We start from the raw sequence: 55,453 nt of genomic DNA, 5'->3' as shown, positions 1-55,453 counted from the left end.
CGCGGGCCTTCTGAGTTGGGATCGCGCTTGCAATCTCGAGCGCTCGCGGCCAGGATAGCTCTATGCCAGCCGCGAGGAGCGCTTTAAGACATTCAACCTGGCGTCGGGCATCCGGCATATGAGCGATGGCTTCGAGCGCAGCGGTGGCGCTCCAGCGCCCTTCTGGGGTGCCCTCCTGCACCAGTTTGGCCAGCAGCGCTGGCAGGAGGTTGCCATTGCGGCTGCGCAGGCTGGCGGTGATCAGGGCGCAACGCAATGCCAGCGCCAGGTTGCCGGTTTCCTCGGCGTGGCGCCACAACACCTCGAGGTCGCTCAGGTAGCCGGTGTCGCTGCCTTCGGCGGCGACGCGGGCAGCGTGCCAGGGCTGGAGCGCGCGCGCGCCGTCTGCCGTCGGCGCAATTTCAGTCAGCGCCTGTTGCAGCGTCTCCCACTCACCCGCCTCTCGCAGGTGCGTGACCCAAAACTGGCGCAGATAGACCGGGAGGGGGCGATGGCGGTTGGCATACCAGTCTTTGCCGTAAGCGATGAGCCGCTGTCGCAACTGTTCGCGATCGCGTGGCGGGTAGATCTGTTCCAGGAAGACTTCGCGCAGGCGTTGGTGGCTGAAGACGTAGGTGTGATCGCCGACAGTGATGATGAAGCGGGCAACCTGATCGTCGCGCACGGCATCAACGATCTCGCTCTGTTCGCGAAAGGTTTCCGGCGCCAGCGCCTGGAGATCGTCACTGCTGAGCGGTCCGTAGGCTGCGGCGCAGAGCGCGAGCAGTTCGCGAATGGACTGATCAGCCTTGCGTCGCTGGCGTAATGTGTCTACCCAATCTTTGAGAAACGCTTCCAGACCAGGCGGGCGTTGCGACAACGAGGCGGGGGTGATCTGTCCGCTGCGGAGCGCTTTGATCAGCAGGTTGCTGGTTAGCGGATCGCCTTCGCTGACACGGTAGAATTGCTCTATGAAAGACGGATCACCGTCCTGAACTACCCCGCTTTGCTTCAGCAGGCACTCAATCGCCTGCCGACTCAGTGCCTCCAGTTTGATCGGCATGACCAGGGCCTGATCCCAACCGAGATGGTGACACCAATCGTCGTAATTCATATCAGCGCGCTGCCGCGCTGCCGCGATGATCTTCAACCCCGGCTGCGGTGGCGCGGCGCACAGCGTTGCAACCCGCCAGCCGGTCGTCTCGTCCAGGCCATCGAGTACAATTATCAGAGGCTGCGCTTCTGGCGGAGGCTGACGGCGCAAATAGTCGGCGATCAGCGCCCGCAGCGCGGATGGAGTCTGTTCATACTGTCGAAACTGCTCCAGGTCATTGTGGAAATTAGCCAGCCCCTGCGCCAGCATACGCAGCGCCACCTGTTCGTCAGCGGTCTGGTAGCGAATGCTGATCGGCACGAAGATGATCTGACATTGCTGTTGCTGCGCCCGCGCGATCCAGTGGACGAGCAGCGCCGTTTTGCCCAGGCCGGTGGGAGCGACCAGGAGCGCAAAGGGGTGTTGCGGATCGGCGAGAAAAGCATCGAGCGCCGCCAGTTCAGCATCGCGCCCGCCGAAGATGGCGGTGTAGTGTTCGACGAGCGATCGCACCAGATTGCTGAGGTCAACCGTTAAGGGGCGCAAGATCTCTTGATAGATGGCCTGCGCTTGATGTCCAATCGCGATAGCCTTGCCGCTGGTATCGCCGGCGCGGATGTCTCCCTGGAGTGAGTTGTGCTGTTGTGTCATTGGACGGATCTCCCAAACCTGTATCGGGCGGTGATGGTGAGAATTGATTTGCGCTGCGCGCTTTTGAAACAATAGTGTATTGAGTTTAACAGATATGCGCAAGCGTCAGCGATGTGGCAGCGCGAGATTGCGCGTCTCTGAGCTGCCGGGGAGAAGCAGAGAGGGGCATATCCACGATGACTAACGCGGTTGAGATGAGAGGTGGGCGATCGGCGTGAATATGCTCGCGACGCCGATCTGGTCTGCTTTGTCAACCTCACCCTCTTGCCGAGGCGCTTGAATGGCCTTGCAGATCGATGCAAGGCCGCTGTGATACTTACTCGCTGCCGCTCTGCGACGCGCGGGCCTGCGCCTGATGGCCGATGGCGATGCCGGTACCGCTCACATTGCCGGTAGTGATGTTACCCACGATGTTGTTGTCGCCAGTGATGATGGGACTATTGGTAACGGAATCGCTAACATTAACATTGCGATCACCGATCTGCTGTAATGCCCACTGACTGCGATCCGGTTTCACCCAGCGCACTGCGGCGCGGTCGGGTAGGGTGTGGTCGGTTGGGAAGTCACCGGGTGAGGTTGCGCCGCGGTAGAGCGCGACCGGGCAGGGGCCAACTCCCTTGAGCGCGGTTAACTCTGGTTCCTGTGTTGCGCCGAATATCTGTTTCATTGCGGTGGGAACGTGTTGCTCAACCGCTTCGCGAACGGCGAAATAGAGATGGGTATAGAGATCGAAAATGCTGATATAGCCTGCCCGGCCACTTAGACCCTGCCCGCGCAGACCGTCGGTCAGGGCCTGGGCAAAGATGGTAAGGGGGCCAGGCCCAATGTATGCAACCTGCCCTTCGCGGCAGGCGGTGATGATGAACCGTCCGCTGCCGGTGGCGAGCGCTGCGCTGGCAACGTTCTGGGGCAGCGGTTGGCCTGTGAAGGGGCTGCCGCTCAGCACCGGCGAGAGTTCGCCGGCGTGGCAGGCATTGATCAGCAGGAAGAGCCGCCCGGCCTGAATGGCGCGCAGACGCTCGATCAGCTCCGTCTGGCTAATGGCCGTGCCATGGATAACTTCACGATTCTCGGTCATGCGGGTATCGTGAGTGGTCAACTGGTAGACTCGATCGGCGCTGTATTCGCCATGGCCACTGAAGAAGATGAATACTGTATCGGTGGATTGCGCGCGCTGCGCGAGGTTGTCGAGCGCGGCGAGGATGCTCTTGCGGGTGGCTTCGGTATCAGTGAGTAGCGTAACCTGCGGTTCCGGGTAGCCGCAGAAGCGGGGATCGCGCAATACGCTCGCTACTGCCTGCGCGTCAGCGACTGTGATCGGGACGTTTAAGCGCGGTTCGTGTTGGTAGGAACCGACCCCGATGACGAGCGCGTGGCCGTGGCTGAAGGGCATAGGATGGACTCCTGACGACAATCTGGCTTTTTGTTATGATTGTAGCATATGGCGAGGGTGAATGCTTTCCGGTTTCGTTCTGGTCCGCGCCTCGACTGATATTATTGACCTTATAGAACCCGCCGCGCGCTGGCATCGCCCGCTCGACGGGAAGATCAAAACCGTTCGCAGCACGCGCCGCGCTGGAACATGGTATGTCTGCTTTGCGTGTGCAGTCGCTGCCATCCCGCTGCCCACAACCGGGCGGGATGGCGGCGTGGGTGCTGCAACGGCGCGTTGCCCGCCGAACGACGGGCAGCGCGCGCAGGGGCAAGGCCGTCTTGCGCCTTCAGCGTCCTCGCGAGCGGATCGCCAATACCCGCACGGACTTCCTGAACAACCTGGCGCATCGGCTCATCGCGCGCGACGACCGTATCGCGCTTGACGACCTCCGCATCACGACCATGGCGCGGAACCGGCATCTGGCAACAAGGTAGCCCATACGGGCATGTCTTCGAGTCGTTTTCCCTCTCGGATCACTGGATTGATTGTGGCTGTGGACTCTCGCTTGATCGAGACCACAACGCCGCCATCACCATCCTGAACCGGGCTGGACAAGCCCGTTGGGGCATACGCTCGCCGGTGGGCGGGTTGCCCAAAGAAGCCGCGCCGTTGTAACGGCTGCGGAGTGTCACCGTCACCCGCATTCGAGCATTCATTGCCCGGCATTCGGCACCGGTAGTGCGTTACAATACGTTACAATTGGAAAAACGTTTAGTAAATAGCGCAGCAGCAACTAAACAAAGATTGTCCTCGACGATCACCGTTTTCTCTGCGCTTAACCGATCGGCAATTCCCTCTTCGACGCGACAATCAGCAATCTTCACCGGAATCAGCATCACCCTGCACACACATCCAAACCAACACTATGACAGCGTTCCATCTTCTTCGCTACCTCGCCGCAGGCGCTCTGGTTTTTGGCTGGTGGGTTTCGCTCTTTCTGCGTTCTCCCGCTGCGCGCGCTGCAACGGCACACTACGTGGCGCCGAACGGCGCAGATACCAATCCCGGCACGCTGACGCAGCCATTCCGCACCATTCAGAAGTGCGCCAGCGTGGCAGCGGCTGGCGATACCTGCGATATTCGGGCGGGAGTGTATCGCGAAACGGTGCGACCGGCAGCCAGTGGGGTGACCGGCGCGCCGATCACATTTCAACCGTACCAGAATGAACGGGTTGTTATCAGCGGCGCCGATGTTATCACCGGGCCGTGGACGTTGCACAGTGGTGCCATCTATCGCGCGACCGTCCCGTGGAGTCTCAATGTGCGCACTCCCAATCAGGTGACCGACAATCAGGTATGGGTTGATGGCATGATGATGCCGGTAGCGCGCTGGCCGAATATCCCGATCGATCGGGTGACCCGGCTGGCAAATGCCGACAAAGCGCGGGCCGACTCCGCTGAGGTGATTGACCAGTACAACGCTATCTACTACGATGCCGATCTGGCCGGGTTTGCCGATAACGCCTGGGCCGGCGCAAGGATCACTTTCGGGCCGGGGTACAACTGGAATACTGCGACCTGCGATGTGGTTGCCTCTTCGGCCAGCGCCCGATCCGCGCGGCTGCAGTGCAATCCCGATCCGGCTGCTTTCGGGACGCGCACCGACCTGAGCGGATGGGCGCGTCCGCAGGGGGGGAATTACTATTACCTGTGGGGTAAGTTGATGGCGCTGGACGCGCCAGGTGAGTGGTTCTACAACGAGAGCGATCAATCGCTGTACCTGTGGTTGCCCAACAGCGCTGCACCCACTGCGCATACCATTGAGATGAAGCGCCGTCTGTGGGCGTTTGATCTGACTGACCGCTCGCATATCGTCCTTGATGGCTTGAACATCTTCGCGGCGACAATCCGCACCAATGCGCAGTCGCATCATCTACTGTTGCAACGTCTCGACATGCGATTTCTGTGGCATTTTCAGCAGCTCTTGCCGATGTTCTGGACAAACGGTACATTCGGTATCGATCTGGCCGGCAACGACAATGTGTTGCGCGACAGTGTGCTGGCATATAGCGCGGCGGAGCTGCTCAGATTGACCGGTCAGCGCAATCTGGCCTACAACAACGTGTTGCGCGATGCTGGCTATGCGGGCGGCGCAGTTGGCGTGACCGGAAGAGCGACGGGGCAAAGTAATCCAGGTGGCGCAGACAGTAACCATCTCTTTCAGAACACGATCTTCAATGTTGCTCGCTCGGCGGTCGATCTCGGTCCCGGCTTCAACGTAACGCATAACGACATCTACCAGTCTCATCTCCAGGTCACCGATGGCGGTTCGGTGAATGGATGGGGGCTTGACGGCAAGGGATCAGTCGTTGCATACAACTGGGTGCATGACAATTGGGCTGAACTCGATCTCAACCTGAAATATTACGGCGGGCACGGCATCTATCTGGATGACGATACCTACAATTTCTATGTGTATCGCAATATTGTCTGGAATACTACGTCACCTGGTATTTTTACGTATGGTGTCAATGGCACTATCGTCACTTCAATGGCGGGCGCGCCAGCCAATCGTTTCGTGTATAACAACACCGTTGACGGTGAGATTAAAGCGGATGCAAAGTCGAATCTGAATGGGTTGCCTCAAAACCTCACCGGAACAGTGTTTATCAACAATATCGGCGCGAAGCTTGGGTTGTCGCATCCACAATTGACCGTTGATCGTAACTTTGCCGGCGATGCCGTCTTCGCAGACCGCGCTACGCGCAACTATGCGCTCCGTCCGTATTCGTCGGCGGTGGATGCCGGCGTCGATCTGGGTAGTCCGTTTATGGATCCGCCGGCGCAACCGATCAACGCTCCCGATCAGGGCGCGCTGGAACATGGGCGAACGCCTTGGGTGGCTGGCGCGCTGATTCGTCCTCAGGATTTGCCCGCGCTCGAGGTGAGCTGCCAGATTCAAGCCGATGGCGTGACCGCGCTGTGCGCAATCGAAAACCTGCCGCCTGGTCGCAAATTGCCGCTCGACTTCGCGCTGCGCATCGGTTCAGGTCTGCCATCATCAGCGTGCGTCAATCACGCCGACTACACCACGCATCGCGTTGCCGGTGAATGTGTGGTGAGCGCGGCTGGGTTGACTACGACTCAACCGGTAGCGATTCGCCTGGGGAATGGTGACTGGTATACGACCACCGCCTCGGTCTCGCCGCAGCCGTTGACGCTTCTCAGTGTCAATCCATCGACCACGTGGACATCAGGCGGCGCGCAACTGACGCTGACCGGACATCGCTTTGCGACCGGCGAGACTGGCTGGAAGCGGGAGATAACGATCGCGAATACCAGCGGGGCGCCGCTGTTCAACTACCCGGTTGCCATCACGCTCGACACAGCCAGTCTGATTGCTGACGGGAAGCTGCGCGCCGACTGCGGCGATCTGCGCTGGCACGACGAGGCCGGCTCGCTCGACTACTGGCTTGAACGTGGGTGTGGCACATCGGCAACGCGCGTGTGGGTGAAGATCCCCTATCTTCCCGTTGGTTCGCGTGACATAACGCTGACCTACGGCAATGCGCTGCGCGCCAGCGCCAGCAATGGGCAGCGAGTCTTTGCGTTCTTCGATGACTTTTCTGATGGTGTTCTGGCGCCGCACTGGTCAACTCCTGGCGGCAGCTCCTACACTATCACTGAGACGGGTGGGCAACTTCGTCTGAGTGGTCAGACCAACGCGACAAACCAGTATCAACCGGCCACCTTCTTCCTCCAAATGTGGATGTTGAATCTACCCTCAGATCTGGCGATTGATACGACCTTGAGCATTGTCACCGGTCCGGCAAGCTTCAAGGCTGGACTGGGGAGCGATCTCAATCTGGTAGGGATGTCAGCCAGCGGCAAGAACATTGCGTATTGGGCAAGCGGCTGGAACGTGGTCAGCGCCAGCGCCATCACCGGCGGTGTGGTGAGTGACTATGAATTCAGTATGGGTGTCAGCGGATCGCCGTTGCGCACCATTCGCTGGCGCGAAGGGGGTGATCTGAACACGGTGCGCGCAACCTGGTCAACGCTGACACCAACGCTGGGTATGTTCAGTTATGCGCCAGATGCAGTAGCAACCTTTGATGTTCGGTTTGATAATATTCGGATTCGGCCATTTGCGTTTCCGGAACCGACTGCATCTGTGGGGGCAGAGCAGACTACCGGGGTACGGGTGCTCATCGATGGAGCGCCTTGCGCCAATGTGACGGTGATTGACTCTACCCGCCTGACCTGCACAGCGCCGGCGCATCCAGCAGGGCCGGTTACCGTTACCGTGATCAATCCTGACAATGCCAGTAGTTCACTGTCTAATGCGCTCCTCTACATCGAAGCTCCGCCTAACCGGATTTTCGTGCCGGTCGTGCAGCGAAGTGCGAGTTGAGAACTCATAGCCTGAACAGTACCTTCAACCCGGTTGCAGATCGGCATAGCAGGAGTTGGATACCGTTGCTCTGATTGACTCTCAAGGCTTGCGATCCTTTGAGGCGACAGCGCCGCAAGACCAGCTTCAACGGGATTATCCTGCGCGCGATCGCACTCAGACGAAACGAGAGGCGCGCTGGTCGGAGCCATTGCGACAACGCTGGCAGGCGAAGCTCAATCAGGTGACGCCATGAATGGCGGGGTGAGAGTAACGCTTCGCTTCACCCTCACCCCGCGCTGCTAACCGTATCTCAGCGCATGATCAGCGGGAGATGTATCGTTGGCGGCGCGCCCTGCCCGACGCGCTCGATGGTGTAAGATTGACCGTTGGTGAAGCCCTCGGCAAGCGGCGTTCCGTTGAGATCGGTAATGCCCGTGCCCGATGATTTCACGTCCAGGCGGAGCGTGCTGCGCCCGCTGCCGGTGTTCACTACAACCGTATAGAACGCTGGGCCGCCGGTCACATCGATGACCTGCGAACCCCAAAGATTGCCGGTCGTCGTGAGTGTGAAATTGGATGGATCGACGCCTGTTACCGCTTTCGCAAAGGTAACGGTGAACGCGACGCTGGCTGCGCTGGTCGGGTTGGGTTCGGCGCGAGTGATGGCAACGACTATCGGCGCAGATGAAGTATCGAGTGGATCGAGCGGCACTGTTGCCTCGCCAGAGCCGTTCGCTCCCCAGCAGCCCAGGGTGCGATTGGGTTTCATAGCGCAGTTGTGAGCTGAGCCGGCGCTGACCTGCGTGACTGTTCCCAGGGTGAGAGGAATGCTTACCTGACCATATCTGTTATTTCCCTCACAACGGAGAACGCCATTAACGGTGACAACGCAGACATGCGTGCCGCCAACGCCGAGCTGAGTGATCGGGCCAACGTCGGCGAGCACATCGATCAATGAACCCCGAGGCAGGAACCAGCAGCGGAGCTGGTTATCACGTCAGATAGCGCAGGCAAAGTTATCTGGGCCAAAAAGCAGGGGAACATCGGTGGAGACATCGATCTGGCTGACCGGACCAAGATTGTTTGGGACGAGCGCCTCCCCCCCAACAGCGCGCAGTGCCATCGAGCGTAACTGCGCAGGTCGCGTTTCTTCCGGCACTGATCTGGCTCACCAGACCGAGATCTGCCGGCACCGCTGCCTGACCGAAAGCATTGTTGCCCCAACAGCGCGCGCGACTGTCTGTCTTCACGACACAGGTGTGTCTGACGCCGACGCTGACCTGCGTGACCGGGCCGAGATCGTTTGGCACGGTCGCCTGACCGTTAGCGTTATTACCCCCAGCAGCGCAGGGTACCATCGGTCTTGATGGCGCAGGTGTACCCACCGCCTGCGCTGAAGTAGCTTACCGGGCCGAGTGGTTCAGGGATCGTACTCTTGCGGAAGGCATTGTTCCCCCAGCAGCGCAGGGATCCATCAGTCTTGAACGCGCAGGTATGATTATTGCCGGCGCTGACCTGCGTGATTGGGCCGAGAGTCCGGCACGGTTGCCTGACCAGCCGTATTGTCGCCCCAGCAACGCAGGGGGCCATCGATCTTCACCGCGCAGGTATGATCGCTGACAGCGCTCACCTGGCTGACCGGTCCCAGGTTGGCAGGCACTGATGCCTGGCTGACCCAGTTGGCGCCCCAGCAACGCAGGATGCCATCGGTCTTCACCGCGCAGGTATGATTGCTGGCAGCGCTCACCTGACTGACCGGTCCCAGGTTGGCAGGCACTGATACCTGGACGTTCCAGTTGGCGCCCCAACAACGCAACGTGCCGTCGGCAAGCACAGCGCACGTATGACTTCCACCAGCGCTCACGCTCGTGACCACACCGAGATCCGGCGGCACTGTGCGTTGACCGCTGCCGTTTGCTCCCCAGCAGCGCAACGTGCCTGAGCTATCAACGGCGCAGGTGTGATAGGAGCCGGCGCCAACCTGCACGATTGGCCCCATGTCAACTGGCAGTGCGATCTGACCGTAGGAATTATCGCCCCAGCAGCGTAACGTATTGATACTGGTAACGGCACAGATGTGATTGCCGCCGGCGCTCAACTGGATAATCGGCCCGAGATCTTCGGGGATGGTTGCATTGGCGCCCCAGCAGTAGAGTTGACCGGCGCTGTTGATCACACACGTGTAATCGCCGCGCGCGATCACCTGAGGCGATATGGATTGCTGGAGTTCGGCGGTCTGATGGGGGCGAGAGATTGACTGAACAGCGCTGTGGCCAAAGGAAGCAACAACTGCTGAAGGCATGACTGCCAGGATAGCTACGGTGAACAGGATGACCAGCGCGAACGCGAAGCGTGTGATCGCAATGCGGATGGTGTTCCAGTGCATCGTCATTCTCCTTTCATGACCGGTTTCACCAGTAACAGCCCGGTATCTTGTGCAGGACATCATCGCCTGAGGCGCATACGCCTCGGCGCGTTCAGCGCTGCGCCGGATCTGTTTGGACAGATCAGCGTCAGATACGCTTTGAAGCGCGCAGCCAACCATGCCTGCCGTTCAGACAGGCAAGTTTCTGGCCCAATCCGGCCTGGAATGACCGGATTGGTTCGATTTGAGTAGTGAGCGGCGGGAATGTCGGGTGGGATGGATGGTCGGCGCCCTGCGTAGACTGAGCGCGACCGATTAGGGCGAAATGGGTATTGATGATCGCGCCTTCAGGATACATTGATGATGGCGCGTTACATTGCCGATACTCCTTACGGTCAGGGTGACCGGCATGCCGGTCACGCTACTCATTCCCGATGACCAGTGGTATTTCCTGCCCCAACGCATAGCTGTTGAGCCGGCTCGCGACCACAATCGCCCGATCGTACTGTTGGGCCTGCATCACGGCTACCCACGGGTGATGGTCGTAGGCGAGCGCCAGCCCTGTCATCAGCCAGTGAGGGAGTTTCCCGCTGATGATCACGCCTTGATCTGAGGCGAGGGCCGGTATCTCAAGTGACGGCATCGTCTCGTAATCGAGATAGGAATGCAATGATTTGAATTCTAACCAGGTTGCCGCCGGTTGTGGTCGAAGCTGCCATGTCAGCATTGTCATTGACGGCTGCGGACTGCACTCTGCCTTTGCCGGCGAGATCCAGCCTAAACGTGGATCGAACAGCGTAATGGGATGAGGAGCGGCATAGAGTGCCAGCGCAACATACAACCAGTTTGGGCCGCGGCCATAGATTGACAACGCGGTCGATGGCAGATACGTCAGCGCTTTAGTGAGATCGGTCGCCTGCCAGCGCGCGCCGGGGGTCATACCGATATTCTGCGCCAGTTGATCGAGATCGACCACCATCTCGGTTGGCGCCAGCGGAAAGAGGCGGTTGCGCAATTCATCAGCAGCGAAGGACATTAATCGCTCAAGTCGTCTAACCAATGCCTCTACCATCAGACCACCGGTACCTGTATACCGTTCCAGGCCGCCAATCTGACCGCGCAGCACCGGCCTTTCGGCTTCTATCCGATCGTCACCGTTGAGTACTGACTGCAACCTGGCGATCACCGACACACCGGCCCGTTCGGCAAAATCGTGCCATTCAGTCAGTCCTTCCGGAGTTGCAGACAGCAAGATCGCGTGCGTGCAATGCCGAAAGATCCGCTCTTGATCCGGGGTTGGGCGACCACCGACATCGACCAGCAACGGCAAATGCCGTTGCGCGATGTCACGACACACTCGATCGACGAACTCTGTACTGAACGCACCCTTCTGGCGCAGCAGACGCACCGTCTCGGGATGCGTCTCCTGGCTCCAGTCGCCTTCTCCGTCCGGGCATGCCCGTAGCACGTAGTGGGCGACCTGTCGTTGACGTAAATGCTGAGAGAGTAAATAGGTCAGCACCGATTTCCCACTGTGTGGTGGTCCGCCGATCATGATTGCCGGAAATGAATGCATAGTACTTTTCACTGTGCGATTAGATATGCTATGATCACATCATCTTGTGTAATAATTTTACAAGCTTTACACCAGGTTATGACAGATCATACCGGAGCTACCCTGATCGCTACGCTTGGCGGTCAGCCGCAGGTTGTTACCTTCGCTCTTGATGCCCTGCTGGAACGGGGTGAACCGATCCGCGAAGTCTACATTCTCCCGCTTAACCGCGACCGTGAACGCACGCGCCGGGCATGGCAGCGATTGCAGCAAGAGTTCATCGATGACCACTACCGCGGGCAACGCTGTCGATTGCGGCGTGTGACTGTCACCCGTGACGGTAGCGAACTCGACGATATTCGCACCGATGCCGATGTCAATGCTGTCTTTACTACCATCCGTAACCTGATCATCGATCTTAAGAAAGAGGAGCGACGACTCCATCTCTGTCTCAGTGGCGGACGCCGCATGATAGCGCTGCTGGCGGTTTCGGTTGCTTTCCTCTTTTGCGACCATCGCGATCAGGTCTGGCATATGTACACCCCCGACGAGACGCTCGAACGGGTCAAGGACGGCACGCAGATGCACCTCGCGCCGACCGACGGCTTCCGCTTGCTTAGCGTTCCGATCGTGCCGTGGGGCGAGTACCTCCCGGCGCTCCGCCAACTGGCCGATCCGACAGCGATCCGGCAACGCATCCCTGGCCTGGTATCGGGTGACGAGGCCCGCTGTCGGCAGGTCTGGGATCGGCTCACCGGTCGCCAACGCGACGTGCTGCGCGCCTTTGCGAAAGGTCTGCGTCCCGATCAAGTAGCCGATCATCTCTGTATCTCACTGAGCACCGTCAATTCGCACAAGACGGTTATTCTGAACGAATGTCGCATTGCCTGGGGGCTGACCGAGAGCGTTGATTACCGTTTCGTGCGGGAGCATTTCTCCGTTTTCATTGAGCAAGTGTAGTCAATTGTCGCCCTGTCGAGATCAGCAGGAGTGCTGAGTTTCTATCAGCAGTGGTGATGATGTGCGCGATGGAGCGTGATAGTACACTGGCGCTAACAGTGCCTGTTCTATGGGAGTGGAATGTGTTTGCCAGGGAGGAGGCGAATTGCTGGCTATACCCGCTACCTGGATTCGTTGATGAGTGGCGTCATACGATACGTTGAGGGGCAATCTATGATCAGATATCTCTTCCTGGTCACGCTCGGGCCGGTGCAAGAGTTCATCGCTGCGGCTCGCCGCACCCGGGATCTGTGGTTTGGCTCGTGGCTGTTGAGCGAACTGGCAAGGGTCGCGGCACAGCAGATTGAGCAGAGCGACGGGGCGCGGCTGATCTTCCCGGCAGCGCTGCCGGCCAGTGTCGCTGAGGCAAATGTGGCCAATAAGATCCTGGCAATCATTGCGACCGATCCGAAAACGCTGGGTGAGCATGTAGTTAGGGCAGTGCAGGATCGGCTGATGGCACTCTGGCAAGATGCGCGTGGGCGAATTAAAGGACCGATTAACGATGAGGCTGCACAGGCTCAGATCGGTGATTTACCGGAGGTCTACTGGGCAGCGGTAGAGCTGAAAGATGAGACTGACTATGTCCAGGCGCGCCGAAAGGTCGAGGCGCTCATGGCGGCGCGCAAAGCGACACGCGACTTTGCGCCGGTAACCTGGGGGAGCAATACGCCGAAATCGTCGATCGACGGTCTACGAGAGTCGGTTATTCCCGAAAGCGCTTATCCCAAGGGAAGAAATGACCCGCAGTATCAGCAGAAGATCGACGCTCTGTACGAGCAATACAAGGCTGGCCCGGCTGAGCGCCTCTCCGGGGTTGATCTGTTCAAACGCCACGCTCAACCGGTGGAACTGGCATTTGCCAGTACGTCGGATGTCGCTGTCCGACCGGTGTTACATCGGGTGGTCAGAAATGATCAGGCGCAGGCGCGCGCAGCCTGGGAGCAATATATCGAGACACTCGAATCCATTGCCCGTAAGCGTCTCGGTGAAGAGCGCACTGCTCGCAGGCATCCCATCATCGACCACTACGATGGTGGTCTGTTGCTGGAGAGCCGGTTGCATGAATTGATTAGCGAAGCCTCGGACAGGAGCGAAATGCGCGCGCAACGGGAGAAGGCGGGCAGGGCACTGGCTGAGCTGTACCGGCGCTGGGAAGCCGAGTCGCCCGATCCCTACTACGCTATCTTGCTTGCCGATGGCGATCGGATGGGAGCGACGATCGACCATCAATCTACCATCGACGGTCACATCGAGTTGTCGCGTCGCCTGTCGAAATTTGCGGCGCAGGCGCGCAGCATTGTCGAAGAGCACGAAGGCAGTCTGGTCTATGCTGGCGGGGATGATGTGCTGGCGTTTCTGCCACTGCATACCCTGCTCCGGTGCGCGCAAGAGTTGCATCGCCAGTTTGCGGCTGTGATCAATCCTGCCGGCGTCACTGTGCAGTTTACCGATGCCGAAGGACACGCGCCAACATTATCTGTGGGGATCGCGATTGTGCATCATCTGGAACCGCTAAGCGACGCGCTGGCAATGGCGCGCGCCGCCGAACGGGCGGCCAAGGCGGTAGCCGGCAAGAATGCGCTGGCGATTACGCTGAGCAAGCGTAGCGGCGCTGACGTTACTGTTCAAGGTCACTGGGGCGAGCTTGATCAACGTTTGCAACAATTCACAACGATGCATCGTCTCGATGTGTTGCCAGATGGAGCCGCATTTCAGTTGCGCGATCTGGTGGAACGCCTGACGCCAACGTTCGGGCAACCGACCTTACCCTCAGAGGCAGCTTTTGCCGAAGCTAAACGAATCATTGGCCGAAAGCAGCCGCGACGCGGGCAGGATGAGAAGCTGGCCGATGAGATCCGTGAGGCGCTCTTTGCCGCGCTAAACGCCCATAGTGGTAACGGTCATGCGCTTACGACAATCCGCGCGGTCGCTGAAGAGATGATTGTTGCCCGTTTACTGGCGCGAGCTGCCGATATAGCCGGAATGCCGCTGGCAGGAGGTGAGTATGCCAACCTGGATCATTGAGCCGCGTGATCCGCTCATCGCGCGCGATGGCCGTCCATTTGGGCCTGATCCGGGCGCGCGGGCGCGTTCGTTAAGTTTCCCTTTCCCGTCAACCGTCACCGGTGGCGCGCGCAAGCTGTACGGCTTGTCAGCCGATGGTGTGTTTGACACCGCGAAAGTGAACGATGTTCTGAAGATGGGGGTGCGCGGGCCGCTGCTGGCAATGTTGCGTGATGATGGTTCCTTCCAAGAGTGGTTGCTACCGGCGCCGGCAGATGCTCTTTTGCTGCGAGCCGAGGCAGCGAGCGCCGATCCACGCCGGTTGCAGCTTGTGCCTCTGCAATTACCAGACGGCAGTGTCTGTGCAATGCCGCGGGGTGGCGAGCCATACCTGGTCGGTCCGCGACGGATTGTCAACGAAAAACCGTTGGGTGCGCCGCCGCGGTTTTGGTACTGGTCAGCCCTGCTCACCTGGCTGGAGAAGCCTGCCGATGGCCCGTGCAGTCTTCAGGAGCTGGGCATCGGTGGTCTCTTGATGGAGAGTCGCACTCACGTCGCAATCGAACCGACCACCCAAACCGCTGAAGAGGGCCGTTTGTTTCAGACCAGCGGGCTGGAATTTACCGGGCCGGAGCGGAAACGTCTTGCGCTGATTATCGAAAGCGGTCACGAGTTTCCCCACTGGAGTGGCGGACTAGCGCCGCTCGGCGGCGAGCGAAGGCTGGTCGCCTGGCGGCAGATAAAACAGGATTTTCCCGCCTGTCCTCCTGAGGTGCGTCAGCAGATCATCAAAGACCGCGCATGTCGAGTGATCCTGTTGACGCCAGCGCACTTCACGCAAGGCTACCGACCGACCTGGTTGCTGGAAGCGCGTCACGGCGTGCAACCCACCCTCCAGGCGGCAGCCATAGCGCGGCCTCAGGTCGTCTCAGGCTGGGATCTCAACATCGGGAAACCGAAACCAACCCGCCGGCTAGCGCCGGCAGGCAGTGTCTACTTTCTCACGCTTACCGCATCCGATGATGAAGTGATTCAGCGATGGATCGATGCGATCTGGATGCAAAACATCAGCGACGCGCCCCAGGACCGGCTTGACGGTTTCGGTCTGGCCGCACTTGGCGTGTGGAATGGGAATCCTGTAAAGATGGAGGTGTCGTCATGAGCCGGAAACCACCGGTCAAAGAGCCATCAAAGCTAACATTGCGGCCAGCCGCTGAAATGATCACCGAAGTCCGTGAGTACAGCCTGATCACACCACTCTTCGGCGGTGGCATTGATCCGGCCAGCCCTGATCCGATCACCGTTGTGCGGGCTGCTGAAATTCGTGGCCAGCTCCGGTTTTGGTGGCGCGCTACTCGTGGCGGCCAGTTTGGTGCCGATCTGAAGGCACTGCGCGATGCTGAAGAGGCAATCTGGGGCGGACCGGCGCGCGAGGAGAACGGGAGATCGCTTGGGGGGCAGTCGTCGGTGCAGGTGGTGGTGAGGGATTGGAAGAATGGCACGCCTGATGTTCCTTTCGAGATGGCAGGCAATCGTCTTCAACCACGCGGAGGATCGGTCGTGCCCGCCTATGCCGCGTTTCCACTGCAGCCGGAGCGCGCAGCGCAGAGACCTGGATTACAGATCAAGCCGGTGTATAAAGATGTGCGTTTCACGCTGGTGATCACCTTTCCCAAAACATACCAAAACGATGTTGCGGCGGCGCTGTGGGCCTGGGAAACATTTGGGGGGATTGGCGCGCGTACCCGACGCGGCTTCGGGGCGTTGCGCCTTGAGAAGGTAAACGGAACCGCCGCGCAAAACCTGCCACCCTGTGATGACAGACAGTTCGGGCAATGGCTAACGGCACAGCTCAATCATCACGTCGCAGAGGGAGTCTGGCCAGCAGGTATTCCTCATCTCAACCGGCAGCTCCGCTTTAAAGTTGTGGTGGGTAACAGCGCCATCGATGTCTGGCATGAACTGATCAACCGCCTCCAGAGTTTCCGTCAACAGCGCCGGGGAATGAATGGCCGGCTGAACAGATATGGTCATAGCGATTGTCCAGAGCCGAACGCTATCCGTCTCCTTTTCAAACGACCACCACGCGGGCCGCATGCCAATCGCCGGATTCGCAAATTCCCGCGAGCCGCTTTTGGCCTGCCGATCGTTTTCCATATGCCGCACGATCCAGGTTTAGATGTCACCCTGGAGGGCGAGAATCTCAGCCGCCTCGCCAGTCCGCTCATTCTCAAACCGGTAGCCTGTCGTGACGGCAAGGCGATCGGGCTGGCAGTGATCCTAGAGGGTGTGCAACTCCCCGTGCCCCTCGTGCTGAAGCAGGACAATCGTTCAGTTCACGAGGTTCAGGCAACGTTGATCCAGGCGGAAGCATGCCAGATCCCACCGCTGAGAGTTCCACCGCCCAATGGTTGTCAGCCCGATGTTATTCAGGCATTTCTCGATCTGCTTTAGATTTGACGAGGTGGTTTTATGGCTACAACATACCTCTACTTCCTCCACGCGCTTTCGCCACTGCACGCCGGTACCGGGCAGGGTTCCGGAGTGATCGACCTGCCGATCGCGCGCGAGAAGGCAACCGGCATTCCCTACCTGCCCGGCTCGTCGGTGAAGGGAGTGCTGCGCGATAAGTCCGGTGACGAAGACGTAACGTATCTGCTGTTGGGCCAAAGACTGAGAATGCCAGCGAGTATGCCGGCTCGCTCCAGGTTGCCGATGCCAGGTTGCTGCTGTTACCGGTGCGCGCGCTGCGCGGCACCTTTGCCTGGGTAACGTCGCCCTACGTGTTGCGCCGCTTCGCGCGCGATGCTACGGATGCCGGACTGAGCGATCTGCCACCGATCCCAACAGTGGCCGATGAAGCGTGCGATGTTATTGAGCAGGCAGCAATTCGGGTTGAGTGGCAACGCAACGGTCAGCAGACCAGACGGGTGGTGCTCGAAGACCTCGATCTTCAGCCAGAACCGCAGTACGCAGCGCAGTGGGCAGCCTGGTTGAGTTCACGCATCTTCCCGCCGAACGATCAGGAATGGGCCGCTATGCTCGCGCCGCGCCTCTGCATCGTCGGCGACAATGTGTTCACCTTCCTGCTTTCGACCGCCATCGAGGTCATCGCCCGCAACCGGCTGAATGACAACAAAACGGTGGCCAAAGGCGCGCTCTGGTACGAAGAGGCGCTGCCTGCCGAGACAGTTCTTTATGGTCTGACCATCTTCGCTCCTACGGCAGAGGTGCGCAAACGTCATCAGAATGAAGCGGAACTGATCGAACGGCTAAATGATCTGGCGCAGCGTTCATTGCAGTTTGGTGGCAAGGCAACCGTTGGGAGAGGGTTGTGCCGCATGCGGCTGGTGAAGGGGAAGGAGAGAAGCTAACCATGCAAACACGCGAACAACGCTTTGCCGCCGAAGTATACCGGCTGGTTGCCGCGCGCAACGGTCAGTTCAACGAGAGCGACAAGAACAAGTACGGCTCGATGGCCCATAAGTTGCCAGTGCTGATCCGTTCAGCAGGACTGGCGCAGGCGCTGGAATTTGTCGCCACGCGCACCGATGCGCAGCGGGAGATTCTGCCTGATCTGGCGACGGCGCTTAAGTTTCGTGATGATCAGGCGTTGCGAACGGCGAGTCGCGAGGCCGATCTGGCCGAGTACATGTTGCTGACCGAGGAGGCGCTGGCGGCGCTGCTCTGGTTTAAGCGGTACGCGCAGTCGGTGCTTGGCGTTACCGCAGATGCGGAGGGAGGGAGCAATGCCTGAGTTTAGCGGACAACGACGTGTCCTGGAAGAGGTAACCGCAGATACCGGTTCTACCAATGCCAGCCTGTGGTTTGACCGCTATTTCAATGCGCGGCTCGATACCGAAGCGAAACGTACATTGATGGAGCAAACAGCCAAACTCGGCATTCCCGAGGAGTACCGAACATTTTACGATCGCTATCGGGCAGCCATTGATGAACAGGACGGTGTGCAGTGGGCGATTGCCGACGTTCAGGGGCGGCTGATTGTAGGGTTGGGCGACAAAGGTGTTGCCGAGACAGGTATTACGCTACATCATACCTACGGCGTGCCCTACATCCCCGGCAGCGCGCTCAAGGGGCTGGCATCCGCTTATGCCCATCTCAGGCTCGACGGCGCGGAGTGGCGCAAAGGCGGGATCGATCACACCATTCTATTTGGCACAACCGATACCAGCGGCTACATCACCTTTTTCGACGCGCTCTACATTCCCGGTTCGGCAGAACAGAACCGTCCACTTGCGCGCGATGTGGTGACCGGCCATCATCCGGAATACTATGTTGGCAATGAGCCGAAACCACCGGCAGATTGGGACAGCCCCAATCCGGTGCCATTCCTGACCGCCACCGGTCGCTATCTGATCGCAGTAGCCGGTCCTGAACGTTGGGCGCAGACTGCGCTGATGATTCTGGGCATGGCGCTCCGTGATCTGGGGATTGGCGCGAAGACTGCTGCCGGCTACGGACGGATGCGGTTACTGGATACGTATGGCAGGCCAATTCTGTTGCCTGATGAAGTCGGTAATGCAGATATTGCCTCTGGTGGCGCACCGGCTGAGCCGCCGCAAGTTATGTCGTTCCGCAAAGAGATCGCCCAGGCGCAAAAGCAAACGCTGGCGAACCTGGTGCCACGTCTGGAACAGCTCGCGATCGATCCCACATACAAACGGATGCTGGCCGAAGTGTTAATTGCCCGCGTCCGTGAATTGAAGATGAACACTGAGGGCAAAAAGTGGTATGAGCAGTTGCTGAGATTGCGGGAAGGTAACACCGGAGATAGTAACGGCTGAACTCTTACAGGAGCAACCATGGAAAAGAAAGCAATTTCATTCCTGGGTTACACAAGACCAGGCCAGTCCTATCGCGAGACCACCTATGTCTATCAAAATCGGGAATGCACCACAGCATTCATGGCCGAAGCGACCGCTCGTTTTTTTCAGTCTGAGATCAAGGAACTTCTTGTAGTAGTGACCGAGGAGGCTTATAAGCAAAACTTTGCCGATCTTGAACGTGCGGTAGCCGAGGTTGTCCCTATCCGTCCAATTCGTATCCCGTCGGGCCGAAATGAAGGCGAACTTTGGGATATATTTGCTGCAATCGCGAACGCAATCGAACCTGGTGATCGAATAATCTTCGATATTACGAATGGCTTTCGTTCGATTCCCGTGCTAGCGCTGCTTGTTGCTTCGTTTGTGCGTGTTGTTCGCAATGCTACCCTGGAACGGATGATTTACGGCGCTTATGATGCCACTGCAAACAATCGCACCCCTATCTTTGACCTGACTCCGCTGGTAACACTTCTTGATTGGACTTCAGCAACAGATGCTTTTCTACGCTATGGACGCGCTGATGTTCTGGTCAAACTTGCCGGAAATCAGGGATTGGCACCGACACTCCGCCAGCTTACCGATGCGTTGCAGACTTCACGACCTGCCGAGGTTATGAAAACGGCGGTCGAACTGGAGACAGCGATTAATGCCGGGCCTAAAACAGTACAACAGCAACCTTTCACTCTTCTGCTCGAACGTATCCATCAAGAGTATGGAGTTTTCGGCTTATCTGATCCGCATCAGCCAGCAAGGGCAAAAGAGGTGCTTCGTAAGCAACTGGCAATGATTAAGTGGTATATCGAAAAAGGCTTGTATGTCCAGGCGATTACCAGTTCCCGGGAGTGGCTCGTTTCGCTGGTAGTCTTCTATGATAATGGCGATCTGTTTGATAAGACAGCGCGTAATGAGGCAGAGGAGAAGCTCAACAGTCGAGTGCCTGCAAGCAATCAGCAACCAGAGTACGAGCAGATTCGCGATTTATGGAATGAAGTGAGAGAGGTTCGAAACTCACTGGCGCATGCTGGCATGTCACGCAATGCTCCTAAGTCTGGGACAGTGATCAAAAAAGTGAGAGAAACATGCAGTAAACTTGAACATTTGCTTGGATAAGTCTTTCAATCTATGCATAGACTCAGAATTGTTGGAAGGGCAGTGGTCTTTCAACAATTTCGGCTCACGGTAGAGCTTTCAATCTATGCATAGACTCAGAATTGTTGGAAGGGAAGAACGAATATGCTCCTCCTCAACTATTCCCACCCCCTCACAACCACCCAGCTCGAACAAGCCGAAGCACTCCTCGGCGAACGACCTGATGTACGCCAGATCGCAGTGCATATCGATCGCGGGCAGCCGCTGGCAGAAGTGGCGTGCCAGATTGCCGATGCTGCCGGGTTGAGTCCTGATGAGTGGCAGACGACTGCGCTGGTTGTCAACCCACCCGGTCTGTCACCACTGGCGCTCGCTCTGATCGCCGAAATTCACGGACGACGCGGCGATTTCCCGCCGATTCTCAATATTCGTCCGGTACCCGACTCGGTGCCGACGCGCTACGAAGTTGCCGAGATCGTCAATTTGACCGCGATCCGGCTGGCAGCGCGAGGGCGACGGTGAATGTATTGAGTATATGACACTGTGTAGCCCTGGTCGGCAGAAATAGAGCGCGGATAGCACGCGCCTGATGTGGTCTGACAAAAGTGGCCGGTGGGTTACAGATACCTGCCACTATGTACTGTCGCGCCCTTGTAAGTGAAGGGGAGAGGTGAAATCAGCGCCGAAACCTTGACATACAGTTCCTGGAAACAGGGTACAATAGGAATCACTGTTGGGATTAGCGATTACTATCTGAAACATCACTTGTGGGCAGCAGGTAAGGAGCGATTGCAGGCAGTTGTGGCACGAACCAGGTCTATCTCCAGGCACAGTTGAGAAATTGCGGAAGATGACCGCTGCCCGACAAGTAGTTGATCGCCGACGCCGTCAGCGCTGCGGTCTGGCGTGGAGGGAAGGCACTCGTGAACAACGCGGTAAGCTTTTTCACTGGACTGGTTATCGGGGTTGGTGGCACATTGGTCGCGCGCGATCTGGCGCCTGCGCTGGCGCCCCATGCTCGCGCGCTGGCCAAGCATAGCCTGAAGCTGGCAGTGCTTGGTTTTGAGCGTGGACGCGAAATGGCTGCGCTCGCCAGCGAAACGCTGAGCGACTTGCTGGCTGAGGTGCAGGCAGAGTTACAGCTCGAACGTCGTGGAACAGCGAGCAGTGAATAAATGAGCTGAGCGCGGATTGGTATTGCGACGATGCGCCACGGCAATACCGGCAAGCGCATCGCTTACACACAATACAGGGTAATGGTATGGTACCACAAGCCTACATCGTTCATCAAACTGGAGAACGGCTGCGACTGCGAATTCCGGCACGCAAGGGCGATGCCGGTTTTTTTATGCAGGTTGAGCGCGATCTTGCGGCTTTGCCGGGGGTAGCTTATGCCGAAGCCAATCCGCTGACTGCCAGTGTTTTGCTTCAGTATCACGGCGAGGTGAGTGAGCTGGCGACAATGGCAGCGACTGCTGGCCTGTTTACGCTGGTTCCTCCGGCGCCTCCCGGCGAGACAATACTGGATATTGTGACCGATCGGGTTGACCGCGCAGAGCAGTTTGTGCGGCGCGTTTCCAATGGTGTTATCGATCTAGACACCCTGGTGTTAGGTGTGCTGATTGGGGCGAGTGTAGTGCAGATTGCTCGCGGCCAGGTCTTTGGGCCGGCCAGTTCACTGCTCGCGACTGCCGCAACCTTGATCGCATCGCACCGCGCTCGACGGGCTGAACGTTAAAAATACTATGACTTCATCAACAACCGCAGCGAAGTCTGAGGTGGATCGCGCCAGGCTCAATGCGTTGCTTGAGCAAGTATTTAGCCATGGTGGAACGATCCGCGATTTGCTGGTTGCTTTCAGCGAAATGGCCGGTTTTGTTGTTGCAGGGCCGGTATTTCGGGCTGCGCTTGATCAGTATGGTCTGCGCGCGGCTTTTGACGCTGTCTTTCAAGATCCGGCAGTGCTTGAACAGCTTGAGATGGCGCGGGCCAGTGTTGACCGGCGCGCCATCGAACTGTTCCTTAACCAGCCGCTCAATATCATGCAGCGCATCGGTTTTACCCGGTCGTGGTTACAGGTTAACCGCGAGCTGGTATTGCTGGTGGATGACCGGGGAGAGGTGGAGCTGCGGCGCGGCGATATGAAGTTGCGCTGGTTGGGCATGCGCGAAGATGTGCTGGTTCGCTTGCGACCAACCCGTTACGGCGGCACGGCGCGTGATGTGTTGTTTGTCTCGGCGGGCCATGTGCTCAATCAGACGACTCCTCTCGATGTGATTACGCTGATGCCCCATCTCCGTCCAACGGCGCAACCGTCTCTGGTTACGCCGCCCGATCTTATCCCGACGACGATGCCGGATGTGTCGCTAACCGTGCTGCATCACACGCCTGGGCGTGTGCGTTTCCGTGTCGATAGTCTCTATCGCAACCATTCCGAAAAGCAACGTCTTGAGCGTGTCTTGCGTGGGCGGGCAGGCATTATTGGAGTGGTAGCAAATGTGCTCACCGGTAGCCTGCTGATCTTCTTTGAGCCGGTTGCTTCGCTTGAGGAGATCGAACAGATTGTGCGGCGCGCACTGGCCGGATTTGAGAGTGACATTGGCCAGCGCGCGCAATTGCAGCATCCATGGCATCTGCTTGATATCGATCAGACGGTGAGTCTGCTTGAGAGTTCGCCAGTCAACGGTCTGAGCGACGCGATTGCGCAGCAACGGTTGCGTGAGTATGGCCCCAATCTTCTGCCACAGGCGGCAGTGCGCTCGCCTCTGCAAATTCTTCTCGAACAGTTTGCCAGTTTACCGGTGGCGTTGCTCGGTGTTTCAGCAGTGGTCTCGGCTTTTACCGGCGGTCTCGTTGATGGGATTGTTATTTTGGGTGTTGTGGCTCTCAATGCCGGGATTGGCTACGTTACCGAATCCTGGGCCGAGCGCACGATTGCTGGCTTGAACCGCGGTTCGCAACCACACGCGATCGTGGTTCGCGATGGTCGTGAGTTTGAAGTGCCGGGAGCGCAGGTTGTGCCGGGTGATCTGATCGTGCTGCGGCGTGGCCTGGCCGTGCCGGCTGATGCACGGTTGATCGTCGCCGATCATCTCAGCGTTGACGAATCGGCGTTAACCGGCGAGAGTATGCCGGTTAGTAAGTCGATTGCCCGCCTCAGCGATCCAAACACACCGCTGGGTAGCCGTACCAATATGGTTTATCGTGGCAGTGTAGTGACCGGCGGTAGCGGTCTGGCTATTGTCGTTGCAACCGGTCTGTCAACTGAGGTGGGCGAAATTCAGCGTCTGTTGGGTGAGGCGCGCCAGCCTGAGACGCCACTGCAACAGCAGTTGGGCGCACTCAGTCGGCAACTGGTTCTGGCTTCACTGGCAATTTGCGGTGGCGTTTTTGTGATCGGGTTGTTGCGCGGGCAGGCGCTGGTGCCGATGCTGAAGACGGTCATTGCACTGGCGGTGGCGGCAGTGCCCGAAGGGTTGCCAACGGTGGCGACCACGACTCTTGCCATCGGGTTGCGTCGCCTCGAACAACAAGGTGTGCTGGTGCGACGACTGGCGGCAGTTGAGACTCTCGGCGCGCTTGATTACCTCTGTCTCGATAAGACCGGCACGATCACCCGCAACGAGATGACACTCCTGGCAGCGTATACCGGTAGCAGCCGTTATGAGCACAATGATACCGGTTTCAGTCTCGCCAGTGAGCCGATCAATCTGATGGCGCATCCTGATCTGGACATCATGATGCGTCTGGTATCGCTGTGTAGCGAAGTGGAATTGGTAATCGATGGGGCAGAGCTGCGTTTGATTGGTTCCCCTACTGAGTTAGCGTTGGTACGCGCGGCGCAGACTAACGGGATCGACGTAGTGAGATTGCGTGCCAGTTATCCATTGCTGCGAACGCGGCTGCGTAGCGAAGGACGCGGCTTCATGGATACGCTCCATCAGGATGGCGACGGGGTCTTGCTGGCGGTGAAGGGTAGTCCTGATCAGGTGTTGGGATTGTGCAATCGATTCCTCGAACATGGTCAAGAACGGCCTCTAAGCCCGGCAGATCGGGCCAGAATTGCGCTGGAGAATGAGCGGATGGCCAGTCAGGCGCTGCGAGTGCTTGGGGTTGCGTTCCGGCGTGGTGATTGCGTGCCTGATCAAAGCCGTGATTTGATCTGGGTTGGCATGGTGGGGATTGCCGATCCGCCGCGCGCTGAGTTGCCCACGCTGGTTGCTGAGTTGCGTAGTGCCGGTATCCGGTTAGTCATGATCACCGGTGATCAGAGCGCAACGGCAATGGCAGTAGCGCGTCAGATCGGTCTCAGCCGCAATGGTCAGCTTGAGAGTCTCGATGCTGCCAATCTGGAAGCATTACCGCCAGATGTGGTGCGCAGTCTGGCCGAACGGGTCGATATCTTCTCGCGGGTCAGTCCGGCGCACAAACTGCGGATCGTTCAGGCGCTCCAACGGGCCGGTCATGTGGTTGCAATGACCGGTGATGGGATCAACGACGGCCCTGCCTTGCGCGCGGCCAATATCGGCATTGCCATGGGTGCCAGCGGCAGTGAGGTCGCGCAAGAGGTTGCAGATGTCGTGGTGCGCGACGACAATCTTGCCACGCTGGTCGGTGCGATCGAACAAGGTCGAACGATCTACATCGATATCAAGAAGGCGGTTCACTTCATTCTGGCCAGCAATACCAGCGAAATTATGCTCACGCTCGCGGCAACGGTGCTGGCGCTGGGTGAACCACTCACACCGCTCCAGTTGTTGTGGATCAACCTGGTCACCGATGTCTTCCCTGAGCTGGCGCTGGGTTTGGAGCCGCCGGAACGCGATGTCCTTGCCCAGCCACCACGTGATCCGCAGGCCGCGATGTTTGATCGCCGTGATATCCAACGCATTGGCGTTGAGGGTGCGATCCTGACAGCCTGCGCCCTCGGTGCCTATGGGTGGGGTTTGACCCGCTATGGGCCGGGTGCGCGCGCCGGCAGTCTGGCATTTACCACGCTTACCTCTGCGCAGTTGCTCTATGCCCTTAGTTGCCGTTCTGAACAACACTGGTTTCTCGAACGCAACGCGATGCGTCCCAATCCGTATATGGCGCTTGCCGTTGGCGGCGGCCTGGGTTTGCAAAGCGCGGCTATGTTGCTGCCCGGTTTGCGTCAGCTCCTTGGCGCTGTGCCTCTCGGCATAGCAGACTGGCTGATTGCCGCTGTTCTGGCTACTGCGCCATTTCTTGCCAGTGAATTCTTAAAAGCGGCAACGTATCGTCAGGCCGTACCACAAAGAGAGGAACAGACTTATGCCCGCTGAATACGTCTTCACTTCTGAGTCGGTTACTGCCGGGCATCCCGATAAGCTGTGCGATCAGATTAGCGATGCCATCGTTGGACATTTTCTCTGGCAAGACCCACGAGCGCGGGTGGTAGCAGAATGCGCCGTTTCCAGCGGCATTCTATTTGTCTCGCTCCGAGCCAGCGGCAATGCCTGGGTGGATATTCCACGCCTGGCTCGTGAGGTGATGCTTGAAGTTGGCTACGATCGGGGTAGCTTTGATGGTCGTACCTGCACGATCATGCTCAACCAGATCGAGGAACAGCCATCGGGTTCACGCCGACCGGTTCGCGCCGGCAACGACGATCTAACCGCGCTGGTGGCCCAAGAGAATGTCACGTTGTTTGGTTTCGCCTGCACACAGACACCGGTGATGATGCCGCTGCCGATCTGGCTGGCCAACCGGTTAGCCCAACAGCTTGGCGCGGTCTGCCGTGAGCATAACGATATTCTGGCTCCTGACGGCAAGGTGCAGGTCGGTGTCGTGTTCAGTGACCATCAACCCCAGCGACTGCATAGTATTACGTTGGTGGCAAGCCAGCGGCGAATCGACCTGCCGTTGAACCGGCTGCGCGAGTTGATGATCGAGCAGGTCGTGCAGCCGGTTTTTGCCGGTGAACCGATCAAACCCGACTCTCGCACTTCCATTCAGATCAATCCGGAGGGGCCGGTGCTGGAGGGAGGGCCGGCGTTGCATGCAGGCTTGACCGGGCGCAAAAATGGGTCTGATACCTACGGTGGTTTTGCCCGCCAAGGCAGCGCAGCGCTAAGCGGCAAGGATCCGACACGCATCGATCGCACCGGCGCTTACGCTGCGCGTCACGCTGCCAAGCAGATCGTCGCGGTTGGATTGGCGGAGCATTGTGAAATCCAGCTCAGCTATTCGATCGGCCAGGCGCAACCGGTCAGCGTGCGGGTTGAAACCTTTGGCAGCGGTCGGCTGTCCGATGACGAATTGTCGCGTCGGGTCGCCGAAACGTTTGATTTCAGCGTTGGTGGAATTATTCGCCGCTTTCACCTTGATGAGCTGGCCGGCCGTTCACAGGGACGTTTTTATCAGCAACTCGCCGCGTATGGTCACTTTGGTCGGACTGATTTGACCTTGCCGTGGGAGACAATTGATCATAGCTGGTAAGGCGATCAAGATGAGTGTTGACCCGCGTCAGGAGAACGCAGATGTGCGGTTCAACGTCAAAAAAGGCGCAGTCAATGCTGCGCCTCTTTTGATGGTCTTGATGATGTGGTACAGAACCGGTCAACCCTACCCAACCACCACATTGACCAGCCGGCCAGGGACGACGATCACGTTGCGCACCGGTTTGCCGTTGATGAACTGCTGTACCCGCTCGTTGGCCAGAGCCAGTTCGCGTAGCCTGGCTTCATCGATCTCGACCGGCACTGTCAGTTTACCGCGCACCTTGCCGTTAACCTGAAACACGATCTCGACTTCCTCTTCGGCAGCGACTGCGGGATCGGCAACCGGCCAGCGCTGCTGGTGGATGCTGTAGGGCTTGCCGAGGCGTTCCCACAGCTCTTCGGCAATGTGGGGCGTGATCGGTGCCATCAGCAACAGCAGAATCTCAATCGCTTCGCGCCATGCTGGCGTATCGACCAGACCGGCATCGCGCGCTCGATAGAGGGTGTTGGTGAATTCCATCAGCGCCGCCACCATCGTATTGAACTTGAAGTTCAAAATGTCGCTCTCGACCCGCTGAATGGTTTGGTGGGCTACGCGCCGCAACTGTCGTTCGGACATTGTAACGTTGTTCTGTCCGCGTTCGGCAGTGGGGTAGAGCGTGATGCGCCAGACCCGATCGAGCCAGCGTTTAACGCCGGGCACGCCATCGGTGTTCCACGGCACCGACAGCTCGAAGTCAGAGATGAAGGCTTCGTAGCCGCGTAGCGCGTCGGCGCCGTGTTCGGCAACTACTTCGTCGGGCGTAATCACGTTGCCTTTCGACTTCGACATCTTCTCAATGATGATCTGGCCATCGACCTCGCGCGGTGGCGCCAGGATGAGACCCTGATTGCGCAGGCAGGTGAAGGGTTCAAAGAATTTGACCACTCCCAGATCGTAGAGTACTTTCGTCCAGAAGCGAGCATAGAGCAAATGCATGACCGCATGCTCGGCGCCGCCGACGTACATATCGACCGGCAACCAGTAGTCGAGCGCCTCGCGACTGGCCAGCGCTTTGTCGTTATGGTTATCGGCGAAGCGCAGGAAGTACCAGGACGAACAGGCAAACGTGCCCATGGTATCGGTTTCGCGCCGACCGTGGCTACCGTCGGGTAGCGTAACGTTGACCCATTCGTCGATCAGGGCCAGCGGTGACTCGCCGGTTGCAGTTGGTTCGTAACTATCGACATTGGGCAGAGTCAACGGCAACTCATCATCGCTCAGTGCGATCTCCAGCCCGTCTTCGCGGTGGATGATCGGGATAGGTGTGCCCCAGTAGCGCTGACGGCTGATCAGCCAGTCACGCATCTTGTAGTTCGCGCGGCCCTTCCCGATACCTTGTTGCTCCAGGTACGCAATGGTCTGTTCGATGGCCTGATCAGCCGCAATGCCATTGATCGGCCCAGAGTGGATGGGGATTCCCGTCTCATCGTGATAAATCAGGTCACGGTAAGCGGCAATCGAGTGCAGATAGGCCATTGCCGTCGGAATAGTGGCGTCGCCGGTTACCGCGCGCAGACGGTTGGCAATCTGCTCATCCGCGCTGATCGAGTCGAGTTCAAGCACTGCATCCGGGAAGATGAACAGCCAGCCTGAACCGGCCACCTCCGTCCAGCCTTCACACAGGCGTGGCTGCACAATGGCAGCGTATTCACGCGCGCGATCGCCGCTCAATTCAACCAGCAGGTTACCGTCATCTTGAGGAGTGACGGTAAAGCCGGCAGCGCGCAGCGCATCGGCGGTGTCGGCAGCAACAGTCGCAATCCGCAGCAACGAGCGAGCTGCGTTATCGGGACGGGTGATAACCGGGATGATCGGCAGATGGTACTTCAGCGCAAACGCAAAGTCGCGCTCATCGTGGGCCGGCACAGCCATGATCGCGCCGGTACCGTATCCCATGAGCACGTAATCGGCAATCCAGATCGGGATGCGCGCGCCGTTAACCGGATTGATCGCGTAACTGCCCGTCCAAACGCCGGTCTTCTCCTTCTCTTCGGCGACGGCGGTCGTGGTTGGGCGCTGGCGCGCCTGTTCGACATAAGCCTCGACCTGCGCGCGCTGGTCAGCGGTGGTTAACTTCGTTACCAGCGGATGCTCCGGCGAGAGCACCATAAAAGTAGCTCCCCACAGCGTATCGGGGCGAGTGGTGAAGACGATGATCGGATCGCCGGCTTCGGTATGAAAGATCACCTCAGCGCCGCGCGAACGACCGATCCAGTTGCGTTGCATGGTAACGATCTTGTCTGGCCAATCAACCGTATCGAGATCGCGGTCGAGCCGATCAGCGTAAGCAGTAATGCGGAAGAACCACTGCTTGAGCAGCTTGCGCTCAACCTTCGCGCCGCTCCGCCAGGCTGTGCCATCAGGCAACACCTCTTCATTGGCCAGCACCGTCTTATCGACTGGATCCCAGTTCACTACGGCTTCACCGCGGTAAGCCAGGCGGAAGCGACGCAAAATCTCCTGACGTTGCAGGGGAGTCGCCTGACGCCATTCCTCTGCCGTCACCTGTGGATCGGTCAAAGCCAGATCGAGCCGGCTGGTACCGTATTCGGCCAGCTCGGCTTCCAGCTCGCTAATCGGACGAGCTTTATCGACGCGGCGGTCGTACCACGAATGATAAAGCCGCAAAAAGATCCACTGTGTCCAATGATAATAATCGGGTTCAGAAGAGGTAATCTCACGATCCCAGTCGTAGCTCAGGCCGAGCATATTCATCTGGCGCTTGTAGTTAGCGCTGTAACGGCGGGTGAGCACGGCGGGATTGGTTTTGGTCTTGATGGCTGCATTTTCGGTTGGCAGGCCGAAGGCATCCCAACCCATCGGATGCAGCACATTGTAACCGCGCATGCGGTAGAAGCGGGCTACGACATCGGTGGGCACGTAGTTGCGGCAGTGACCGACGCTGAGACCGTCACCACTGGGATAAGGGTAAAAGTCGAGCACGTAATACTTGGGTTTTGATGGATCAATGGGTGGAGTGCGGTAGAGCTGATCGGCGGCCCAACGAGCCTGCCACTTTGCTTCAATTGTGGATGGGTCGTAACGTTCGATTTGCGCTTTATCGATTTTGGTATCGCTCATAATCGTCTGCCTCTAGAGGTGAGCATGCAACAATATGATGCGGTAAACAGGCGTGATGTGCATTTTTAAGGCCATCAAGACTGGGGTCTGCCATCTGCTCACCTCCTTTCCGGTATTGTTCAGTGCGCAATACAATGTTATGATTGTGATGCATTATAACACAGAGTAGGGGCGCAACGTATTGCGCCCCCATAACATAAAACATTCCGCCCCTACTATCACGAACCATGGGGCGCACCATTTCACACCCCACAATTAACAAATGCGCGGCAATTGTTCACCAACCAGGGTATCAACTACTCGCATACCGCCGATCCCGGTACGGGCCACCACCACGCCGGGATGATCGGCGGTAGCGTAGCCGATCAGCGCCGCTTCGCGTCCCAGCGGGTGGTCGCGCATGACTGCCAGAAGCCGGTCGGCGTCTGCTCGATCAACGAAGGCGATCAGTTTACCTTCGTTGGCGATGTGCAACGGATCCATGCCGAGCAGCTCGCAGGCGGCCTGCACCGCAGGCGGTACCGGCACAGCGCGTTCGCTGATTTCGATGCCGATCTTTGCGTCGGCAGCAATCTCATTCAGCGCCGCTGCTACGCCGCCACGGGTGGGATCGCGCAGCGTGTGAATGCGCGCGCCGCTGCTAAGCATAGCGCTAACCAGTCCGTGGAGCGCGGCAGTATCTGAAACGACCGGCGCGCCAAATTCAATCCCTTCCCGCACACTGAGGATGGCGACGCCGTGCAGCCCAATTGGGCCGCTGACGATGATTGCGTCGCCAGGACGGGCTTGTTCTGGCCCGATACTCACCCCGGCTGGCGCCATACCAAAGCCGGTAGTGGTAATGAAGACGCCGTCGCCGTGGCCGCGATCAACAACTTTGGTATCGCCGGCGATGAGAGTAACGCCGGCCTGACGCGCCGCGCGACCCATACTCTCGGCGATCAGGCCAAGTTGATCGAGTGGCATACCCTCTTCAAGAATGAAGCTGGCCGTCAATGCCACGGGTTGCGCTCCCATCATGGCAATATCGTTAATAGTGCCGTTAACTGCCAGTTCACCGATATTGCCGCCGGGGAAGAAGAGGGGGCGCACGACGAAGCTGTCGGTCGAAATGGCCAGGCGCGCCCCGCTGATCTCTAACAGCGCTGCGTCAGTGAGTGGACCGCGTTGACCTCCGAAGGCCGGTAGGAAGAGGTGTTCGATCAGTTCAGCCGATAGTTTACCGCCGGCGCCGTGACCCATCACGATGGCCGGGTAATCGCGAAGTGGCGCCGGGCAAACCCAGCCGCTGAAGTCAATTGGTTCAGTCATAGCGTCACTACTTCCAGGCGATGCCAATTGCGTGAGTTGGAATGAATTCTGATAAGAAGCTGTGTCTGCACTGCTGCCAATACCGTTGTCATGTCAGCCAGAGGGCGCGGCGCGCCTCCCCGCTAACAGTCGGCTACCGTTGGGGTTCAAGCAACCTGCAACACTTCGCCTCGCCGGTAGTGGAATCTGATTGCCGACTCGGGTAGCTGCGAAGCGTGCCCGGTAATCTAACCACTCAAGCAGTTGGCGCCGATGAGACACCATTGCTTCAGGCGACACCGATTGCGCCAGTTGGGATGAAGCGGCCATACTGATAGTAGGCCGCGCACGCTCCTTCGCTTGACACCATTGTAGCGCCGAGCGGGGTGCGCGGCGTGCATTCTTTCCCGAAGGCCGGGCACTGATTGGGCTTCAAACGGCCCTGCAACACTTCACCACTTCGGCAGAGAGTCGACTCAGCAGTCTGAATATTGCTGACATCAAATCGACGTTCGGCGTCAAACTCGGCGTAACGGTCGCTGAGCCGCCAGCCACTGCGCGGAATGACGCCGATCCCGCGCCAGGCCCGGTCGGTTACCGTAAAGACATCGGCCAGCATCTGTTTAGCGGCAACGTTCCCTTCAGGCCGCACCGCCCGTTCGTAAGCGTTGTCGAGTTCGGCGCGTCCCTGTTCAAGTTGAAGGATAACCCGGCGAATGCCCTCTAAGACATCGAGCGGCTCGAAACCGGTCACCACTATCGGCACGCGGTATTTTTCCACCAGGGGCTGATATTCTTCGGTACCCATCACGCTACAGACGTGGCCGGCGGCGAGAAATCCTTGCACGCGGTTGGTGGGTGATTCCATAATGGCGCTGATCGCTGGCGGCACCAGCACGTGCGATACCAGCATCGAAAAGTTCTTCAGGCCAAGCCGGGCAGCCTGATAGACGGCCATGGCGTTGGCGGGAGCTGTCGTCTCAAACCCGATACCGAAGAAGACGACCTGACGGTCTGGATTCTGCTGCGCCAGCTTCACCGCGTCAAGCGGCGAGTAGACGACGCGCACATCGCCCACCTCGCTCTTGACCCGGAAGAGATCTTTCCGGCTACCGGGCACGCGCAGCATATCGCCAAACGAGCAGAAGATGACATCGGGGCGGGCAGCAATCGCCAGCGCTTTGTCGATGATCTCGAGCGGTGTGACACAGACCGGACAGCCGGGGCCGTGAATGAGTTCAATGTCAGGCGGGAGCAACTGATCGATCCCGTTACGGATGATTGAATGCGTCTGGCCGCCGCACACCTCCATGATTGCCCAGTGGCGGGTCGTAACCCGCCGAATCTGATCAAGCAGGCGTTGGGCCAGTTCAGGATCGCGAAATTCGTCAAGGTATTTCATGGCAGTTTCCCTGAGAGTGAGTAAACACAACCGGGCCTGCGCAAGGCCGGTCGCATCTGCGTATTAAGCTGTCAAATGCGAGTCATCTGGATTTAGCTCTTCTTCGAGCACGCCGAGCGATTGGAATAGCTTGAGCGTTTCGCGGGCCGATTCTTCGTCAAGCCGGGTGATGGCAAAGCCGACGTGAACGATGGTGTAATCGCCGACTTGCAGATCGGGCAGGTAGGCGAGACAGACTTCTTTGACGATGCCGTTGAAATCGACTTTACCCATGCGAGTCAGGCCATTGTCGTAGATTTCGATGATGCGACCGGGAATGCCAAGACACATAGGTCATACTTCCTTTCATTGTTCGTAGCCGGGGCAATCTGGCATTGGCAACTGATGGCAACGGATAGGCGTGCCTGTAGATTTGGCGCTCTAGATAAAGCGTGCATACTGTCATCAATTCAGCGACACATTCTCAGCGATCTGCCAGATCAACGCCCGATTGTTCCCCGAGTCGGCCACTGCCAGCCAGTTCCGGTGAGCGCAGAGGCCATACGGCCAGCAGAGCGAATCAAAGCTGATGGCCTGCCAGCGGTTTTCACCGCTATCAGCAAAATTGTACTGACCGTACACCGCCTGCGCCGGCAATCCGGCGCCAGCCCGCGGCATTGGTTGCCACATCAAAATGCGGTTGTTCGCCGTATCGGCCACGAATACTCGCTGACCGGCGTAGGCCACGGCATAGGGAAAGCGTAGTCTTTGCGGCCCCTGCGGCACGTGTGGTTGTTCAAATGCGCTCTCCATCGTCGCCTGTCCCAACACCAGATCGGCGGGACGATCACTGTCTGGTGGTGGTGTCCAGCCCAGCACGCGATGATTGCCGGCATCGGCAACGTAGAGGGTCGCTTCATCACCGGCGATTGCGTGCGGCCAGCGGAAACTCGATGCGGTTGGCGAACCACCACGATTTTCGGCGTTGCTATACCCGTCCGGTTGACCAAGTATCAAATCGGGAGGCTGGCCGTCAACCGGTAATCCGCGCCATCCCAGTACGCGCCGGTTCCCAGTATCAGCAATGTAAAACCAGCCGGCAATCCACGCCACGCCGTAAGGCCAGTAGAGGCTGGTCGGCGTTACAGCGCCACCCCGGTTTGGCTCGATGTCAAACAGTGAATCCTGGCCGATAACGCTATCGGGTGGCGTGTCAGATCGTTCCGGGATGTGATGCCAGCATAATACACGATGATGCCAGGCGTCGGCAAGATAGAGTCTTCCTTCAGCCACCACAACGCCGGTGGGCAAATGAAAGCCATTGGCCGGGCCGCGTCCGGCGGCGCGTGGCCCTTCATGAAAACAGTCGGGCTGACCGAGCACCAGATCAGCCGGTTGGTGATCGCTCACAGGGAAGCCGTGCCAGATCAAGACCCGATGATTGCCCGAATCAACCACGACCACGCGCTCATCGTCGAGGAAGACTCCACGCGGCGCGTAGAGACTACCTGGAGTTGGACGGGCCATCGGTAGCGCCAACCCCCCTGGAGCCGGCGCGCCGAGCCAGCGATATGCTTGAATTGCCGTCATTGCGGTCGCACCCAGATCACGCCATCTACCACTCGCAACGGAAACGGCTCAAGCTGCGCCTGCGGCGCAGTGAGACATTCACCGCTGGTAACATCGAAACAGAAGCCATGCCATGGACAGGTGAGCGTGCCGGCAGTAACATCGAGGATCCCGCCATCGAGTGGTCGCCCCTGGTGAGCGCATGCGTTGCGGTACGCGCTCAACCGGTTGGCGAGATTGATGATCAGAACCTGACCGCGTTCGGTGGCGATATGAACCATGCGACCGGGTGGCACTTCAGCTACAGTAGGGCCGCGCACCCAGCCCTTCTCGATGGCCGGCTGCTCGTAAGCTTCAGGACGCAGGATCGCCGGCGCCGGCTGATCGTCGATCACTTCGAGGCGGGTAATCTCCGGCACTTCGCGCAGTAACGTCTCTTCTACGTGTTTGCGCAAGGTGAATCCGGCCAGCGAACAACCGTTACACGAGCCGTACAGGCGGATATACGCTACGCCATCGCGGACATCGACCAGCTCAGCGTCGCCGCCGTGCGATTGCATATAAGGACGCGCATTGTCGAGAACGCGGCGCGCGCGGGTCAGCGGGTCGGCGCGCACAATGTTATGCATCAATAGCAAAGCGTAGACGGCAGGGTCTTCAACCAGCTCGAGCAACAATTCTTTGCCGCGTGGATCTTGTTTAAGATGACGCACAATGGTTGTCAAGGCCAGTTTATGAAACGCCTCAATCGCCTGTTTAACTTCGCTGGCGACGGCTTGAGCCGCCGGTTCGAGTTTCGCCAGCGCAGCGAGCGCGGCATCAACTCGCGCCGCGGCCTGTTCCAGCGCATCAGTATCGGTCAGCGATTGAGTCATAGGCTCCTCTTTGATAGTTAATGGTATCCAATCATCTGTTCCAGCGCCTCTTCGGCGCGTATGACGAGCAGGTCGGCGAAGGCGCGTCGCGCCATCGTTTGCAACATCGCGTTGATGGTGCCGGCTGGCGGCGCCGATACTGCGCGGTCGGCGAGCGCCTGCAAGACGAAGCACGCGCCGGCAGGGTTGTCGAGCAAAAAATCCTGAAAGAGGGCATCTACAAAGCGGTCGAGCCAGATCCCTTCACCTTGCGGATCGGTACGCAGCCGGGCAAGCGCCGCCTCCGGGCCGGCGCAGCGCTCGATCATGCGTTCGGCGAAACGTTCGACCGCCATCATCAAGAGCAGATCAAATTGCTGGCGCTGATAGAGTTCCATCCGTTACCGCTTCATCCTCTCTGCCGACATAACAACGCCGGTTGTCAATCGTTTGACGCAGTTGCCAGCTCCTCGTGCTGATCGATGTTAGCGATTAACTCGCGCACAGTTTCTACCGCCATCGTGTCACCGATGCGGGCAAACAGGGCTTCGGCCTCGGTGAGACGCGCGCGCGCTTCGGCGAAGATACCTAGATGGGCCAGCGCATTGCCCAGGTTGGCCAGAATACGCGCATAACCAGCCGGGTCAGTCGCCTGGTCACGCCGCTGCAAGAGATCTTCGTAGATCGCAACTGCTTCGAGCAGATGCTCAGCCGGACGGGCCGAGTGGACGTATTGCAGCGCGTTTGCCAGATTGAGGCGCGCGCTTGTCCATTCACGCGGATGTTGATCGGGATCGTAAATAGACAGCGCGGAGCGAAGGGCCTGCACGGCAATCGCGCCACGCAACCGGTCACCGGCTTCGGTCATAGGCATTGCCAGGTAGGCCAGGGCCAGATTATTTTGAATGAACGCGAATTCAAGCGGATGCGTTTCGCGCCGATAGAACCGCAATGCCTCCTGATAGCACCGCACCGCAGCCTGCAACGGGCCGCGCTGGCCGCTGGCATGATCGTGCAGCAACTGGCCCAGATGAATCGCAGCTCGCGCGCGCGCCTCGCAATCGCCATCGGCAGGAATGAGATCGATCGCCTGCTGCAACCGGCGCGTTGTCGCTGCCAGGTCTCCGCCGTGTTGCATCGCAAATTCGGCGTGGTTGAGCGCAATCATGCCGGCTAACGTCGGCGAGACCGGCGTTGCCGCAGCCTGCGCATCGGTGAAACATTGGTCAACCACGCTCAACTCACCCCGCTCGATCGCGGCGGCGGCGTGAGCAACCAGCGCCAGCGCGCGGATCTCACCGGTTGCGCCATCCAGCGCCGGTGGGTGACTGCGATGCCCCATCGTGAACGCAACTACACCCTGCAAGCAAGCCAGTTCGCCGTCAAGCAGCGCGCGCAGAGCCAGATCATCGGCTGGCGCGCCGGCCAGCACGTAGCGGTTGTAGCGGGTCATCGGATCGGAAGCTGGCGGTAATGCCGCCAATGCCGCTTCTACATCACCAGCCAAAGCGCGCTCGTAAAACTTCCATTCTGGCGGCCATGCAGCAGGCATACTTCCCCGCAAGAGAGCAGCGAGGGCGGGAGCAGCTTCCGGAGCGTTGGCCGGCGGCAGCAGCAGATACCCTGCGGGCAGGGCAAAGATACCTAACGGTTGGGGCCGAATTGCAAGCTGGTTCATAACATCTACTCCGGTTCTGGCTGCAACGCTACGCGCAACACACCGCGGTCATTATCCCAGACTGCGTGGCGCGTGCCGGGTAACGCATGTGGCGGCAAAGCTTCCCAAATCAACACGCTGCGGTCGCCGCGAGCATTTCGCTGCTTCAAAAGTAACCCGCCGGCAGCCGGCCCACGCAATGGCACAAGCCACACCTCATCGGAACGCGGCAGCGCCACGAGGAGGTCGGCGGGAAAATAGCGTTGGGCCAACGGCGCCGGCAGGTGTAAATAGCCTTGCGCAGTCAATTCAAGCAGCCATTTCTCCATTGCTTCGGTCTTCATTGACGATCTGATGACCAGGATACGGTTGCCAGGGATTGCGACTGAGATGGCGCGCCAAGTCTTCCATACGCGCTGCCACAGGCGCGCTGAGCGGCGCGCCGATGGTAAAATCTGCCCCTTCGATCAGGTAGACCTGCACCGAGCGAGGATAGGCATCTTTGAGCAGCCAGCGGCCAAACGCGAGCGCGTGATCCCAGCGAAAAGCGTGCAGGTTGATACCGGTTAGCGGTGGCAACTGTTCGACAACCGATCCCGGCACAGCATAGATTGTGCCGGGTTCAGCGCCGGTACAGGCGGCATCAACCAGTATCACGGTGTCAAGACTGCGCATGCGGAAGGCAACGTCCATGCCGCTAGTGCCGGCATCGGCCACGCCGACGCCGGGTGGCAGACCCAATTCCAGCAAACGGCGCACCAATACCGGCCCAACGGCATCGTCACCGCGTAGCAAGTTACCGCAGCCGATGATTAAAAGTTGTTCTTGCATAACAGCTCAAGCGAAACACGCAACCACAAACGATGCCGATGTTCGGTCTCATCTGCTGGTCGGATAAACACGGATCTCTATCTCCAGCCCGGGCAATACAGGTTGCCTGCGCCGGCGATCTTCACAACCACCGGCGCAGACTGCCTTGCGCGCTTGCCCCTGCTACGCGCCTTCACCAATGCGGAACTGCGCCAGCTCTTTGCCAGTCTTTTCGTCGTAGGCATGCACCGTACAGACCAGACACGAGTCGTAGCTCCGCGCCACGTGACCAAGCTCGACCGGATCGTTCGGATCGGCAATGGGCGCGCCGATGAAGGCCTGCTCCATCGGCCCGTTGACATCGCGGCCATCGCGCGGCCCGATATTCCAGGCAGTTGGCGTTACCACCTGATAGTTCTCAATCTTTCCGTCCTTGAGCACGATCCAGTCAGAGAGGCTGCCGCGAGCGGCTTCAGTTGAACCAAAGCCGCGGCCTTCGGGCAGCTCTTTCGGTTTGATGTAAAACTTCTCGTGCAGATTGATCTGGTCAAGCCATTTGCGCACCAGCCGGTAATACTTGGGCGCTTCGTGCATGCGGGCCATCACCCGCACCAGCACACTCGGCCCGACCGTGGTCACAGCATCGAGGAAGAGCGGGTCGTAATCCTGCCAATCGGCAGCGCCGGGACGACCGGCGATCACCTGGCGCGCCAGCGGGCCGGCCTCGACCGGATGGCTACCAACGCCGGGGATCAGATAGCGCGGCGCTTTCGCCCACGAGTACTTGCCCTGTCGATGCCCGACAGCGGGATCAATCGGCTCGGTGCGTCCTTCAAACGGGTGCAGCGCATGGCTTCCCTCGTAGAACGAATGGGTCACATCTTCGCGCACATTAGCCTGGTCGAAATCGTAGAACTGACCGTTGACATACACCCCTGAACGCGCAATCAAGGCGGCGTTACGGCCTTCGATTGTCGGGCGAGCATACAATTCGGGATGGAAGTAGGTGCCAGTAGCGATGTAGTTGTTCCAACCGGCGCCGTACTTGTCCAGGCCGGCAGCCATGGCAAAGCGGATGAAGAAACCACAATCGGAGTTGTAGTGCCGTTCGTTCTCGTGCATCCACTCCATCACGTCGGCCCAGCTCTTGTTTTGCAGCCAGCGGTCAACCGAGCAACCGAGCCACTTCTTCTCGAGCCACTCATCCTTCCAGTATTCAAGAATAGCGATTGCGCGGGTAACATCGGCCAGCGTGGGCGCGCACATCACGCCACCGGGGATCATGAAACTGGAGTGGGGCCACTGTCCGCCGAAGATAGCGTAAATCTCGACCGGTTTGTTTGAGAGAGTCACGCCATGCTCATAGCTCGTGCCCACAAAGGGAGCGAACCGGCGCACCGCCTCATCGTACTCAGGGAGATGGGCATACTTCTTGTTGGTCAGGTCAATGGCAAACAGGGCGTAAAACCAGCGCGGAATGCTCTGGAGCGTCTCGCAGGCCTGGGCGATATTGCGAATGAGGGTGGCGTTCGGCGGCAATTCGGTTTGCCAGGCCGTATCGAGCGCATACACTGCCTTGGTCAGGTGGCTACCACCGCAGATTCCGCAGATGCGCGGAGTAACGATCAGGCCGGCCTGGGGATCCTTACCCTTGAGAATAATCTCAAAGCCGCGAAACATAGAGGCTTCCGTCCAGGCGCTGGTAACAACGCCATCGCGGATGGTGACCCGCAGGTCGAGATCACCCTCGACCCGACCGAGCGGGCTGACGCGCAGATCGCGCCCGGTAATTGTGGCCGGATTCTCGATAATATTGACCATTGCCAGCTTCTCCCTTGCTTAAACGACGAACATATCTTCTTTGGCCCATTTCGGCGCGGCCACGCGAGCGGCGGCGGCCAGCGCCATGTAGCTGATCGGATCGGTTCCGGTTGGCACCTCTTTGGGAATCGCGCCACTGATCTTCTGCGTCTTAAAGACGGTGCCGGGAGCCAGATCGAAGAAGGGAAATTCCGGTTCAGTGCAACCGGTGCAGGGCATGCCGGCGCGCGTCTTCGACGACTGGCGATTCCAGAGGATGCGGTTGCAGGGCGAGCGGGTCATCGGACCGCGACAGCCGAACTCGTAGAAGAGGCAGCCAGTGCGCGTGCCCTGACCAAACTCGAGGGTGGATTGTTTGTACTCAAAGAACTGCACCCGGGTACAACCGGTTTGGGTGAAGCTGGTAAAGAACGTTTGCGGACGTTGCAATTCATCGAGGGCGATGTCGGCGGCGCGACCGCTGGCAACGGCGACCAGAATCTGGGTCACCCAGTCGGGATGGGCCGGGCAACCAGGAATATTGATGACCGGCAGGCCAGCCTTTGAGCGCCAGTTGGGACCGAGAAAGCCGCCGAGTTCCCGCTTGTGAAACTGAAGGCCGGTCGATTGGCTCGGATTGGGGGCCATTGCCGGGATGCCACCCCAGCACGCGCAATCGCCAATTGCCACTACGATGCTGGCCTGGGCCGCCAGCTCGCGCACCCATTCCTGCATCGGGCGATCGGCGAACATGTTGTAGCGACCGGTGCCGTTCGGCGCCTGAATCACCGTCCCTTCAAAGACGAAAATGTCAAGTGGGCGAGCGCCGCTGGCGCAGTCGTGAAAGATGCGTTTGGCATTCTCGCCCAGTTCCATACCAAGCGAGGGATGCCAGAGGATCTCGATCCCGAAATCGGTCACCAGATCGCAGGCGCTAGGCTCCTCGGCGTTGAGGAAAGACATCGTGTTGCCGCTACAGGCGCCACCCTGTAGCCAAAGCAGTGTTGCCATCGAATCGCCTCCTTAAACCAATCTCGAACGATAACTGTCAAAGCTGCGGCTTCGCCACAGCCGATGGCGGCAGATCAGCAAAAGTTTCTACTCAATCAAGGTGATGTCAATCCAGGTTGACTCGCCAAAAAAGCTAACTCCCTGTCACGTCAACGTCCCGGCGATGATTGCGCATCTGCTTGCGCAACCAGGCCATCCAATCATCTAAACCACCAGCGCGACGAGCTGAGGTGGCGACGATCGGCGCTCGTGGGTTAACGGCGCGAATATTCTCTTCAGCCAGCGCGCGGTCAAACTCTACTGCCTCTGCCAGATCGATCTTGGTCAGCAACACGGCGTCAGCCGTTGCAAACGTGGACGGGTACTTCAGCGGCTTGTCTTCGCCCTCGGTCGTTGAGAGCAACACAACCCGCGCCGCTTCACCGAGGTCATAGCCGGCAGGACAAACCAGATTGCCAACGTTCTCGATAAAGAGCAGATCGATCGCCGACAAATCCCAATCGACGAGATGGCGGGCAACAATATCGGCTTCGAGATGACACATGTCGCCAGTCTGAATCTGGCGCACCAGGCCGCCGCTGCGGGCCAGTCGCCGAGCGTCGTTGTCGGTAGCAAGATCGCCAACCAGCGCGGCAACGCGGCACTCGGCCAGCATCGCGCGCATCGTTGCTTCCAGCAGACTGGTCTTGCCGGCGCCGGGGCTTGAGAGCAGATTCACGACGAACACACCGGCAGCATGAAAGCGCCGCCGCAACTCAGCGGCAAGCTGGTCATTCTTGCTCAATACACCCTGGCGAATCTCAATCAGTCGTTTCGCTTCGTAGTTCATGGCGTCTCCAGCGCAACTATTTCCAGTTCCCGCCCGCTGACAATCTGGCCGCAGGGCTGGTTGCAACGCGGACAGCGGAACAGGCGCGGGTTGGGCAACATCATCTCTTCATTGCATTGAGCGCAAAAGACCACAACCGGCGTCTCTTCGATGACCAGCTCGGCGTTCGCCAGAGGAGTTCCTTCGGCGGCAATGGCAAAGCTAAAGCGCAACGCATCGGCAACCACGCCGGAGAGCGCGCCAATGCGCACGTGAACTGAGCTGATCTCTTCGGCGCCGGCCTCGGCGGCGGCAGCGCTGGCAATACTGACGATATTGTGCGCAATTGACAACTCGTGCATGGCGCGATTTCCACTCTCCTGACTACGCAAGTGAACGGCCAAACCGGCGGCCAAATTCAACGATCAGGCCGGCAGCGCGCTGCACATCGGGATCTCGCAAAGCGCGGAGCAGGCCAAGCAGACCAATCGGTTTGGGTGAGTGGCGCAACGACTCACGGCTAGCGACGAAGGCATCGCCGGCCTCACCAACCAGACGCACCGTATCGGGATGGAAGACACCCGAATCGAGGAGGGCATCAAATTCGTCGGAGGCGACAAACGGTTCGATCTTCTCGATCACCTCGATAAAGTTGGGCGCGACGGCCACCAGGCGAGGGAAGTACGGGAGGAACGCAATGAAGGCATCAATGAGCTTATCCGGCGTAATGGCTCGATCTTGCATCGTTGCCCGCAATTCTTCGACTGCGCTGCGAATATTCTCGGTCAGTTCATCGCCGCGCGCCAGCAGATGATCGAGGGCGCTGACCAGGAAAGCGAGCAATTCGCTCTGGCCAAGCAAACGGTCAAGCGCGTCCAGCGTCTGCGGTTTGCTCAGCGTTGCCATAAGTCGTTGGAACGCCGGCTGATTGGTCAGCGTCGCCAACTGCTCGATAGTCTCGGTAAGCTGTGGAAGTGTCCGCGTCAGTCTGGTAAGCTGATCGGTCAATGCGCCGCTCTCGGCGGGTAGCGCCGCGCGCAGTTCGTGGACACTGGCGGCAACGTTATCGGCGATCACCTCGCCGCGTTGTAGAAGGCTATCGACTGCGCTGGCTGAGAAGGCTAACAATTCGGCGTGGTCGAGCAGGCGATGAAGGGCAGCAGCCGTCTGCGGTTCATTAAGCCGTTCGAGTAGCGCGGCGGCATTCAGGGGCCGGTCGGTGTGTGTGGCAGCGCCATTACTGCTCATTGCGTTCCTCGTATTAAGCAGAAATAACAATAAACAAACTTGCCCGGCAAGCGGTTTTGCGGCTACCTGGCCGATAGGAATGCGATAAAACGTGATTGCTGGAACGAATTATAACGGTCATAAACTGTTAACGTCAAGTAGCAGAGTCATAACCGTCAGTTATGATGATTGCGCATTCGCGTGTGATTATCTTGTGCAAAACCCTGATGCATGCTACAGTTGAGGCGCGAGGGCTGTTGCATGCAAATGTTAGGCGAGCAATGGTGGCGCCGGATGAAGCGTTCATCTTTCCGGTACCACCGTTTGGGAGTTAGCCCGTATAGCCAGCATCCCATGTATCACATTCTGACATTGCCGCGCGCGGTCAAGAGTGACTTATGGAACAGCCATTAACCAATCCACAACAGCGACGCTGGCGGGTACACGTTCGCGGGATCGTTCAGGGGGTTGGCTTTCGGCCTTTTGTTTTCGGATTGGCCGAACGCTGGCATCTGGCCGGATTCGCGCGCAACGATAGCCATGGAGTGACCATTGAGATCGAGGGTGATGAAAGCTCGCTGCAAGCATTTGTGAATGCCTTGCGCCGCGATGCGCCGCCGCTGGCCCGGATCGATCAGGTAAGTATCGAACCGCTGGCGCTGATGGGTGAGCGCGAGTTCGTCATTGCCGCCAGTGAGGCGCAGGAGCGCCGCCAGGCGTTGATTGCGCCTGACACGGCGACTTGCGCCGATTGCCTGCGCGAAATTACCGATCCTGCCGACCGGCGCTATCGCTATCCCTTCACCAACTGCACCAACTGCGGCCCTCGGTTCACGATCGTGCTTGATGTGCCTTACGACCGCGCCCGAACGACGATGCGGAGCTTTCCCCTCTGTGAGCGCTGCCGGGCCGAATACGAAGACCCTCGTGACCGCCGGTTTCATGCTCAGCCGACTGCATGCGCAGAGTGTGGCCCTCGTCTGCGCTGGTCGGCAGACCCGCTGGCCGACCCGCTTGTGGCGGCGGCTGCGGCGATTGCGCAGGGGCAGATTGTTGCGATCAAAGGGTTGGGAGGGTATCACCTGGCCTGCGCCGCCGATGACGAAGCGGCAGTCAGCCGGTTGCGCCAGCGCAAGCAGCGCGAGGCGCGTCCATTGGCGTTGATGGCGCGTGATGAAGCGGTGGTGGCTCGTCTGTGCGACCTTGATCCGGCGGCACGGAGATTGCTTGCCAGTCCGGCTTGCCCGATTGTGCTGATGCCGCGACGATCTGATGCGCCGGTCGCTCCTTCGGTCGCGCCAGGAATGCAGACGCTGGGTGTGATGTTGCCGTACACGCCGCTGCACCATCTGTTGATGGCCGAATATGCCGCTCTTGTTGGTCAAGAGCGAGTGGCCGCCATTGTGTTGACCAGCGGCAATCTGAGTGATGAACCTATTGCCTATCAAGATGATGATGCCACGCAGCGTCTGGGGGCAATCGCCGACGCTTTTCTCACCCATAACCGTCCGATTCATATGCGCTGTGACGACAGTGTTGCGCGCATTGCGGCTGGTGGGCCGTTGCTCATCCGCCGCTCGCGCGGTTACGCGCCGGCGCCGATTACGCTGAACAGTGAACTGCCATGCCCGATTCTCGCCTGTGGTGGACATCTCAAAAACACCTTTGCCCTCGGTCGCGGGCGTGAAGTCTTTCTCAGTCATCACATCGGTGATCTGGAAAATCTGCCAACCCTGCGCTCATTCCAGGAAGGGATTGCTCACTTCGAGCGCTTGTTTGACATTACCCCGGCAGCAGTGGCTTACGATCTGCATCCCGGCTATCTGGCGACGCAGGCGGCGCTGGCAATGCCGATCGAGCGCAAGATCGGTGTGCAGCATCACCATGCCCACATTGCGGCAGTGCTGGCCGAGTATGGCCATGCCGGGCCGGTGATCGGGATTGCCGCCGATGGCAGTGGCTATGGGCCAGACGGTACTGTGTGGGGTGGTGAGATCCTGGTGGCAACCTGCGCCGAATACGAGCGGGTTGGGCATCTGGGAAGGCTGGTTTTGCCCGGCGGCGAGCAGGCTGTGCGCCAGCCGTGGCGAGTTGCGGCGGCGGCGCTGGCCCAGATCTATGGCGATGACTTCTGGCGACTTGAGTTCACATTTACGCGGCAGATCGATCAGGCGGCGTGGCGCGTGCTGGCCCGCATGATCGAACGCGGCCTGAACAGTCCGTTCACTTCGAGTTTGGGACGCCTGTTTGACGCGGCAGCGGCACTGACCGGGATTGGTCAGATTGCCCGCTACGAAGGAGAGCTGGCCATTCTCTTTGAGCAGATTGCCGATCCTCTACAAACACCCTATCCCATGCCGATCAAAACTGACGGGGCTGCTGATGCGCCTTTCATACTCGATGGCCTGACATTACTGGCTGCGCTGGTGGATGATCTGCGGGCCAGCGTTGCCCCGCCAGTGATTGCAGGTCGCGCGCATCAGGGGGTAGCGCAAGGTCTGTATGAGGCCTGTCGGCGCGTTCGCGCCGAACGTGACCTGACCACGGTTGCGTTGAGTGGCGGCGTGTTTCAAAACGTCTTGTTGCTTGAGACACTGACGGCGAAGCTACGCGCCGATGGTTTCACCGTGCTGATTCCCCGGCTGGCGCCGCCAAACGATGGCGGTCTGGCGTTGGGGCAACTGGCAGTAGCGGGCGCGCAGTTGGCTGCGCAGATGTAGGCCATCAGCGCGCAGCACATTCGCTCGCGCTCTGGTTGAGGTATCGCCGTTACCGCACACTTCTGGTGACAAAACATTCATCTTTGTCAGTGACAAAATATTTATCTGAACGGTACGGCTTTTTAGCCTGCGCTTAACACCGATTTCATGTTTTGCCGCTATCATAGCGGTACCTGATTGTTCAACCATTGCGCGCAGCATTCCGCTCATTTCCCTACCGATATGCCGCATGGTCATCTCGCGGTTGGGGAGTTGTCGCTTGTGCGCTCTTCGTGATCGGTTGGCCCTGAGAGCTGTAAACGCAATGAGAGGCTTCCTCGCAAGCCTGCCCTCGTTGTGTTTTCGTTCGATATGCCTGCCGCGCGAATAGCGTGCCGTATCAAAGAGGTGCAGTATTTATGCGTCCTGCATTGAGTGGTATCCGTCGTCTAACCCTGTTACTGCTGGCGATTGCGTTTGGGCTGGCGCCGTTCGGCGTTTGGCAACCAGTGGCGCGCGCTGTGAGCGCCGATCTGGTTATCAGTCAGGTCTACGGAGGCGGTGGAAACAGCGGCGCGCCGTATACCAATGATTTTGTTGAGATATTCAATCGTGGCACAACAACGGTCTCTTTGAGTGGCCTGTCAATTCAGTATGCCAGCGCCACCGGCACCGGTAATTTTGGCAGCAATCCGGTAGTCTTGCTGAGTGGCACTCTCGCTCCAGGTCAGTATTACCTCGTACAACTCGCCGGTGGCGCAACCGGCGCGCCGTTGCCAGCGCCTGATGCGACCGGCACGATCAACGCCAGCGCGACAGCAGGCAAATTTGCCCTGGTCAACAGTACCAGTGGCCTGGCCTGCAACGGTGGTTCAACTCCTTGTTCTCCCGCCCAACTGGCTCTGATCGTTGATCTGGTCGGTTACGGTAGCGCAAACTTTTTCGAGGGCGCGCCAGCGCCGGCGCTCAGCAATACAACAGCCGCTCTGCGCAACAGCAACGGTTGTAGCGAAACCGATAACAACGCCAGCGATTTCACTGCCGGCGCGCCAAATCCGCGCAACACTGCCAGCCCGACCAACCCGTGTAGTTCGGCACCGCCGCCACCGCCTATGGTCGGCAATTGTCCCGATGTGCCCAATACCACGCTGATCAGTCAGATTCAGGGTGTGACCAATATTTCGCCCTGCGCCACCGAGGAGGTGCTGGTTGAAGGCGTGGTTGTCGGTGATTTTGAAGGTCCTTCTCCCAATCTGCGCGGTTTTTACGTTCAGGAAGAAATGGCTGATTGGGACGCCGATCCCCTCACTTCAGAGGGCATCTTCGTTTTCAACGGCAATAATAATAACGTCAGCCTCGGTGATCTGGTGCGAGTGCGCGGTACTGTCAGCGAGTTTCAAGGACAAACCCAGATCAGTGCAGCGCAAATCACCGTTGTCGGCAGTGGCACGGTCGATCCGGTTGACGTGACAATGCCCTTCCCTGATGCCGATTACCTCGAACGGTTTGAGGGTATGCTGGTGCGCTTCCCGATGAAGCTGGTGGTGACCGAACACTTCCAACTGGGTCGGTTTGGACAGGTTGTCATGTCGGCTGAAGATCGGCTCTATCAGCCAACCAGTATTTACCCGCCGGGGCCGCTGGCAAGCGCGTTGCAGGCAGCCAATGATCTGAACCGGATTATTGTCGATGATAACCTGCAAAATCAGAATCCCGACCCGATCTTGTTTGGACGTGGCGGTAATCCGCTCAGCGCCAGTAATACGTTACGTGGCGGCGATAGCGTGACGGGGCTGGTGGGAGTAATGACCTTCACCTGGTCAGGCAATGCCGCCAGTGGCAATGCCTATCGAGTGCGACCGGTCGGCGATCTGAGCGATCTGTCGCCGGGTGGCGGCGCGCCGGTCTTTGTGGCCGAAAATCCGCGTCCGGTCGGCCCGCCTGACGTTGGTGGTCGCATCACAGTGGTGGGCATGAACCTGCTCAACTACTTCAACACCTTCAGTGGCTGTACGAACGGTCTGACCGGCGGCACAACCGACTGTCGCGGCGCCGAGAATGCAACCGAGTTTGCCCGTCAGGTAAACAAGACGGTAGCAGCCATTATCGCGTTGAACCCCGCAGTATTAGGAGTGATGGAGATGGAGAACGACGGGTACGGCCCGAGCAGCGCAATTGCCGATCTGGTCAATCGACTGAATGCGGCGACTGCGCCGGGAACGTATGCGTTCATTGATGTTGACGCCGCCACGGGGCAAATTGACGCGCTGGGAAATGATGCGATCAAGGTGAGCTTCATCTACCAGCCGGCACTGGTGACGCCGGTAGGACAAACAGCGGCGCTCAACAGCACGACCTTTATCACCGGCGGTGACGGCGCGCCGCGTAACCGGGCAGCATTGGCTCAGGCCTTTGCCGAGAATGCCACCGGCGCGCGGTTTGTCGTGACGGTCAACCATTTCAAGAGCAAAGGCAGCCCCTGCGACGCGCCGGATGCCGGCGACGGTCAGGGCAACTGTAACATTGTGCGCACCAATGCAGCCAACACTCTGGCGGCATGGCTGGCCACTGATCCGACCGGGGTGAATGATCCGGACGTGTTAATCATCGGCGACCTCAACAGCTATGCAAAAGAGGATCCCATCCGGGCGCTCGAAGCCAGTGGATACGAGAACCTGATCGAACGCTTTGCCGGAGCGAATGCCTATTCATACGTCTTCAACGGGCAGTGGGGCTATCTCGATTACGCGCTGGCAAATGCCAGTCTCGGCGCTCAGGTGACCGGTGTGGCCGAATGGCACATCAATGCCGACGAACCAAACGTGCTCGATTACAACACTAACTTCAAATCGGCAGGCCAGATCAGCAGCCTGTATGCCCCCGACTTCTATCGCACCTCTGATCACGATCCGGTGGTCGTTGGGCTTGATCTCGATGGCGTGTCACCAACCACAACGGCCAGTGTCAGCGGCGTGGTTAACCCACTCTGCCCGCCCGATTGTTACGCGGGCAGCACAACGGTGACACTCACCGCGACCGATGATCGATCGGGAGTAGTCGAGATCGCCTACCGGGTTGATGGTGGCAGCTTCCAGCCTTACACAGCGCCGTTTACCCTCAGTGGCGAGGGGGTATACACCGTCGAGTTCTTCGCTCGCGATGGCGCCGGCAATGTTGAACCGACGCAAAGCAAGATTGTGAAGGTGTCACCCTTTCCGGCTTCATCTACCCTTGATTCATTCAACCGTGCCAATGGCCGCCTGGGATCGAACTGGAGTGGCGCAACTCAGCGTGATCAGTACCGGATCGTTGACCAGGCAGTCGTAGTCGAGAAAGGTGGACTGGCACTGTGGCGCCCAACAGTGTTTGGCGCCGATCAAGAGGCGTTTTTCCGCCTGACGGCGATCAATCCAACCGGTCAGCATCATACACTGGCGCTCAAAGTGCTTGGCAATCGCGGTCAGAACGGCGCGTTACTGGTGAGTTATGATGCGGCCAACCAGCAGGTTGTGGTTGAGGCATTGGTGCCGGGGCAAGGCTTTGCGACCATAGCAACCTTCGATGCTACCCTTCAGGCCGGAGACTTGCTTGGCGCGCGAGCGCGCGCTGATGGCACCATTGAGATCTTCGTTCGCTGTGAACGGATCGGTGTCGCCGATAGCCGACCCGTTGCCGGTAACCGTTACGTGGGCGCCAGCGGTCGGATCGGTGTCTGGTTCCACAACAGTGCCGGCGCTGCGTTTGATGACTTTGGTGGCGGTAATCTGACGCCGTAAGCTAGCGCGATAACGCGCGCAACGCCGGTCAGGAAATGGCCGGCGTTGCTTTTTGTCAGGCGAAATGTCATCGTTCAGAGCAACTTCACCACTTCACGCTCGATAGCCCCAACCGTATCAGCGGGAGCAAACCGGCTCACGACGCGACCGTTGCGGTCAACCAAAAACTTGGTGAAATTCCATTTAATCTCGCCATCAGGGCTTAAACCCGGTTGCTGCTGCTTCAGATAGGCGAAGAGCGGGTGGGTATCAGGGCCATTGACAGCTATTTTGGCAAACAGAGGGAATGTAACGGCATAGTTGCGCGTGCAGAATGCTTTGATGGTCGCTTCGTCGTCCGGTTCCTGCTCAAATTGATTGCTCGGAAAGCCGAGAACGACCAGACCGCGTTCACGATAACGCCGATAGAGCGATTCGAGATCGCCGTATTGCGGGGTAAGGCCACAATGACTGGCAACGTTGACGATCAACAAGACGTTGCCGCGATAGATTGAGAGAGATTGGATTTCGCCGTCGATCGTCCGGGCGGTAAATTCGTAGATACTCATAAGTGCAGGATCGCTTTCTATGGTGGTTGCCAGTTACGTTTCCTGATAGTATTGTTTGAATCCCGCTGAAATGTCAACCCGACCAAGTGGGAACGTGGTGTGGTATGCTGATGACAAAATGAACGCATAGAAGAATAAATTCGCCCTTTGACGCGGATTTGTTCTCACAGTTAATCGATAGTCTTTCGACCTGATTACTTTGATGTAGCCCGGGTAGAGACGTTGCATTGCAACGTCTCTACCCCCTCTCGAGGCATCTATCTCAATTCGAGATACCTATGAAAGAGATGATTGATCAGACTCCTGATACAGAGATTACTCTGGCACAACCCACCGATCCGCCACCATCGCGCTGGTCACTCCTGCGCAAGACGCCACGGGCAGTCAATGCTTTGCCATTTTACTGGCGGTTAACCCTGCTCTACACCACCTTGTTTTTGATCGCGCTACTCATCATCGGCGTCGGCGTTCATTTTGCCGCCGAGCAGTCGCTTTACGCTGGCGTGCAAAATGATCTGACCTCAGCGACACAGCAGGTACTGGCGATTCTAAATGCGGTTGGCTTGCAAAGCATGCGAACGACCAGTGGCGAGCTGGAACTTTATCTCAATCGCGATTTTATTCAGCTCTTCACCAATCGTAACATTGGCGCCCAATTTTTTCGCAGCGATGGCATATTGGTCAGCAGTACGCCTAATCTGGCTTACTACTCGCTGCCGTTACCGTCCGAGGCATTTCAATTGCGCCAAAATGGCGAAACGAGTCTCACTATCGTGCGGGAAATTAATGGCGTGCAGGTAAAATCGCTGATTACGCCAGTTGTGTTGCGCAATGGAAACCAGATCGGCTTTTTACAGGTATCACGCCCGCTCGATGATGTCTCTCATACATTGCAACTGCTTCAGCGGATCCTGATCGGTGGCGGCTTGATCGCAGTAGTAGTAACCGCGCTGGGCGCTATGTACGTATCAAAGCGCGCGCTGCGACCAATCGAGCAGATCACGCTGACCGCGCAAAGCATTGTGCGGGCCGAGGATTTGGGACGCCGCATTCCCGAACCGGTGCAGCAAGACGAGCTTCGTCAGCTCACCGTGACGATCAACGAGTTACTATCGCGCCTTGAACAACTCTTTTCCACGCAGCAACGATTTGTCGCCGATGTCAGTCACGAACTGCGCACACCCTTAACGGCAATGCAGGGCAATCTTGAGGTGCTCGAACGCGGCGCCGGCGCCGATCCTGAGCTATTGAAAGAGATCATCGGCGATATGCGGCGGGAAACGGCGCGGCTGATTCGTATGGTGAACGATCTGCTCTTGCTGGCGCAGAGTGAGACGCGCGTGGCACTGCGTTACGACCCGGTTGAACTCGACACATTACTGCTCGAAGTCTTCCGGGAATTGCGGCCTTTAGCCGGACAGGTGCGGCTGCGTATCGGCGCCGAAGATCAGATTCTGGTCTATGGTGATCGGGATCGAATCAAGCAGGCGCTGCTTAATCTGGGTGTGAATGCGTTACAGTATACTCCGCCGGGTGGGATGGTGGTTTTAGGTCTGGAACGCTATCAGCAATTTGCCTGTCTGAGCGTAGCCGACACCGGTGTTGGGATCAACGAAGCCGAACGCGATCGGATTTTTGATCGTTTCTACCGGGTTGATCGCTCACGTTCGCGTCATAGTGGTGGCGCCGGGTTGGGTTTGTCGATTGTGAAGTGGGTCGCTGAAGCCCACGGCGGGTACGTAACCGTTGCCAGCGAAGTTGGACGCGGTAGTACGTTCGCTATGTATCTCCCCCTCCCGGCGGATACGACCACGCCAGCGGCAGGATAGAGTACAATAGGCGGCATGCGCACACTTACGATCAGCGATGAAATCGTTCCAGCCGTCTACAGTCTGAACATCAAGCAACGTTTTGCCGATGTGCAACTGGTGCTGGCATGCGGTGATTTACCGATTTATTATCTTGAATTCGTCGTTACAATGCTTGGTAAGCCCTGTTTTTACGTCTGGGGCAACCATGATGCGCCCGAAGTGCAGGCCGACGGTCAGGTTGTCAGCTATGCGCGCGGCGCTGTCTGCGTCGAGGATCGCGTAATCTGCCATCAAGGGTTGCTCATCGGCGGGTTGGGCGGATCGATCCGCTACAAGCCTGATAGTCATCATCAATACACGGAAACTCAGATGATGTTGCGCGTCTGGCGAATGGCGCCGCGCCTGTTGCTCAATCGGCTCCGCTATGGCCGCTACCTCGATGTTTTATTGACGCATGCGCCGCCTCTTGGCATCCATAACGGCCCTGATTACCCTCATCGCGGCTTTCGCGCGCTGTTGTTGTTCATGCAGTGGTTCCGGCCACGCTATCTCATTCATGGCCATATTCATCTTTCATACGGTTTTGGTCATGCTACCGAGACGCAGGTTGGTGAAACCCTGGTGATCAATACAGCAGGTTATCGGGTGATCGATCTACACATAGCGGGTTAACGTCCGGTGGGGTGCCAGTGGTTCCACCGGCAACATTACAGATTGCAATTACGTCTCACCCGTGGTACGCTATCAGCGACAAAGGCCGCCGGCGTCGCCGGTCGATCGAAAGCGCGTTGATCTTGCGCTGACCATCATACATTTGATGAGGCCGAAAGGAGTGGCCGATGTCAGCCATTCAGGCAATCGTTCACGATGAATTTACGCGCATTCGCCGCGACCAGATGTTGCGCGAGCTGCTGGCGCTGATCACCCGTCGCCCCAACGAACTACTTCCATTCGATGAGGTGCGCGCGCGGTTGAATGTGCGCGGCCAACACTACCTTGGTCATCAGACCGTTCCACTCGATAAAATTATCGGCAGCGAGGGCCGTTACAGCGATTTTGATCGCCAGTTTGCGCCGCGACATAACGCCAATCGCTTTCGCTGGATGAGCATCGATCGCGCCCACCACGAAGGCGTTCCGCTGCCATCCGTTGAGTTGTATAAACTGGGCGATATTTACTTTGTCAAAGATGGTCATCATCGCATCTCAGTTGCTCGCTTCCAGGGTCAACGCGAGATTGATGCGATTGTGACCGAACTGGTTGTAGACGTGCCACTTGACACCAGCTTGAGCCTGCGCGATTTGCTGTTAAAAGAGGAATACAGTGATTTTCTCGAATGGACGGGCCTGGCCGATCTGCGACCCGATCAACGGATCGAATTCAGCGAACCCGGTGGCTATCTTGATCTGGTGCGACACATCAATGCTCACCGTTACTATCTAGGGCAGGAACTGGGTCGTCCGGTGAGTCGCGAAGAGGCGGTTGCGAGCTGGTACGACAATGTTTATATGCCAGTGATCGAGGTGATTCGATCTCAGCAGGCGTTGCGCTACTTTCCCGGTCGCACTGAAGCGGATCTCTATCGCTGGATCATGGATCACCGCTGGTATATGCGCGAGCGCAATGGCGGCGCCGATCCGGGGCCGCTGGTAGCAGCTTCGGATTATGTGCGGTTGTTCGGTCGGCGTAGCCTGTCCTCGATCACGAGCTGGCTGCTGGGCGCGCTGAGGGGTCAGGCGTCGGCCAGCTCATAAGACGCAACGAACGCACTCAATGCGCTGAGCAGTTGTTGGGATCCGCCACCTCTTGCCCGGTTTGCGCCACTGCACTGTGCTTGATACGACCCATTTCAGGTTCGGCTATAATACAGAGCGTGATTCGTGTACTCAACCGCTTAACTAAACAATCTTTTCCAGCCCTGTTGCTGCCGATCGCGCTAACGGCGCTGGCCTGTGGAGTGTTGCTGCTCGATCTGCCGCGACCAGTTCAACGCTGGCAGGTGTGGGATATAAACGGGCCAGCGCTGGCCGGCTTTCATGCGCTCGAGCAGAATGATACCGATCTGTTCCGCTGGTCACAGCCACAGGCTTCCATCTTCATCGATGGCTATCGCGGCGCGCCAGCGCTGGTCGAGCTACGCTTGTCGGCGCCGCGTCCGCCGGATACGGCGCCGGCCCGGGTGACACTCTTCGATTACCACAGTGAAATAACCCGCATGACCGTTGCCGGCGATTGGCGGCGGTATCGTCTGCTTGTGCCCACCACAACGACCGGTGAACCGGTGTTGCGCTGGTCAACCGATCCGTACAGCGTGTTTTCCGACGCGCGTGAGTTGGGGGTGGTGTTGAGCGAGGTACGGTTAGCAACACTGACCGGCGCGCCACCACTGAGCGCGCAGACTCTGCGCTGGGGTCTCTTGCCGCTCGTAGTCTGGCTGGCCGGCACGGCCTGGCGCTGGCCAGCGCGCTGGCGTAACGCATTAGCCATTCTGTCCATTGCGCCGGCGCTATGGCTGGCATTGATGCCGGTCTCTGCCGAATACTGGTTGCCAACCCTGCCCTGGCCGTGGTGGCCGTTATTGCCTGTTCTGGTGCTGACCGGCTGGCGACCGCTGACGACTCTGCTGAGGCGCGTTTATTGCCGGCTAACGGCGAAGCCGGTGATCAGTTGGGGCGGTCTGATCGGTGCGTTCTGTCTCTTACTGGCGATGCGAGTCGGTCTACCGTGGGGAATCGGCTTACCCCTGGTTTTGATCGGTGTCTGGCTGGCGATGCCAGTGATTGGTCATCGCGATGAGCCGCAATCGATGGCATGGCCGACAGGATGGTTGCTGGTCGGTATCACGGCGCTGGCGCTCGGCGCGCGTCTCGTTGCTCTTGATCAACTACCGGTGGCGCTATGGCGCGACGAGGCTCGCCATGGCCTGTTAGCGTTTCAGATCTGGACAAACTCCGATTTTCGCCCGATCTACGTTGTGAAAGATGCCGACCTGCCGGCTTTGCTGTTCTATCTTATGGCGCCAGTGGTAGGTATACTGGGGCCACAGATGTGGAGCGCGCGGCTAGTTAGCGCGCTGGCCGGAGCATTGACGCCACTGGCGTTGTACTGGTTTGCCGCGCCATTGATCGGACGACGGGCAGCTATATTTGGCGCAGCATTGCTGGCCTGGTCGTCCTGGTCGTTGAGCATGAGCCGGTGGGCATTCCCGGCTACGCTCGATCACCTGTTTGTGCTGACGGCGGCAGGTTTTCTGTGGCGAGGTTTAGACCCGGCATGGAAGGGAATCCGTCCCTGGCTCTATGTGGCGATTGCTGCCGCATTGGGCGGACTGGCCATTTACACGTATCATACAGGCCGCATCGCGCCGCTGGCTTTACTGCTGGTCGCGCTGCTACGGATCGGTCGTTCCTGGAGTCGGTGGCGAATGATGTGGCCGCGACTGTTGATGGCCGCGCTGATCGGTGGTCTCGTGGTTGCGCCTCTCGTCTGGTACGTTTTCACTGACATTGAAGGTTTCAACCGTCGATTGGGCATAGTCTCTATCTTTCAGAGTAGCGATCTGACCCGGCGCCGTCCACTTGATTTTTTGCTTGAGCACACTATCCGCTATGCGCTGATGTGGCACGGTCCAGGCGAGGAGAATGGGCGTCACCATCTGCCGCTGGCGCCTATGGTCGATCCGATAACCGGACTCTGGTTGCTGGTCGGTCTAGGGTTGGTCTGGCGTGAACGTCATCAAGCTGTGATCATTTTCGGCATCCTCTGGCTGATCTATGTTCTGCCAGGTCTTTTCAGCTTCAATCCGCCGCATGCGATGCGCGCATTAGGCACGCTGGCGCCAGCCTGCGCTCTCGCCGGTTGGGGCATCAGTTGTGTGCGCCTGCCATTCCCCTCATGGCGTCAATGGCTTGTTCCAGCAGCTCTATTATTCAGTCTGGGTTTCAATCTCTGGCTCTACTTCGGATTGATGCGAGTCGATCCCCGCGTCTACGGTGAGTTTGATCGCGTCGAGACCGTCATGGCGCAGTTGGTTCGTTTGCCTGCCACCAGCACCCATCCAGCCTGGCAGCGGGTTGAGGTGTATCTGTTGAAGGAATCGGCTGTGAGCGATACCGTGCGTTTTTTGACAGCGGATCTTCCCCAACCGCCACGTGTCCTTACCAGCGCAACGCAGCCCGGCCCTGATGTAGTCGTCATCCTTCCTGCGAATGCCGATCCCGATCTGGTGGCCTTTGCGCGCGCGATGCTTGGCTCAACTGCGATCGAGATCACGC

General features: G+C 58.6%; 44 protein-coding genes and 1 pseudogene. 22 read left to right on the top strand and 23 right to left on the bottom strand.

Annotated elements, in window-relative coordinates; all coding sequences use genetic code 11:
* Both Q0650_RS11505 and Q0650_RS11500 read right to left on the bottom strand, forming a co-directional pair.
* On the bottom strand, nt 1–1,723 hold a 1,723-nt coding region (locus Q0650_RS11505; RefSeq protein ID WP_298819084.1), incomplete at its 3' end, for an AAA family ATPase.
* A 316-nt stretch (nt 1,724–2,039) separates the two neighbouring features.
* A complete protein-coding gene (locus Q0650_RS11500) occupies nt 2,040–3,116 on the bottom strand; it encodes a caspase family protein (protein ID WP_298819082.1) in 1,077 nt (358 codons plus the stop codon).
* Between the two features lie 194 nt (nt 3,117–3,310).
* Between Q0650_RS11500 and Q0650_RS11495 the strand changes: the two genes are divergently transcribed.
* On the top strand, nt 3,311–3,592 hold the full coding sequence (locus Q0650_RS11495; RefSeq protein ID WP_298819080.1) for a transposase: 282 nt from the start codon (nt 3,311–3,313) through the stop codon (nt 3,590–3,592).
* A gap of 431 nt (nt 3,593–4,023) precedes the next feature.
* A complete protein-coding gene (locus Q0650_RS11490; RefSeq protein ID WP_298819078.1) occupies nt 4,024–7,512 on the top strand; it encodes a DUF2341 domain-containing protein in 3,489 nt (1,162 codons plus the stop codon).
* 292 nt (nt 7,513–7,804) lie between these two features.
* Here the strand turns inward: Q0650_RS11490 and Q0650_RS11485 are convergent, their stop codons facing one another.
* The 5 genes from Q0650_RS11485 to Q0650_RS11475 form a co-directional block, all read right to left on the bottom strand.
* Complete coding sequence (locus Q0650_RS11485) at nt 7,805–8,440, bottom strand: hypothetical protein (protein WP_298819076.1); 636 nt, start codon at nt 8,438–8,440, stop codon at nt 7,805–7,807.
* A 70-nt stretch (nt 8,441–8,510) separates the two neighbouring features.
* A complete protein-coding gene (locus tag Q0650_RS18845) occupies nt 8,511–8,852 on the bottom strand; it encodes a hypothetical protein (protein ID WP_367280816.1) in 342 nt (113 codons plus the stop codon).
* A complete protein-coding gene (locus Q0650_RS18840; protein ID WP_367280815.1) occupies nt 8,827–9,084 on the bottom strand; it encodes a hypothetical protein in 258 nt (85 codons plus the stop codon). Before Q0650_RS18840 ends, Q0650_RS18845 begins: the two co-directional genes overlap by 26 nt.
* Nucleotides 8,993–9,880: a hypothetical protein gene (locus tag Q0650_RS11480; protein WP_298819074.1), complete on the bottom strand. Its 888-nt coding sequence runs from the start codon at nt 9,878–9,880 to the stop codon at nt 8,993–8,995. The genes Q0650_RS18840 and Q0650_RS11480 overlap by 92 nt, the downstream gene beginning before the upstream one ends.
* Nucleotides 9,881–10,280: 400 nt before the next feature.
* Nucleotides 10,281–11,435: a CRISPR-associated protein Csx3 gene (locus Q0650_RS11475; protein ID WP_298819072.1), complete on the bottom strand. Its 1,155-nt coding sequence runs from the start codon at nt 11,433–11,435 to the stop codon at nt 10,281–10,283.
* A 78-nt stretch (nt 11,436–11,513) separates the two neighbouring features.
* Between Q0650_RS11475 and Q0650_RS11470 the strand changes: the two genes are divergently transcribed.
* The 14 genes and pseudogenes from Q0650_RS11470 to metK all read left to right on the top strand — a co-directional run bounded on the left by Q0650_RS11470 (nt 11,514) and on the right by metK (nt 26,812).
* Nucleotides 11,514–12,374, top strand: coding sequence for a CRISPR-associated ring nuclease (locus Q0650_RS11470; protein ID WP_298819070.1), 861 nt, complete (start codon nt 11,514–11,516; stop codon nt 12,372–12,374).
* 213 nt (nt 12,375–12,587) lie between these two features.
* Nucleotides 12,588–14,441: a type III-B CRISPR-associated protein Cas10/Cmr2 gene (gene cas10 / locus Q0650_RS11465; protein ID WP_298819068.1), complete on the top strand. Its 1,854-nt coding sequence runs from the start codon at nt 12,588–12,590 to the stop codon at nt 14,439–14,441.
* Nucleotides 14,422–15,582 carry a type III-B CRISPR module-associated protein Cmr3 gene (locus Q0650_RS11460; protein WP_298819066.1) on the top strand — a complete coding sequence of 387 codons (1,161 nt, stop codon included), beginning with the start codon at nt 14,422–14,424 and terminating at the stop codon, nt 15,580–15,582. The genes cas10 and Q0650_RS11460 overlap by 20 nt, the downstream gene beginning before the upstream one ends.
* Complete coding sequence (gene cmr1 / locus Q0650_RS11455; protein WP_298819064.1) at nt 15,579–16,874, top strand: type III-B CRISPR module RAMP protein Cmr1; 1,296 nt, start codon at nt 15,579–15,581, stop codon at nt 16,872–16,874. The genes Q0650_RS11460 and cmr1 overlap by 4 nt, the downstream gene beginning before the upstream one ends.
* An 18-nt stretch (nt 16,875–16,892) precedes the next feature.
* Complete coding sequence (locus Q0650_RS11450) at nt 16,893–17,192, top strand: RAMP superfamily CRISPR-associated protein (RefSeq protein WP_298819062.1); 300 nt, start codon at nt 16,893–16,895, stop codon at nt 17,190–17,192.
* Nucleotides 17,129–17,794: pseudogene (cmr4, locus tag Q0650_RS11445) on the top strand (type III-B CRISPR module RAMP protein Cmr4); the annotation flags it as partial. The gene Q0650_RS11450 and the pseudogene cmr4, both read left to right, overlap by 64 nt.
* Before the next feature lie 2 nt (nt 17,795–17,796).
* Nucleotides 17,797–18,177: a type III-B CRISPR module-associated protein Cmr5 gene (locus tag Q0650_RS11440; protein ID WP_298819060.1), complete on the top strand. Its 381-nt coding sequence runs from the start codon at nt 17,797–17,799 to the stop codon at nt 18,175–18,177.
* Nucleotides 18,170–19,225 (top strand): type III-B CRISPR module RAMP protein Cmr6, encoded by a 1,056-nt coding sequence (cmr6, locus tag Q0650_RS11435; RefSeq protein ID WP_298819058.1) that lies wholly within the window; start codon nt 18,170–18,172, stop codon nt 19,223–19,225. The genes Q0650_RS11440 and cmr6 overlap by 8 nt, the downstream gene beginning before the upstream one ends.
* A gap of 18 nt (nt 19,226–19,243) precedes the next feature.
* Nucleotides 19,244–20,374 (top strand): TIGR02221 family CRISPR-associated protein, encoded by a 1,131-nt coding sequence (gene csx2, locus Q0650_RS11430; protein ID WP_298819056.1) that lies wholly within the window; start codon nt 19,244–19,246, stop codon nt 20,372–20,374.
* A gap of 123 nt (nt 20,375–20,497) precedes the next feature.
* Nucleotides 20,498–20,875, top strand: a complete 378-nt coding sequence (gene csx15 / locus Q0650_RS11425) for a CRISPR-associated protein Csx15 (protein WP_298819055.1) — start codon at nt 20,498–20,500, stop codon at nt 20,873–20,875.
* Between the two features lie 401 nt (nt 20,876–21,276).
* Nucleotides 21,277–21,528 (top strand): DUF5132 domain-containing protein, encoded by a 252-nt coding sequence (locus Q0650_RS11420; RefSeq protein ID WP_298819053.1) that lies wholly within the window; start codon nt 21,277–21,279, stop codon nt 21,526–21,528.
* Nucleotides 21,529–21,614: 86 nt separating this feature from the next.
* Nucleotides 21,615–22,091: an HMA2 domain-containing protein gene (locus Q0650_RS11415; protein WP_298819051.1), complete on the top strand. Its 477-nt coding sequence runs from the start codon at nt 21,615–21,617 to the stop codon at nt 22,089–22,091.
* A gap of 7 nt (nt 22,092–22,098) precedes the next feature.
* On the top strand, nt 22,099–25,656 hold the full coding sequence (locus Q0650_RS11410) for an HAD-IC family P-type ATPase (protein WP_298819049.1): 3,558 nt from the start codon (nt 22,099–22,101) through the stop codon (nt 25,654–25,656).
* The gene (gene metK / locus Q0650_RS11405; protein ID WP_298819047.1) at nt 25,646–26,812 is read left to right on the top strand and encodes a methionine adenosyltransferase; all 1,167 of its coding nucleotides are present in this window, start codon (nt 25,646–25,648) and stop codon (nt 26,810–26,812) included. The genes Q0650_RS11410 and metK overlap by 11 nt, the downstream gene beginning before the upstream one ends.
* A 126-nt stretch (nt 26,813–26,938) precedes the next feature.
* Here metK and Q0650_RS11400 read toward each other — a convergent pair whose 3' ends face one another.
* From Q0650_RS11400 to Q0650_RS11330, 15 genes are all read right to left on the bottom strand, one after another.
* Nucleotides 26,939–29,938 (bottom strand): leucine--tRNA ligase, encoded by a 3,000-nt coding sequence (locus tag Q0650_RS11400; RefSeq protein ID WP_298819045.1) that lies wholly within the window; start codon nt 29,936–29,938, stop codon nt 26,939–26,941.
* 255 nt (nt 29,939–30,193) lie between these two features.
* The gene (gene hypE, locus Q0650_RS11395; protein ID WP_298819043.1) at nt 30,194–31,249 is read right to left on the bottom strand and encodes a hydrogenase expression/formation protein HypE; all 1,056 of its coding nucleotides are present in this window, start codon (nt 31,247–31,249) and stop codon (nt 30,194–30,196) included.
* Nucleotides 31,250–31,517: 268 nt separating this feature from the next.
* The gene (gene hypD / locus Q0650_RS11390) at nt 31,518–32,630 is read right to left on the bottom strand and encodes a hydrogenase formation protein HypD (protein ID WP_298819041.1); all 1,113 of its coding nucleotides are present in this window, start codon (nt 32,628–32,630) and stop codon (nt 31,518–31,520) included.
* Between the two features lie 63 nt (nt 32,631–32,693).
* A complete protein-coding gene (locus tag Q0650_RS11385) occupies nt 32,694–32,960 on the bottom strand; it encodes a HypC/HybG/HupF family hydrogenase formation chaperone (protein ID WP_298819040.1) in 267 nt (88 codons plus the stop codon).
* A 114-nt stretch (nt 32,961–33,074) separates the two neighbouring features.
* Complete coding sequence (locus Q0650_RS11380; RefSeq protein WP_298819038.1) at nt 33,075–34,199, bottom strand: NHL repeat-containing protein; 1,125 nt, start codon at nt 34,197–34,199, stop codon at nt 33,075–33,077.
* Nucleotides 34,196–35,053: a NifU family protein gene (locus Q0650_RS11375; protein WP_298819036.1), complete on the bottom strand. Its 858-nt coding sequence runs from the start codon at nt 35,051–35,053 to the stop codon at nt 34,196–34,198. The genes Q0650_RS11380 and Q0650_RS11375 overlap by 4 nt, the downstream gene beginning before the upstream one ends.
* A gap of 17 nt (nt 35,054–35,070) precedes the next feature.
* Nucleotides 35,071–35,430 carry a hypothetical protein gene (locus Q0650_RS11370; protein WP_298819035.1) on the bottom strand — a complete coding sequence of 120 codons (360 nt, stop codon included), beginning with the start codon at nt 35,428–35,430 and terminating at the stop codon, nt 35,071–35,073.
* A gap of 44 nt (nt 35,431–35,474) precedes the next feature.
* The gene (locus Q0650_RS11365) at nt 35,475–36,710 is read right to left on the bottom strand and encodes a hypothetical protein (protein WP_298819034.1); all 1,236 of its coding nucleotides are present in this window, start codon (nt 36,708–36,710) and stop codon (nt 35,475–35,477) included.
* 5 nt (nt 36,711–36,715) lie between these two features.
* Nucleotides 36,716–37,018, bottom strand: a complete 303-nt coding sequence (locus tag Q0650_RS11360) for a hydrogenase maturation protease (protein WP_298819033.1) — start codon at nt 37,016–37,018, stop codon at nt 36,716–36,718.
* On the bottom strand, nt 36,999–37,520 hold the full coding sequence (locus Q0650_RS11355; RefSeq protein ID WP_298819032.1) for a hydrogenase maturation protease: 522 nt from the start codon (nt 37,518–37,520) through the stop codon (nt 36,999–37,001). Before Q0650_RS11355 ends, Q0650_RS11360 begins: the two co-directional genes overlap by 20 nt.
* 162 nt (nt 37,521–37,682) lie before the next feature.
* Entirely contained in the window at nt 37,683–39,320 is a 1,638-nt protein-coding gene (locus Q0650_RS11350) for a nickel-dependent hydrogenase large subunit (protein ID WP_298819031.1), read from the bottom strand.
* Nucleotides 39,321–39,338: 18 nt separating this feature from the next.
* The gene (locus tag Q0650_RS11345; RefSeq protein ID WP_298819030.1) at nt 39,339–40,310 is read right to left on the bottom strand and encodes a hydrogenase; all 972 of its coding nucleotides are present in this window, start codon (nt 40,308–40,310) and stop codon (nt 39,339–39,341) included.
* A gap of 133 nt (nt 40,311–40,443) precedes the next feature.
* Nucleotides 40,444–41,139, bottom strand: a complete 696-nt coding sequence (gene hypB, locus Q0650_RS11340) for a hydrogenase nickel incorporation protein HypB (protein WP_298819028.1) — start codon at nt 41,137–41,139, stop codon at nt 40,444–40,446.
* On the bottom strand, nt 41,136–41,480 hold the full coding sequence (hypA, locus tag Q0650_RS11335; protein WP_298819026.1) for a hydrogenase maturation nickel metallochaperone HypA: 345 nt from the start codon (nt 41,478–41,480) through the stop codon (nt 41,136–41,138). Before hypA ends, hypB begins: the two co-directional genes overlap by 4 nt.
* A gap of 22 nt (nt 41,481–41,502) precedes the next feature.
* On the bottom strand, nt 41,503–42,366 hold the full coding sequence (locus Q0650_RS11330; protein WP_298819024.1) for a DUF1641 domain-containing protein: 864 nt from the start codon (nt 42,364–42,366) through the stop codon (nt 41,503–41,505).
* A gap of 377 nt (nt 42,367–42,743) precedes the next feature.
* Between Q0650_RS11330 and hypF the strand changes: the two genes are divergently transcribed.
* Together hypF and Q0650_RS11320 are read left to right on the top strand one after the other, a co-directional pair.
* Nucleotides 42,744–45,065 (top strand): carbamoyltransferase HypF, encoded by a 2,322-nt coding sequence (gene hypF, locus Q0650_RS11325; protein WP_298819022.1) that lies wholly within the window; start codon nt 42,744–42,746, stop codon nt 45,063–45,065.
* A 398-nt stretch (nt 45,066–45,463) separates the two neighbouring features.
* A complete protein-coding gene (locus tag Q0650_RS11320) occupies nt 45,464–48,820 on the top strand; it encodes an ExeM/NucH family extracellular endonuclease (RefSeq protein ID WP_298819020.1) in 3,357 nt (1,118 codons plus the stop codon).
* 74 nt (nt 48,821–48,894) lie between these two features.
* Here Q0650_RS11320 and Q0650_RS11315 read toward each other — a convergent pair whose 3' ends face one another.
* Nucleotides 48,895–49,368: a glutathione peroxidase gene (locus tag Q0650_RS11315; RefSeq protein WP_298819018.1), complete on the bottom strand. Its 474-nt coding sequence runs from the start codon at nt 49,366–49,368 to the stop codon at nt 48,895–48,897.
* Between the two features lie 278 nt (nt 49,369–49,646).
* On the opposite strand from Q0650_RS11315, the gene Q0650_RS11310 reads away from it, so the two are divergent.
* From Q0650_RS11310 to Q0650_RS11295, 4 genes are all read left to right on the top strand, one after another.
* The gene (locus Q0650_RS11310; RefSeq protein ID WP_298819016.1) at nt 49,647–51,197 is read left to right on the top strand and encodes an ATP-binding protein; all 1,551 of its coding nucleotides are present in this window, start codon (nt 49,647–49,649) and stop codon (nt 51,195–51,197) included.
* A 15-nt stretch (nt 51,198–51,212) separates the two neighbouring features.
* A complete protein-coding gene (locus tag Q0650_RS11305) occupies nt 51,213–51,851 on the top strand; it encodes a metallophosphoesterase (RefSeq protein ID WP_298819014.1) in 639 nt (212 codons plus the stop codon).
* A gap of 167 nt (nt 51,852–52,018) precedes the next feature.
* Nucleotides 52,019–52,933 carry a DUF4032 domain-containing protein gene (locus tag Q0650_RS11300; protein ID WP_298819012.1) on the top strand — a complete coding sequence of 305 codons (915 nt, stop codon included), beginning with the start codon at nt 52,019–52,021 and terminating at the stop codon, nt 52,931–52,933.
* 119 nt (nt 52,934–53,052) lie between these two features.
* On the top strand, nt 53,053–55,453 hold a 2,401-nt coding region (locus Q0650_RS11295; protein ID WP_298819010.1), incomplete at its 3' end, for a glycosyltransferase family 39 protein.

It is taken from the genome of uncultured Chloroflexus sp., from assembly GCF_937129525.1.
Lineage (GTDB): Bacteria > Chloroflexota > Chloroflexia > Chloroflexales > Chloroflexaceae > Chloroflexus.
Note: the sequence above shows the minus strand (reverse complement) of the source record. Positions and strands in the feature narration are given on the sequence as shown.

What these genes read in the sequence shown, in the direction of transcription:
- Q0650_RS11500 (WP_298819082.1), bottom strand. Translation starts at nt 3,116, where the DNA reads ATGCCCTTCAGCCACGGCCACGCGCTCGTCATCGGGGTCGGTTCCTAC.
- Q0650_RS11495 (WP_298819080.1), top strand. Translation starts at nt 3,311, where the DNA reads ATGTCTGCTTTGCGTGTGCAGTCGCTGCCATCCCGCTGCCCACAACCG.
- Q0650_RS11490 (WP_298819078.1), top strand. Translation starts at nt 4,024, where the DNA reads ATGACAGCGTTCCATCTTCTTCGCTACCTCGCCGCAGGCGCTCTGGTT.
- Q0650_RS18845 (WP_367280816.1), bottom strand. Translation starts at nt 8,852, where the DNA reads ATGGTACCCTGCGCTGCTGGGGGTAATAACGCTAACGGTCAGGCGACC.
- Q0650_RS18840 (WP_367280815.1), bottom strand. Translation starts at nt 9,084, where the DNA reads ATGGCCCCCTGCGTTGCTGGGGCGACAATACGGCTGGTCAGGCAACCG.
- Q0650_RS11480 (WP_298819074.1), bottom strand. Translation starts at nt 9,880, where the DNA reads ATGCACTGGAACACCATCCGCATTGCGATCACACGCTTCGCGTTCGCG.
- Q0650_RS11475 (WP_298819072.1), bottom strand. Translation starts at nt 11,435, where the DNA reads ATGCATTCATTTCCGGCAATCATGATCGGCGGACCACCACACAGTGGG.
- Q0650_RS11470 (WP_298819070.1), top strand. Translation starts at nt 11,514, where the DNA reads ATGACAGATCATACCGGAGCTACCCTGATCGCTACGCTTGGCGGTCAG.
- cas10 (WP_298819068.1), top strand. Translation starts at nt 12,588, where the DNA reads ATGATCAGATATCTCTTCCTGGTCACGCTCGGGCCGGTGCAAGAGTTC.
- Q0650_RS11460 (WP_298819066.1), top strand. Translation starts at nt 14,422, where the DNA reads ATGCCAACCTGGATCATTGAGCCGCGTGATCCGCTCATCGCGCGCGAT.
- cmr1 (WP_298819064.1), top strand. Translation starts at nt 15,579, where the DNA reads ATGAGCCGGAAACCACCGGTCAAAGAGCCATCAAAGCTAACATTGCGG.
- Q0650_RS11450 (WP_298819062.1), top strand. Translation starts at nt 16,893, where the DNA reads ATGGCTACAACATACCTCTACTTCCTCCACGCGCTTTCGCCACTGCAC.
- Q0650_RS11440 (WP_298819060.1), top strand. Translation starts at nt 17,797, where the DNA reads ATGCAAACACGCGAACAACGCTTTGCCGCCGAAGTATACCGGCTGGTT.
- cmr6 (WP_298819058.1), top strand. Translation starts at nt 18,170, where the DNA reads ATGCCTGAGTTTAGCGGACAACGACGTGTCCTGGAAGAGGTAACCGCA.
- csx2 (WP_298819056.1), top strand. Translation starts at nt 19,244, where the DNA reads ATGGAAAAGAAAGCAATTTCATTCCTGGGTTACACAAGACCAGGCCAG.
- csx15 (WP_298819055.1), top strand. Translation starts at nt 20,498, where the DNA reads ATGCTCCTCCTCAACTATTCCCACCCCCTCACAACCACCCAGCTCGAA.
- Q0650_RS11415 (WP_298819051.1), top strand. Translation starts at nt 21,615, where the DNA reads ATGGTACCACAAGCCTACATCGTTCATCAAACTGGAGAACGGCTGCGA.
- Q0650_RS11410 (WP_298819049.1), top strand. Translation starts at nt 22,099, where the DNA reads ATGACTTCATCAACAACCGCAGCGAAGTCTGAGGTGGATCGCGCCAGG.
- metK (WP_298819047.1), top strand. Translation starts at nt 25,646, where the DNA reads ATGCCCGCTGAATACGTCTTCACTTCTGAGTCGGTTACTGCCGGGCAT.
- Q0650_RS11400 (WP_298819045.1), bottom strand. Translation starts at nt 29,938, where the DNA reads ATGAGCGATACCAAAATCGATAAAGCGCAAATCGAACGTTACGACCCA.
- hypE (WP_298819043.1), bottom strand. Translation starts at nt 31,249, where the DNA reads ATGACTGAACCAATTGACTTCAGCGGCTGGGTTTGCCCGGCGCCACTT.
- hypD (WP_298819041.1), bottom strand. Translation starts at nt 32,630, where the DNA reads ATGAAATACCTTGACGAATTTCGCGATCCTGAACTGGCCCAACGCCTG.
- Q0650_RS11385 (WP_298819040.1), bottom strand. Translation starts at nt 32,960, where the DNA reads ATGTGTCTTGGCATTCCCGGTCGCATCATCGAAATCTACGACAATGGC.
- Q0650_RS11380 (WP_298819038.1), bottom strand. Translation starts at nt 34,199, where the DNA reads ATGACGGCAATTCAAGCATATCGCTGGCTCGGCGCGCCGGCTCCAGGG.
- Q0650_RS11375 (WP_298819036.1), bottom strand. Translation starts at nt 35,053, where the DNA reads ATGACTCAATCGCTGACCGATACTGATGCGCTGGAACAGGCCGCGGCG.
- Q0650_RS11370 (WP_298819035.1), bottom strand. Translation starts at nt 35,430, where the DNA reads ATGGAACTCTATCAGCGCCAGCAATTTGATCTGCTCTTGATGATGGCG.
- Q0650_RS11365 (WP_298819034.1), bottom strand. Translation starts at nt 36,710, where the DNA reads ATGAACCAGCTTGCAATTCGGCCCCAACCGTTAGGTATCTTTGCCCTG.
- Q0650_RS11360 (WP_298819033.1), bottom strand. Translation starts at nt 37,018, where the DNA reads ATGGAGAAATGGCTGCTTGAATTGACTGCGCAAGGCTATTTACACCTG.
- Q0650_RS11355 (WP_298819032.1), bottom strand. Translation starts at nt 37,520, where the DNA reads ATGCAAGAACAACTTTTAATCATCGGCTGCGGTAACTTGCTACGCGGT.
- Q0650_RS11350 (WP_298819031.1), bottom strand. Translation starts at nt 39,320, where the DNA reads ATGGTCAATATTATCGAGAATCCGGCCACAATTACCGGGCGCGATCTG.
- Q0650_RS11345 (WP_298819030.1), bottom strand. Translation starts at nt 40,310, where the DNA reads ATGGCAACACTGCTTTGGCTACAGGGTGGCGCCTGTAGCGGCAACACG.
- hypB (WP_298819028.1), bottom strand. Translation starts at nt 41,139, where the DNA reads ATGAACTACGAAGCGAAACGACTGATTGAGATTCGCCAGGGTGTATTG.
- hypA (WP_298819026.1), bottom strand. Translation starts at nt 41,480, where the DNA reads ATGCACGAGTTGTCAATTGCGCACAATATCGTCAGTATTGCCAGCGCT.
- Q0650_RS11330 (WP_298819024.1), bottom strand. Translation starts at nt 42,366, where the DNA reads ATGAGCAGTAATGGCGCTGCCACACACACCGACCGGCCCCTGAATGCC.
- hypF (WP_298819022.1), top strand. Translation starts at nt 42,744, where the DNA reads ATGGAACAGCCATTAACCAATCCACAACAGCGACGCTGGCGGGTACAC.
- Q0650_RS11320 (WP_298819020.1), top strand. Translation starts at nt 45,464, where the DNA reads ATGCGTCCTGCATTGAGTGGTATCCGTCGTCTAACCCTGTTACTGCTG.
- Q0650_RS11315 (WP_298819018.1), bottom strand. Translation starts at nt 49,368, where the DNA reads ATGAGTATCTACGAATTTACCGCCCGGACGATCGACGGCGAAATCCAA.
- Q0650_RS11310 (WP_298819016.1), top strand. Translation starts at nt 49,647, where the DNA reads ATGAAAGAGATGATTGATCAGACTCCTGATACAGAGATTACTCTGGCA.
- Q0650_RS11305 (WP_298819014.1), top strand. Translation starts at nt 51,213, where the DNA reads ATGCGCACACTTACGATCAGCGATGAAATCGTTCCAGCCGTCTACAGT.
- Q0650_RS11300 (WP_298819012.1), top strand. Translation starts at nt 52,019, where the DNA reads ATGTCAGCCATTCAGGCAATCGTTCACGATGAATTTACGCGCATTCGC.